Source organism: Nonomuraea sp. PA05, assembly GCF_008086045.1.
Lineage (GTDB): Bacteria > Actinomycetota > Actinomycetes > Streptosporangiales > Streptosporangiaceae > Nonomuraea > Nonomuraea monospora.
On the sequence record NZ_VSEY01000075.1, the window covers coordinates 1 to 41,853 of the forward strand.

Annotated in this window: 37 protein-coding genes; 25 read left to right on the plus strand and 12 right to left on the minus strand. The window is 71.1% G+C overall.

All coding sequences use genetic code 11. The features are described 5' to 3' along the window. The first annotated feature begins 257 nt into the window (after positions 1–257). The 6 genes from FXF51_RS57630 (at position 258) to FXF51_RS57655 (ending at position 5,052) form a co-directional block, all read left to right on the plus strand. Complete coding sequence (locus tag FXF51_RS57630) at positions 258–1,727, plus strand: glutamate-cysteine ligase family protein (protein ID WP_148443365.1); 1,470 nt, start codon at positions 258–260, stop codon at positions 1,725–1,727. 4 nt (positions 1,728–1,731) lie between these two features. Beyond that, positions 1,732–2,388, plus strand: coding sequence for a neutral zinc metallopeptidase (locus tag FXF51_RS57635; protein ID WP_262380585.1), 657 nt, complete (start codon positions 1,732–1,734; stop codon positions 2,386–2,388). A gap of 98 nt (positions 2,389–2,486) precedes the next feature. Then, positions 2,487–2,744 carry a WhiB family transcriptional regulator gene (locus FXF51_RS57640; RefSeq protein ID WP_148443366.1) on the plus strand — a complete coding sequence of 86 codons (258 nt, stop codon included), beginning with the start codon at positions 2,487–2,489 and terminating at the stop codon, positions 2,742–2,744. A 586-nt stretch (positions 2,745–3,330) separates the two neighbouring features. Beyond that, positions 3,331–4,047 carry a CPBP family intramembrane glutamic endopeptidase gene (locus tag FXF51_RS57645; RefSeq protein WP_148443367.1) on the plus strand — a complete coding sequence of 239 codons (717 nt, stop codon included), beginning with the start codon at positions 3,331–3,333 and terminating at the stop codon, positions 4,045–4,047. 370 nt (positions 4,048–4,417) lie between these two features. Beyond that, a complete protein-coding gene (locus tag FXF51_RS57650; RefSeq protein ID WP_148443368.1) occupies positions 4,418–4,642 on the plus strand; it encodes a type II toxin-antitoxin system VapB family antitoxin in 225 nt (74 codons plus the stop codon). Beyond that, positions 4,624–5,052 (plus strand): PIN domain-containing protein, encoded by a 429-nt coding sequence (locus tag FXF51_RS57655; protein WP_148443369.1) that lies wholly within the window; start codon positions 4,624–4,626, stop codon positions 5,050–5,052. The genes FXF51_RS57650 and FXF51_RS57655 overlap by 19 nt, the downstream gene beginning before the upstream one ends. 128 nt (positions 5,053–5,180) lie before the next feature. On the opposite strand, the gene FXF51_RS57660 is transcribed toward FXF51_RS57655, so the two are convergent. Continuing rightward, positions 5,181–5,900, minus strand: coding sequence for a PIG-L deacetylase family protein (locus tag FXF51_RS57660; protein ID WP_148443370.1), 720 nt, complete (start codon positions 5,898–5,900; stop codon positions 5,181–5,183). Between the two features lie 124 nt (positions 5,901–6,024). Between FXF51_RS57660 and pcrA the strand changes: the two genes are divergently transcribed. After that, positions 6,025–8,256: a DNA helicase PcrA gene (gene pcrA / locus FXF51_RS57665; protein WP_148443397.1), complete on the plus strand. Its 2,232-nt coding sequence runs from the start codon at positions 6,025–6,027 to the stop codon at positions 8,254–8,256. Positions 8,257–8,348: 92 nt separating this feature from the next. Here the strand turns inward: pcrA and FXF51_RS57670 are convergent, their stop codons facing one another. The 3 genes from FXF51_RS57670 to FXF51_RS57685 form a co-directional block, all read right to left on the minus strand. Beyond that, positions 8,349–9,359 carry a L,D-transpeptidase gene (locus tag FXF51_RS57670; RefSeq protein ID WP_187415157.1) on the minus strand — a complete coding sequence of 337 codons (1,011 nt, stop codon included), beginning with the start codon at positions 9,357–9,359 and terminating at the stop codon, positions 8,349–8,351. Positions 9,360–9,588: 229 nt separating this feature from the next. Beyond that, positions 9,589–10,221, minus strand: a complete 633-nt coding sequence (locus tag FXF51_RS57680) for a response regulator (RefSeq protein WP_148443373.1) — start codon at positions 10,219–10,221, stop codon at positions 9,589–9,591. After that, positions 10,218–11,426: an ATP-binding protein gene (locus tag FXF51_RS57685; RefSeq protein ID WP_148443374.1), complete on the minus strand. Its 1,209-nt coding sequence runs from the start codon at positions 11,424–11,426 to the stop codon at positions 10,218–10,220. Before FXF51_RS57685 ends, FXF51_RS57680 begins: the two co-directional genes overlap by 4 nt. A gap of 114 nt (positions 11,427–11,540) precedes the next feature. On the opposite strand from FXF51_RS57685, the gene FXF51_RS57690 reads away from it, so the two are divergent. From FXF51_RS57690 to FXF51_RS57725, 8 genes are all read left to right on the plus strand, one after another. Then, positions 11,541–13,169 carry a PspC domain-containing protein gene (locus tag FXF51_RS57690; protein ID WP_187415158.1) on the plus strand — a complete coding sequence of 543 codons (1,629 nt, stop codon included), beginning with the start codon at positions 11,541–11,543 and terminating at the stop codon, positions 13,167–13,169. Then, entirely contained in the window at positions 13,159–13,362 is a 204-nt protein-coding gene (locus FXF51_RS57695) for a hypothetical protein (RefSeq protein WP_148443376.1), read from the plus strand. Before FXF51_RS57690 ends, FXF51_RS57695 begins: the two co-directional genes overlap by 11 nt. 93 nt (positions 13,363–13,455) lie before the next feature. Then, positions 13,456–13,938, plus strand: a complete 483-nt coding sequence (locus tag FXF51_RS57700; protein WP_148443377.1) for a (2Fe-2S)-binding protein — start codon at positions 13,456–13,458, stop codon at positions 13,936–13,938. Then, on the plus strand, positions 13,935–16,268 hold the full coding sequence (locus FXF51_RS57705; protein WP_148443378.1) for a xanthine dehydrogenase family protein molybdopterin-binding subunit: 2,334 nt from the start codon (positions 13,935–13,937) through the stop codon (positions 16,266–16,268). Before FXF51_RS57700 ends, FXF51_RS57705 begins: the two co-directional genes overlap by 4 nt. Beyond that, a complete protein-coding gene (locus FXF51_RS57710) occupies positions 16,265–17,119 on the plus strand; it encodes an FAD binding domain-containing protein (RefSeq protein ID WP_148443379.1) in 855 nt (284 codons plus the stop codon). The genes FXF51_RS57705 and FXF51_RS57710 overlap by 4 nt, the downstream gene beginning before the upstream one ends. A 76-nt stretch (positions 17,120–17,195) precedes the next feature. Continuing rightward, positions 17,196–17,879: an SRPBCC family protein gene (locus FXF51_RS57715; RefSeq protein ID WP_148443380.1), complete on the plus strand. Its 684-nt coding sequence runs from the start codon at positions 17,196–17,198 to the stop codon at positions 17,877–17,879. A gap of 91 nt (positions 17,880–17,970) precedes the next feature. After that, positions 17,971–20,604, plus strand: a complete 2,634-nt coding sequence (locus tag FXF51_RS57720) for a CDP-glycerol glycerophosphotransferase family protein (RefSeq protein WP_148443381.1) — start codon at positions 17,971–17,973, stop codon at positions 20,602–20,604. Continuing rightward, positions 20,601–21,662 carry a glycosyltransferase gene (locus tag FXF51_RS57725; RefSeq protein WP_148443382.1) on the plus strand — a complete coding sequence of 354 codons (1,062 nt, stop codon included), beginning with the start codon at positions 20,601–20,603 and terminating at the stop codon, positions 21,660–21,662. The genes FXF51_RS57720 and FXF51_RS57725 overlap by 4 nt, the downstream gene beginning before the upstream one ends. Positions 21,663–21,684: 22 nt before the next feature. On the opposite strand, the gene FXF51_RS57730 is transcribed toward FXF51_RS57725, so the two are convergent. Genes FXF51_RS57730 through FXF51_RS57740 form a run of 3 tightly spaced genes read right to left on the minus strand, consistent with a single transcriptional unit; the run spans position 21,685 to position 25,119 of the window. Next, entirely contained in the window at positions 21,685–22,722 is a 1,038-nt protein-coding gene (locus FXF51_RS57730; RefSeq protein WP_148443383.1) for a sulfotransferase family protein, read from the minus strand. A 21-nt stretch (positions 22,723–22,743) separates the two neighbouring features. Further along, positions 22,744–23,628 (minus strand): CDP-alcohol phosphatidyltransferase family protein, encoded by an 885-nt coding sequence (locus FXF51_RS57735; protein ID WP_262380587.1) that lies wholly within the window; start codon positions 23,626–23,628, stop codon positions 22,744–22,746. A gap of 48 nt (positions 23,629–23,676) precedes the next feature. Continuing rightward, positions 23,677–25,119 (minus strand): glycosyltransferase family 2 protein, encoded by a 1,443-nt coding sequence (locus tag FXF51_RS57740; RefSeq protein ID WP_148443384.1) that lies wholly within the window; start codon positions 25,117–25,119, stop codon positions 23,677–23,679. Positions 25,120–25,276: 157 nt separating this feature from the next. On the opposite strand from FXF51_RS57740, the gene FXF51_RS57745 reads away from it, so the two are divergent. Next, on the plus strand, positions 25,277–25,768 hold the full coding sequence (locus FXF51_RS57745) for a GNAT family N-acetyltransferase (RefSeq protein ID WP_148443385.1): 492 nt from the start codon (positions 25,277–25,279) through the stop codon (positions 25,766–25,768). Then, a complete protein-coding gene (pseI, locus tag FXF51_RS57750) occupies positions 25,765–26,808 on the plus strand; it encodes a pseudaminic acid synthase (protein WP_148443386.1) in 1,044 nt (347 codons plus the stop codon). The genes FXF51_RS57745 and pseI overlap by 4 nt, the downstream gene beginning before the upstream one ends. Here pseI and FXF51_RS57755 read toward each other — a convergent pair whose 3' ends face one another. Beyond that, the gene (locus FXF51_RS57755) at positions 26,809–27,786 is read right to left on the minus strand and encodes a PseG/SpsG family protein (protein WP_222871960.1); all 978 of its coding nucleotides are present in this window, start codon (positions 27,784–27,786) and stop codon (positions 26,809–26,811) included. Next, entirely contained in the window at positions 27,783–28,511 is a 729-nt protein-coding gene (locus FXF51_RS57760; protein WP_148443387.1) for a cytidylyltransferase domain-containing protein, read from the minus strand. Before FXF51_RS57760 ends, FXF51_RS57755 begins: the two co-directional genes overlap by 4 nt. A gap of 103 nt (positions 28,512–28,614) precedes the next feature. Between FXF51_RS57760 and pseB the strand changes: the two genes are divergently transcribed. Next, positions 28,615–29,592 (plus strand): UDP-N-acetylglucosamine 4,6-dehydratase (inverting), encoded by a 978-nt coding sequence (gene pseB / locus FXF51_RS57765; protein WP_148443388.1) that lies wholly within the window; start codon positions 28,615–28,617, stop codon positions 29,590–29,592. After that, the gene (locus tag FXF51_RS57770; RefSeq protein WP_148443389.1) at positions 29,592–30,716 is read left to right on the plus strand and encodes a DegT/DnrJ/EryC1/StrS family aminotransferase; all 1,125 of its coding nucleotides are present in this window, start codon (positions 29,592–29,594) and stop codon (positions 30,714–30,716) included. Before pseB ends, FXF51_RS57770 begins: the two co-directional genes overlap by 1 nt. On the opposite strand, the gene FXF51_RS57775 is transcribed toward FXF51_RS57770, so the two are convergent. The 3 genes from FXF51_RS57775 to FXF51_RS57785 are packed head-to-tail and all read right to left on the minus strand — an operon-like array spanning position 30,717 to position 35,230. Continuing rightward, the gene (locus FXF51_RS57775; RefSeq protein WP_187415160.1) at positions 30,717–32,603 is read right to left on the minus strand and encodes a glycosyltransferase family 2 protein; all 1,887 of its coding nucleotides are present in this window, start codon (positions 32,601–32,603) and stop codon (positions 30,717–30,719) included. It lies immediately after the preceding gene. A 33-nt stretch (positions 32,604–32,636) separates the two neighbouring features. Next, on the minus strand, positions 32,637–34,397 hold the full coding sequence (locus FXF51_RS57780; RefSeq protein ID WP_187415161.1) for a hypothetical protein: 1,761 nt from the start codon (positions 34,395–34,397) through the stop codon (positions 32,637–32,639). After that, on the minus strand, positions 34,394–35,230 hold the full coding sequence (locus tag FXF51_RS57785; RefSeq protein WP_262380589.1) for a hypothetical protein: 837 nt from the start codon (positions 35,228–35,230) through the stop codon (positions 34,394–34,396). Before FXF51_RS57785 ends, FXF51_RS57780 begins: the two co-directional genes overlap by 4 nt. Positions 35,231–35,391: 161 nt before the next feature. On the opposite strand from FXF51_RS57785, the gene FXF51_RS57790 reads away from it, so the two are divergent. From FXF51_RS57790 to FXF51_RS57815, 6 genes are all read left to right on the plus strand, one after another. Then, a complete protein-coding gene (locus FXF51_RS57790) occupies positions 35,392–35,640 on the plus strand; it encodes an acyl carrier protein (protein ID WP_148443392.1) in 249 nt (82 codons plus the stop codon). After that, a complete protein-coding gene (locus FXF51_RS62310) occupies positions 35,615–36,634 on the plus strand; it encodes an SDR family NAD(P)-dependent oxidoreductase (protein WP_148443393.1) in 1,020 nt (339 codons plus the stop codon). Before FXF51_RS57790 ends, FXF51_RS62310 begins: the two co-directional genes overlap by 26 nt. After that, positions 36,634–37,941, plus strand: coding sequence for an AMP-binding protein (locus FXF51_RS57800; RefSeq protein ID WP_148443394.1), 1,308 nt, complete (start codon positions 36,634–36,636; stop codon positions 37,939–37,941). The genes FXF51_RS62310 and FXF51_RS57800 overlap by 1 nt, the downstream gene beginning before the upstream one ends. Further along, complete coding sequence (locus tag FXF51_RS57805; protein ID WP_262380590.1) at positions 37,938–38,975, plus strand: acyl-protein synthetase; 1,038 nt, start codon at positions 37,938–37,940, stop codon at positions 38,973–38,975. The genes FXF51_RS57800 and FXF51_RS57805 overlap by 4 nt, the downstream gene beginning before the upstream one ends. Further along, positions 38,975–40,429 carry an acyl-CoA reductase gene (locus tag FXF51_RS57810; RefSeq protein ID WP_148443395.1) on the plus strand — a complete coding sequence of 485 codons (1,455 nt, stop codon included), beginning with the start codon at positions 38,975–38,977 and terminating at the stop codon, positions 40,427–40,429. Before FXF51_RS57805 ends, FXF51_RS57810 begins: the two co-directional genes overlap by 1 nt. A 467-nt stretch (positions 40,430–40,896) precedes the next feature. Then, a partial coding sequence (locus FXF51_RS57815; protein ID WP_222871963.1) for a hypothetical protein occupies positions 40,897–41,853 on the plus strand: 957 nt, incomplete at its 3' end.

Consider the following 41,853-nt stretch of genomic DNA (forward strand, 5'->3'; position numbering starts at 1 on the left):
ACACCGTCCAGTGCCCGTGCCCGCAATCTGACCCGCCCCAGCCCAGCCCAGCGCAGGCCGCACCCGCACCAGCCCGCACGTCAGGGCACGCGCCCCGCACCCGCCCACCCATCACGACAAGCGCCCCGCACCCGCCCGCCCACAACGCCCGGCGCCCGCAGCTCCACCACCCTCAGGACCGCTCCCTCCCCCCAGGTCGCGATCCTGTGGCACTCCCGCTCTGGCCTACTCGCCCTCAGCATGCGACATTTCCAGCTATGGGCAGGGACGTGCCAGTGGTCGTGTTCAGCCGCGAAGACCGCCGCAATTACCGCGAAAAAGTCCACCGATGCCTCGACGTCTTCGCCCAGATGCTGCGCGAAGCCCGCTTCGAGTTCGAACACCCCCTCGCCGGCCTGGAGATCGAGCTCAACATCGTGGACCATCTCGGCGAGGCCGCCATGCGCAACGCCCAGGTCCTCGCCGCGATCGCACAACCGGACTGGGCGACGGAGCTGGGCCAGTTCAACATCGAGATCAACATCGAGCCCCAGACCCTGGCGGGCGACGGGGCGCTGCGCCTGGAGAACGACGTCAGGGCCAGGCTCAACCACGCCGAGGAACGTGCCCGCTCCGAGGGCGGTCACCTCGTCCTGATCGGCATCCTGCCCACGCTGCGCGAGCAGGACATCGGCGAGGGCACCCTGTCCGCGAACCCGCGCTACCGCCTGCTGAACGAGCAGATCTTCGCGGCCAGGGGCGAGGACCTGCACCTGGCCATCGAGGGCGTCGAGCGGCTCGACACGCACGCCGACAGCGTCGCCCCGGAGGCGGCGTGCACCAGCGTGCAGCTCCATCTGCAGGTCAGCCCCGAGACGTTCGCCGCGCACTGGAACGCGGCCCAGGCCATCGCGGGCGTCCAGGTGGCGGTGGCGGCCAACTCGCCGTACCTGTTCGGCAAGGAGCTGCACAGGGAGACCAGGATCGCGCTGTTCGAGCAGGCCACGGATACTCGGCCGGCGGAGTTGAAGGCGCAGGGCGTACGACCTCGGGTGTGGTTCGGGGAGCGGTGGATCACCAGCGTCTTCGACCTGTTCGAGGAGAACGTCAGCTACTACCCGGCCTTGCTGCCCCTCTGCGACGAGGAGGATCCGCGTGCCGAGCTGGAACGCGGACACGTCCCGCATCTGCATGAGCTGACCCTGCACAACGGCACCGTCTACCGCTGGAACCGGCCCGTGTACGCGGTGGTGAACGGCGTCCCGCACCTGCGCGTGGAGAACCGGGTGCTGCCCGCCGGGCCCACCGTGGCCGACATCGCGGCCAACGCCGCGTTCTACTACGGGCTGATGCGCATGCTGCCGTACGACGAGAGGCCGGTCTGGAGCCAGATGTCGTTCAAGGCGGCCGAGGACAATCTCGGCGCGGCGGCCCGGCACGGGCTGGACGCGCGGCTGTACTGGCCTGGCCTGGGCGAGGTGCCGGCGGCCGAGCTGATCCTGCGGCGGCTGCTGCCCGTGGCGCGGGAGGGGCTGGCCAGGTGGGGCGTGCACGGTCCCGTCGCGGACCGGCTGCTGTCCGTCATCGAGGGCCGCTGCCTGACCGGCCGCACGGGCGCGAGCTGGCAGGTCGATCGGGTACGTGCGCAGGCCGGGTCCGGTGACCGGCACGAGGCGCTGCGGGGCATGACACTGGAGTACATCGAGCGCATGCACGCCAACGAACCCGTACACACCTGGGACGTGTGAACCCGTGATCCTGCCCAAGCTCACCAGGCTGTCCGCCGGCCTGGCCGTCGTCGCCGCCCTGGCCGCCGGCTGCGGCCTCGTCCGGCCGCCGTCCATGGACAGGCGGGGGGCCGATACGTTCGAGGACGATCTCGTTGCCGCCCGTACGCTGACGGAGCAATTCTGGAGCCAGCAGTTCCAGCAGCTCGGCCGCACATACCGCCCTATCTCCGACTTCATCCCGTACTCGGGCGACGCGGGCCCCAGCTGCGGCGACCAGCCCGCCGTCCCGAACAACGCCTTCTACTGCCCGCTCGGCCACTTCATCGCCTTCGACCAGGACTGGATGGAGGGGCTGTGGAACGAGATGGGCGACGCGTCCGTCTACTTCATCATCCCGCATGAGTTCGGACACTCCGTCCAGGCCCAGCTCGGCACCGCCTTCTCGCTGAACATCGAATCGGAACTCCAGGCCGACTGTTACGCGGGCGGCACCCTGTCCGCACTGGTCGGGTCAGGCGCCCTGACAACGGAAGAAGGCGACGAGAACGAACTGTTCGCCAGCCTCGCGGCGGCGGGCGACCCCACGGACGACTGGCTCGACCCGGCGGCCCACGGGACGGCGGAACAGCGGCAGGCGTCGTACGTGCAGGGCTACGAGGGCGGGGTGGGCGCCTGCTGAGGACGTATGAACACCAAGCCCAACAAACCCCCAGTCGTATTCACAGGTCAGCCCAGAGGATGATGCCTCCGATCATGACCTCGCTCTACCTTTGACCCATGGCACCGGAGGAGATCAGCTGGCTGCGCAGGGGCGCATGCAGATCCAGCGACCCCGACCTCTTCTTTCCCCTCGCCCCCACCCCGCTGCAGGAGGCCCGCGCCAAGGCGGTCTGTGCTGGTTGCCAGGTGGTGCAGGAGTGCCGGGCCTACGCGTTACGTGCGGGGGAGGCGGAGGGCATCTGGGGTGGCCTCACTCCGGAGGAACGTCGCCGCACCCGCTTTCCGGAAGGCTGGCGCCGCCCAGCCGCCTCCTGACCCCCGGCCAACCCTCCGAGGCTTCCTACCGCCCCGGCAACGTCTGCCTGGCGTCCTGACGGGCTGGCCTGCCGGGGTGGCCTGCCGGGAACGAGGCCACGCAAGGCGGGACGCGCCAAGCCTGGCGGGGGCCTAAGCGGGCCGGGCCAAGTTAGACGGGCGCTGGGCATCTGGGCCGGGCTGGACGGACCGGGCTGAAACGGACCGGGCTGAAACGGGCTGGGCTGAAACGGGCTGGGGCGGGCCGCGCTGGGACGGGCTGGGGCGGGCCGCGCTGGGACGGGCCGCACTGGGACGGGCTGGGACGGGCCGCGCTGGGACGGGCAAGCAGCCGTGGCCCAGACAAGCTCAGCGGGCCTGGACCAAGCAATACGGCCACACGGGCGCGGGACGGGCCGTGCAAGGCTTGGCGAGCGCAGCGTGCCGTGGCGGGCCGGGCTGGGACGGGCAACCATGCCGGGCCGCGCCAGGTGCGCCCACCGTGCCAGGGCCGCACAGCACGGGCTGCAAGTGGCGTGCCGCAAGTCGCGGGGCTGGCCGAGCCCGGACGGGAGCGGGTGGGTGGGGTGGGACGTAGCCTGCAAGAGTGCTGCTGCGCTCGATTGCCGTTCTCACCGCCGCCAACATCCTCAACAACAAGATCGCCCCTCGCCTGGGCCCGTTGACCTCCGCCGTGGCCACGGCCGCGCTGGTCGCGATGGCGCGCAAGTCCGGTGTGTCGTGGAAGGAGCTCGGGTTCGAGCATGGCGGGCGTGGTGCCGTCGCCGGGGGTGCGTTAGTGGCGGCGGTGGCTGCTGTTTACACGGCCGGTGTCGCCATGCCTCGCACCAGGCCGCTGTTCCATGACGACCGCGCCCTGTCGCTGTCGCGTGCGCGGGTGCTGGAGGAGGCGCTGCTGCAGGTTCCGCTGGGCACGGTGCTGCTGGAGGAGGTGGGGTTTCGGGGGGCGCTGTACGGGATGTTGCGTCGTCGGCACGGGACGGTGACGGCCACGGCGGTTTCGTCGGCATTGTTCGGGGTCTGGCACGTCTTGCCGGCCATTGACATGGCGCGGGCTAATCCCGCCTTGGGGGCTTTGACTGCGGGTGAGTCGCCGGGGCATTTGGATACGGCGCGGGTCGTGGCGGGGAGTGTGGTGTCTACCGGGGCGGCTGGGGTGTTGTTCTGCGAGTTGCGTCGGCATCGGGGGCTGTTGACGCCCGTCATGCTGCATCTGGCCACCAACTCTCTTGGGTATGCCTTCGCGCGGATCGCGGCGAAGCTGCCGGGTCCTGACCGTGGGGATATCGATGGCAAGGCCTGATCCCGGAGCTACAGTCCCAAGCCCCTGCGGCTCAGGTCACACCCCCTGACCACGCCCCCAGCCGTGGATCCGGCTTCGCAGCACGGCCGTCCAGCGTCCCCAGTCCGAGATGACCGCTCCACCCCACCCACCCCCAATTGCGGCCACGCAAAGTGAGCACCACCCGCCTCCCGGGTGAATCATTCGACACGCGCGGGGTGAAGGATTTCGCCCCGCGGCATCGTTTTCTCCCCCGCCTCCGAATCGCCCTGTGGCCTGGAGCCTCACAGGCCTTAACGTCTCCGAGGCGCCTGTTTTCAAGGCCGCGTTCCCTTGAACGGTGCGCCTCCCCCACATCACGAAATAGCCGGAGGTACGGAGGTGGTGCTGCATGCGTACGGTAATCGACATCGACAAGGAGCTCATGGAGGCGGCCCAGCAGACGCTGGGCACGCCGACCATGAGAGAAACGGTCCACGCCGCGCTGCGGGCGGTCGTCGACAGGGACGCGGAAAGAACATGTGCGATCAGGGCGTTCGAGTTCTGGCGCACGGAGGGGAGCCCGGATCTGCTGGATCCGGAGATCACGAAGCATGCGTGGCAACGACAGGACTGATGTATCTCCTGGACAAGAGCGCCCTGGCCCGCATCCGGGTCAGCGAGGTGATCGCCAAGGCGATGCAGCCGCTGTTCGCGGCCCGGGCGGTGGCGACGTGCAGCGTCATCGACCTGGAGGTGCTCTACAGTGCCCGCGACTACGGTCACTACCAGCGCATCCTGCACGCCCAGCGTCAGTGCATCCTGCTGCCGGTGGATCAGGAGGTGCAGGCGCGGGCGATGGCGGTGCAGCGGCAGCTCGTCGAGATCTCCCAGCATCGGGGGATCGGGACGAACGAGTTGCTGATCGCCGCCTGTGCCGAGGTGCACGGGGCGACGATCCTGCACTACGGGCACTCGTTCGACATCATTTCGGAGGTGACGGGGCAGCCCTCGCTGTGGGTGGTGCCGCCCGGCTCGGTGCCATAGTGGACGGCAGCGCCGAAGCGGACGCCAAGTCCGTAGTGGACGCCAGATCCGAGCGGGCGGTCGTGCCAGAGTGGTGGACGGCCATACCAAGGCAAAGGCGGCGGACGGTTACGAAGCCTTACAAAGGCTCAGGCCGTGGGGACCACCTGGAAGCCCTCCGCGTAACGCCCCTCCCCGAACCCGGCCTGCTCCGCCCAAGCCGCGAACCGGCTCCTGACGAAGTCGGCGAACCCTTCAACATGTGAAACCTGGCTGACATGCGACTGCAAGGCCGCGAGCTTGCGGTCCATGGACTCGGTGATGTCCACCCAGTGGTTCGGCGTGGAGCCGCCGTTCAGCCACACCTCGCGTACGGTCCACGCCTCCAGCCCCTCCTCCTTGGCCAGTTCCGGGAACGCGTACGGATTGCGCGCGTCCGGGTAGACCGCGTCCAGGGTGGCACCGCCCACCGCGCGGTGGTCAGGGTGGCTGGGGGCGATGAACTGGTAGTTGCGGTCGGGGTGGTGGGTGATCACGAGGTCCGGCCTGACCTGGCGGATGACTCGGGTGATGGCCCGTCGCAGCTCCAGTGAGGGCACGACCTGGCCGTCGGAGTAGCCGAGGAAGCGCACGTCGGTCACGCCGACCGCCTTGGCGGCGGCGAGTTGCTCGGTTCTGCGCAGCTCCGCCATGCCGGAATTGTCGAGGGTGCGTTCGTTCCCGCCGGCGTCACCGTCCGTGACCAGCAGGTACGTGACCTCCACGCCTTTGTCCACGAACAACGCCACGCTTCCTGCGGCGCCGAAGTCGGCGTCGTCGGGATGGGCGGTCACGACGAGTACGCGGTTGATCTCGCTTTCCGGCAACATGGCTCCCCTTTCGGACCTTACGTGGAGGACAACCGGAACCCCGCCGACGGCATTCCGGGCGCCGATTGTCGGTGGAGCGTCTTAACCTAGGTGGGTGCCGACCCAAGTCTCTGTTGACCACCCCTTGCTCGATGGCCTCAACCCGCAGCAGCGCGAGGCCGTGATCCATCATGGCAGTCCACTGCTCATCGTGGCCGGAGCGGGGTCGGGCAAGACGCGGGTGCTCACGCACCGCATCGCGTACCTGCTGGGCGAGCGGAGCGTGCATCCGGGCGAGATCCTGGCGATCACGTTCACCAACAAGGCCGCCCGGGAGATGAAGGAGCGCATCGACAAGCTCGTCGGGCCGCGTTCCAAGGCGATGTGGGTGATGACATTCCACAGCGCCTGCATGCGGATCCTGCGCCGCGAGGCGAAGCGGCTGGGCTTCCCGTCGAGCTTCTCGATCTACGACCAGGCCGACTCGCAGCGGCTGATGGCCATGGTGTGCAGGGAGATGGAGCTCGATCCGAAGCGTTACCCGCCGCGCTCGTTCTCGGCGCAGGTCAGCAACTTCAAGAACGAGCTGATCGACTACGAGACGGCGATGGATCGGGCGGGCTCGCACCTGGAGAAGACGCTCGCGCAGGCGTACAAGGCCTACCAGCTCAAGCTGACCGAGGCCGGCGCGATGGACTTCGACGACATCATCATGAACACGGTGACGTTGTTCCAGCTCTTCCCCGACGTGGCCGAGCACTACCGGATGCGGTTCAGGCACGTGCTGGTCGACGAGTACCAGGACACCAACCACGCCCAGTACATCCTGATCAGGGAGCTGGTCGGGCATCCGGAGCTGCGCACGAACGACGGCGAGCTGGTGCGCTCGGGCGCCGACATGTCGGAGTTGTGCGTGGTGGGCGACGCCGACCAGTCCATCTATGCCTTCCGTGGCGCGACGATCCGCAACATCCTGGAGTTCGAGCGCGACTACCCCGACGCCCGCACGATCCTGCTGGAGCAGAACTACCGCTCCACGCAGAACATCCTGGCCGCCGCCAACGCGGTGATCGCCCGCAACGAGTCGCGCAAGCCGAAGAACCTCTGGTCCGACCAGGGCGACGGCCCCAAGATCGTGGGCTACGTGGCCGACAACGAGCACGACGAGGCCATGTTCGTGGCTCAGGAGGTCGATCGGCTCAGCGACGAGGAGGACGTCAAGCCGGGCGACGTCGCGGTCTTCTACCGCACCAACGCGGCCTCCCGCGTGTTCGAGGAGATCTTCATCCGCACCGGGCTGCCGTACAAGGTGGTCGGGGGCGTGCGCTTCTACGAGCGCAAGGAGGTCAAGGACCTGCTGGCCTACCTGCGGGTGCTGGCCAACCCCGCCGACGTGGTGTCGCTGCGGCGCATCCTGAACGTGCCCAAGCGCGGCATCGGCGACCGGGCCGAGGCGATGATCGAGGCGCTGTCGTCCCGTGAGGGCATCACGTTCTGGGACGCGCTGCGCAGGGCCGACGAGGCGTACGGCATGGCCACGCGCTCGCTCAACGCGGTGAAGGAGTTCGTCGCGCTGGTCGAGGAGCTGATCGCCAAGGGCGCGGGCATGCCGCCGTCGGCGCTGGCCGAGGAGGTGCTGGTGTCCACCGGCTACCGCGCCGAGCTGGAGGCCTCGGAGGACCCGCAGGACGAGTCCCGCCTGGAGAACCTCAACGAGCTCATCTCGGTGGCCTCGGAGTTCGAGGAGGCCAATCCGGAGGGCACGCTGGTGGAGTTCCTGGAGCAGGTGTCGCTGGTGGCCGACGCCGACCAGATCCCCGACGCGGACGGCGGGCAGGGGGTCGTCACGCTGATGACCCTGCACACCGCCAAGGGCCTGGAGTTCCCTGTCGTGTTCCTGACGGCCATGGAGGACGGCGTGTTCCCGCACGTCCGCTCGCTGGGTGAGCCGAAGGAGCTGGAGGAGGAGCGGCGGCTGGCGTACGTGGGCATCACCAGGGCGCAGGAGCGGCTCTACATCACGCGGGCGGCCGTGCGCAGCTCGTGGGGCGCGCCGTCGTTCAATCCCGCCTCGCGCTTCGTGAACGAGGTGCCCGACCAGCTCCTGGAGTGGCGCACCGACCCCGAGAAGTCGGCGTGGAGCGCGGCCACGCGGCGCGAGCCGGCCCGCGCCGCCGCGCCCGCCAAGAGTTCGTCAGGGGGCGGGCGCAAGGTGCCGTCCCTGACGCCCGGCGACCGGGTCTCGCACGACGCGTTCGGGCTGGGCACGGTGGTGTCGGTGGACGGGGTCGCGGAGAAGACCAAGGTGAAGATCGACTTCGGGAGTGGCGGGGAGAAGACGCTGCTGCTGGCGTACGCGCCGCTGGAGAAGCTCTGAGGGTCCGGCGCATCCGGAGAGGCGCTGCGAGCTCTGAGACATGGCAGAGGGCCGTTCCCGTGCGGGAACGGCCCTCGGTCTTCGGGGGCGGCTCAGCCCTTCAGGGCGCTGCCCTTCTTCCACTGGGTCCAGTTGAGCTGCCAGTAGCTCCAGCCGTTGTTCCACTGCAGCTTGCGCTTGGTGCCGGTGATCTTCACGACGTCGCCGCGCTGGGCGATCGTGTAGAACCACTTGGCGCCGGCCGGGGTGGCGCGCACGCAGCCGTGGCTCTGGTTGGAGTTGCCGAGGTACTGGTAGTAGCCGGCGCTCTGGTGAACGTACTCACCGCTGTCGGAGATGCGCACCGCCCACGGGATCTCCTCCTTGTAGTAGCGCGGGTCCTTGGGGTCCGTCACGCCCATCCAGGAGGAGGTCATGGTCTCCACGGCCTTCTTGCCCATGGTCAGGTGCGTGCCGCTGGTGGTGAGGTAGACGTCCACTCCGTTCCTGATCAGGCCGCCCTTGCCGGCGCTGATCGGGATCTTCTTGGCCAGCTTGCCGTTGCGGTACACCTTCATGGTGTGCTTGCGGGTGTCGACCACGGAGATGTTCTTGGCGCCGACGGCGAACCTGCGGGAGACGTTCTTCTCGCCGGTGTTGCCGGGCAGCTCCGACAGCCGCGCGGTGAAGAGCACCTTCTGGTACGGCTTCCAGTACGTCTTCGTCCGGTAGATGACCTTGCGGGCGGACACCCAGCGCCACGCGCCCTCGTGCGCCTCTTCGGACTCGACGTCCAGCACCGACTCGACGGCCGCCTTGTCCTTCACGTCACGGTCGAACGTGACGATGATCGGGAACCCGACGCCCACCTTCTCGGTCTTCTCCCCCATGGGAGTGATGTCCGCGATGCCGACCTTGATCTTCTTTCCCGAGGGAGTGGAGGAGGTCGGCGTGGGGGCCGGGGTGGGGGCCGCCGCCGCTGCGGCGGGTACGGTCGTGACCTGGGCCGTGGCCTGTGCTGTGACTGGGGCCGTGGCCTGAGGGACGGGGGCGCTCTCCGCCGCGCACGCCGTCGCGGCGACCAGTGCGACCAGTGCCGGAAGCATCCGGGTGACGCGCTTCAAAGGGGTTACTCCTGGACTTGTGCTTCGACTACCTCCTTGTGAGACAACTGGGAGTGCTGATTCGTGTGCGAAAGGACGATAACTATCCTGTAACGGTCCAAAACCACATAACCGGGCAACGTGGGCTCGCGTAACGGCGGGCCACCACTGAAGCGGCCGTTATCTGGAGGGCCGTCAGCCGGAGTACGGCGGGTGGCAGGCCACGGCAGCGCGTGAAAGATGGACGTCCTCAGACAAGACGGCGCGCGGTGGCCCAGCGGGAGAGCTCGTGGCGGTTGGAGAGCTGCAGCTTGCGCAGCACCGACGACACATGGGTCTCCACCGTCTTGACCGAGATGAACAGTTCCTTGGCGATCTCCTTGTACGCGTACCCCCGCGCGATCAGCCGCAGCACCTCCCGCTCCCGCTGCGTCAGCGAGTCGAGCTCGGGGTCGATGGACGGCGCCTCCGACGAGGCGAACGCGTCGAGCACGAAGCCCGCCAGCCGCGGCGAGAACACCGCATCGCCGTCGGCCACCCGGTTGATGGCGTCGGTCAGCTCCTTGCCGCTGATGTTCTTGGTGACGTAGCCGCGGGCCCCGCCCCTGATCACGCCGATGACGTCCTCGGCCGCGTCCGACACCGACAGCGCCAGGAAGCGCACCTGCGAGCCGGAGCCCAGCACCCGGCGCAGCACCTCCTGACCGCCGCCGCCGGGCATGTGCACGTCGAGCAGGACCACGTCGGGCTGGTGCGCGGCGATGGCCTGGACGGCCGTCTCCACGTCCTCGGCCTCGCCGACGACCTCGATCGAGTCGCCCAGCTCGGCGCGCACTCCCGATCGGAACAACCGGTGGTCATCGACGATCAGTACGCGCGTCATGCCTTCTCCACCTTCATCGTCAACATCACTTCCGTGCCCTCGCCGGGCTCGGTACGCACCCGGGCCGTACCTCCGTGACGTTCCATCCTCCCGATGATGGACTCCCTGATCCCCATCCTGTCGAGCGGCACCGCCTCGAGGTCGAACCCCTTGCCACGATCCTTCACGAAAATCGTGACCTCTTCACCCTCAACTTCCGCGTAGACGGAAATGGAGGAACTCTCAGAGTATTTGGCCGCGTTGACCATCGCCTGCCGGGACGCCTTCAGCATCGCGGCCAGCTTGCCGGACGGGTCGAGAGCGATGTCGCCGACGCAGACGACCTCGATGGGCACGCCGTGCGCGTCCTCCTCCTCCGCGGCGATCCTGCGCACGGCCGCCGCCACCGTGGCGTCGGCGTCCTGCTTGGGCTGGTAGAGCCAGTTGCGCAGCTCGCGCTCCTGGGAGCGGGCCAGGCGGGAGACCTCGCGGGGGTCGTGGGCGACGCGCTGGATGAGGGTGAGCGTGTGCAGGACCGAGTCATGCACCATGGCGGCCACCTCGGCCCGCTCCTCCTGCCTGATGCGCTCGCGCCGCTCCAGTTGCAGCTCTTTCCACAGGCCCGCCAGCCACGGCGCGGCGATGACGAGCAGGCCGCCGACGACCACGACGGTGAACAGCAGGCTGTCCCTGACCTGGGGCAGCTCGCCCTCCGCGGCCAGGAACCCGGTCGCGCCGACGACGACCAGGGCGATGCCGATCAGCGTGCGCACCCGGTTCTTGCTCATGCTGCGCGAGGCGCCGCTCACCCAGCTGCTGCGGCGTTCCGGATCGGCCTGCTGCCACAGGATGAGCGCGCCGATCCCGCCCACCGCGAACGGCAGCAGCCCGATGCCGCCCTGGTTGGCCCCCGTCAGCCAGCCGAACGAGAACAGCGCCGCCCCGATCGCGCTGAACGCGGCGAGCTGGCTCCAGTCGCGCTGCGGCGCCTGCCCCTCGTGCGGCGCGCGCGGCGTCACCATCCACAACACCGCGTACGCCACCGCGCCCGCCCCCTGGACGACGGTGAGCAGCACGAACATCAGCCTGACCACCACCGGGTCAAGCTTGAGCTGCGCCGCCAGCCCCTGGGCGACACCGCCGAGCAGGCGCCCGTCCATGGGGCGCATCATCCGGCGATAGGGCTTGTCGCCGCTCTGCTCGGCGAGTGTCTTCTGGTCAGCCATAACATGGCCATAGTCACACGTCGGGGACGCTACGGGCATCAGGGAACAACCCCCGGGTCGGGTCAGGGGTGTCCCGGATGCGAGGACCGCACGCGTAGGTCCACGATGGTAGGCATGACAGAAGCTCCGCCCAGGCAGCCGGCCTCACCACCCCGGGAGCTGCGACGCAGCAGCGAGGGGCGCTTCCTCATGGGAGTGTGCGCGGGCCTCGGGCGGCACACCGGCATCGACCCCGTGGTGTTCCGCGTGGGCTTCGCGGTGCTTCTGCTCGGCTCAGGAATCGGGCTTTTCCTCTACATCTCGGCGTTCCTGCTCATGAAGGAGCCGAACGGGCGGCCGGGGATCATCGAGCAGTGGACGCGGCGTGACTTCGACGCCGAGGCCGTGATGGCGTTGCTGACGGCGGTGCTGGGCTTCGGGCTGGCGATCAACCTGGCGACGGTGTGGCTGGACACGGGCACGCTGGTGGTGGGGGTGTTCCTGGCCGTGTCGCTGCTGGCCGCGCACGCCAGCGGGGTGGACCTGCGGGCGCTGGCGCGGTCGATGCCCGAGCGGCTGAGCCGCCGGCCGGGGGCGGAGCGGCCCGCCGCCTCGTACGAGAGCGCCGCGCCGCCCGCCCCCGTACGCGCGCCCACGCCGCCTCAGGCACCGGCCCCGCCCGTTCCGCCCCAGGCACCTGCCGCGCCCACACCGCCCCCGGCGGAGGACCTGCCCGAGAAGGACGCGGCGGCGGCCCGGCAGGAGGTGGCGGAAGGCGTGCCCGAGGCGGCACCCACGGCAACGCCCGAAGCAGCACGCCTGGCAACGAACGAAGCGGCGGCCCGGCAGGCGGAAGGCGTGCCCGAGGCAGCACGCGCGGCGGCGCCCGAGGAGGTGTCGGAGGCGGCCGCTCAAGCACGCGAGACGGCCCGCCCGATGGACGACTCCCCCGCCTCCCCGTACGCGATCACCGCGGAACACCCAACGGCGGCGGCAGCACCCCCCTACCGCCCCACAACCGCCTACGGCAGCCACGGCGAACCGTTCGCCCCCAACGGCCCCTACCGGCCGCTCGACCCGGCCAAGCGCCCGGGCGGCTACTCCCCGTACGACCCGAGCCTGTACGCCCGTCCCGTCCAGAAGCGGCGGCGCCCGAGGTCGTTCATCGGCCTCATCACCATCCTGCTCGCCTTGATCACCGGAGGGATCGTCGTGGCCGTGCAATCCAGGTCGGCGGCGGGAGTGAGCCCGACCATCGTCGGCGGCGCCATGCTCATCACGATCGGCGCGGGCCTGCTGGTGGCCGCCTGGTGGGGCCGCGGCGCGGGCCTGGTGGCGGCGGGCACGACGGTGACGCTGATCGTGGGCATGGGGCTGATGCTCGGCGGCATGCCGAGGAACATCGGCTCGGCTGAGTGGACGCCGACCACGATCGCGGAGGCGAGCCGGCTCTTCGACGTCGGGGTGGGTGACGGCCAGCTGGACCTGTCGGAGCTACAGCTCCCACCGGGGTCGAACGTGACGGTCAACGCCGCGGTGTCGGCCGGCGAGCTGGTGGTGATCGTGCCGCCGACGGCGCGGGTGGAGGTGCACGCCAGCAACAAGGTGGGCGACATCGTGATCGACCAGTCGCTGAGGGGCGGCGTGGACGTCCGGACGAACAAGGTGCTGGAGCCCGAGGTGAAGCCGAAGGGCAAGGCGCCCACCATCGTGCTCAACCTGAGGGGCGGTCTCGGCGACATGGAGGTGCGGCGTGCCGCGTGAGGTCGAGCGGCGGCGTCGCCTGCACCGGACGGACTGGATGGCCCTGCTGAGCGGCGTGCTCTTCGTCGTTCTGGGCATTTTGGTGGTGACACGCGCGATCACGGATTGGCTGGTCCTCGTCGGGGTGCTGGTGCTGGGATTGGCCTGCGCAGGGCTGGTGGCGATCATCGCGAGGGTGGTCCGCGGCAAGTAAGCGGACAGTCCGTGGTACGGAACGCTTGACCGGGAAAAACACCGGCGTAGGTTCGGAGTGTCCGCCTTTCCCCCTGCTCCTGAGGGAGGACGTATGCCCCGAATCACCGTCACTGTCGACGGTATCCAGTACGAGGAGGACGTCGAGCCGCGACTCCTGCTCGTCCATCTACTACGAGAACGCCTGGGCAAGACCGGCACCCCGATCGGTTGCGACACCAGCAACTGCGGCGCCTGCACGGTCATGATCGACGGCAAGAGCGCCAAGAGCTGCTCGGTGCTCGCCGTCCAGGCAGACGGCTGCGACGTCGTCACGATCGAGGGTCTGGGCGCCAACGGCTCGCTGCATCCGATGCAGCAGGCCTTCCACGAAGAGCACGCGCTGCAGTGCGGCTACTGCACGCCCGGCATGGTCATGGCAGCGATAGACCTGCTCAGGGACGATCCGGATCCGTCGGAGGAGACGATCAGACAGGGGCTGGAGGGCAACCTCTGCCGCTGCACCGGATACTGCAACATCGTGCGCGCCGTACGCAGGGGCGCGCAGGAGATGGGTCAGGCGGTGAGCACGCCATGACCACGCAGGAAGTGGGCAGTCCGCGTAAGCGGAAAGAGGACGCCAGGCTGCTGACGGGGCGCACGCAGTGGACGGACAACCTTTCGCGGCCCGGCACGCTGCACGTGATGTTCCTGCGCAGCCCGATGGCGCACGCCAGGATCACCAGGATCGACGTGTCGGGGGCACGCGGCCTGCCGGGGGTGGTGGCGGCCTTCAGCGGCCAGGACTTCGAGGCCGAGCAGGGCAGCCTGCCGTGCGCGTGGCCGCGCAGCGGCGACACGGTCGTCCCCGATCATCCGCCGATGGCGGTCTCGGAGGTGCGTTACGTCGGCGAGGCGGTGGCCTGCGTGGTGGCCACCGACCGTTACCGCGCCGCGGACGCCATGGAGGCGATCGAGGTCGACTACGAGCAGTTGCCCGCGGTGCTCGACATGAACGAGGCGCTCGGCGACTCGGCCGCCAAGGTGCACGAGTCGGGCAACAGGGCGTTCACGTTCCGGTCGACCTCGGGTGACCTGGAGGCGGCGTTCAGGGACGCGCCGGTGGTCATCGACCGCACGTTCGTGCAGCAGCGGCTGATCCCGAGCGCGATGGAGCCGCGGGCGGTGTTGTGCGACACCGACGGCGACATGATCACGATGTGGACGTCCACCCAGATCCCGCACATCCTGCGCACCATGCTGGCGCTGGTGACCGGGGTCGCGGAGCACAAGCTGCGCGTGGTCGCGCCCGACGTGGGCGGCGGCTTCGGCTCGAAGCTGCAGGTGACCGCAGAGGAGGTGTTGTGCCTGCTGCTGGCGCGCAGGCTGGGCAGGCCGGTGAAGTGGGCGGAGTCGCGTACGGAGGGCAACCTGACGGTGCACCACGGCCGCGACCAGATCCAGCACCTCAGGCTGGCGGCCGACAGCGACGGCCGGATCCGGGGGCTCCAGGTGGAGCTGCTGGCCGACATGGGCGCCTACCTGGTGCTGCTGACGCCGGCGGTGCCGCTGCTCGGCGCGCAGATGTTCAACGCCATCTACAAGATGGACGCCTACGAGTTCGCCTGCACGGGCGTGTTCACCACGAAGATGCCGACGGACGCCTACCGGGGCGCCGGGCGGCCCGAGGCCACGTTCGGCATCGAGCGGATGATGGACGAGCTGGCGGCAGAGCTGCGGATGGACCCGCTGGAGGTGCGGCGGCGCAACTGGATCAGGCACGACGAGTTCCCCTTCACCACGATCTCCGGCCTGACCTACGACTCGGGCAACTACGAGGCGGCGACGGACCGGGCGATGGCCCTGTTCGGCTACGACAAGCTGCGCGCGGAGCAGAACGACCGGCGTGACAGGGGCGACCCCGTCCAGCTCGGGATCGGCGTCAGCACGTACACGGAGATGTGCGGGCTGGGCCCGTCGCGGTGGTTCGGCAGCAACAACGCCGGAGCGGGCGGCTGGGAGCACGGCTCGGTGCGGGTGCTGCCCACGGGCAAGGTCGAGGTCGTCACCGGCAGCTCGCCGCACGGGCAGGGTCACGTGACGGCGTGGAGCCAGATCGTGGCGGACGCGCTCGGCGTGCCGTTCGAGGACGTCACGGTGTTGCACGGCGACACGGCGATCTCGCCGAAGGGCCTGGACACCTACGGCTCGCGCTCGCTGACCATCGGCGGCATCGCGGTGCTGAAGGCGTGCGACAAGGTCAGGGACAAGGCCCGCAAGCTGGCCGCGCACCTGCTGGAATGCTCGCCGGACGACCTGGAGTTCGAGGCGGGCGCGTTCAAGGTGCGGGGCACCGAGTCGCAGACGACCATCCAGGAGCTGGCGCTGGCCGCGTTCGCGGCGCACAACCTGCCCGACGGGGTGGAGGCGCGGCTCGACTCCGACGTCACGTTCGACCCGGAGAACTTCTCCTTCCCGCACGGCACGCACCTGTGCGCCGTGGAGGTGGACACCGAGACGGGCATGGTGAAGATCCGCTCGTACGTGGCGGTGGACGACGTCGGCAAGGTCGTCAACCCGCTGATCGTGGACGGCCAGTTGCACGGCGGCATCGCCCAGGGTGTCGCGCAGGCGCTGTTCGAGGAGGCCGTGTACGACGCCGACGGCAACCTGCTGACCGCCACGATGGCCGACTATCTGCTCCCGTCGGCCGCTGACCTGCCGGACTTCGCGCTCGACAGGACCGAGTCCCCGGCGACCAGCAATCCGCTGGGAGTCAAGGGCGTGGGCGAGGCGGGCACGATCGCCTCGACCCCGGCCGTGGTGAACGCGGTCGTGGACGCGTTGCGCCCGCGCGGCGTCAACGACGTCCAGATGCCCTGCACGCCGGAGCGTGTCTGGAGAGCCCTGGAAGGAGCTGGGCAATGATCCCCGCGCAGTTCGACTACGTGCGGCCCGCGTCGCTGGCCGAGGCGTGCCAGGAGCTCGGCTCGGACGAGGACGCCAAGATCCTGGCGGGCGGGCAGTCGCTGCTGCCGTTCCTGCGGCTGCGGCTGGCGTACCCGTCGAAGCTGGTGGACGTCGGCCGGCTGGCCGATCTGAAGGGCGTGCACGACCGCGGCGACCACGTCTACATCGGCGCGATGGCCACGCACGACGAGGTCATGCGCTCCCCGGTGGTGACGGCGGGCTGCCCGCTGGTGGCGCTGGCGGCGGCGCAGGTGGCCGATCCGGCGATCAGGCACCGGGGCACGTTCGGCGGCTCGCTGGCGCACGCGGATCCGGCGGGCGACCTGCCGGCCGTGGTGCTGGCGCTGGACGGCGTGTTCGTGGCCGCCTCGGCGGGCGGCGAGCGGGAGATCCCGGCGGCGGAGTTCTTCGTCGACTACCTGGAGTCGTCGCTGCGGCAGGGCGAGATCCTGGCCGGGGTGCGCATCCCGAAGCTGGGCCAGGGCTGGGGCTTCCACTACGAGAAGTTCCACCGGACGGCGCAGGCGTGGGCGATCGTCGGCGTGGCGGCGGCGGTCAGGCGCTCGAACGGCTCGATCGCCGAGGCCAGGATCGGGCTGACGAACATGGGCCCGACGCCGCTGCGGGCCAGTGCCGCCGAGTCCGCGCTGCAGGGCGCGGAGCTGGGTGACCAGGTGCGTCAGGCGTGCGCGGAGGCGCCGGCGGACACCTCGCCGCCGGCGGACCTGCACGCCCAGCCGGACTATCGCCGGCATCTGGCCAAGGTGCTGACCGATCGCGCGGTACGGGCGGCGGCCGGAGCACTCTGATCTGTGTCGGGGGTGCCTCTTCCGGGGCGCCCCCGACCCGTCGTAGGGTCACTGGCATCGGAGAAGGAGCGGATCGATGGCGATGCGGTTCGAGCACGAGTTCACTGTTCCCGTACCGATCGAGCAGGCCTGGGCCGTGTTGCTCGATGTCGAGCGGGTCGCGCCGTGCCTGCCCGGGGCGACGCTGGACATCTTCGAGGGCGACGAGTTCACCGGCAGGATGAAGGTCAAGGTCGGCCCGATCACGGTCACCTATCGCGGCACCGCCAAGTTCGAGGACGTGGACAAGGACTCCTTCTCGCTCACCATCCAGGCGTCGGGCAAGGAGGCCCGGGGCTCCGGCACGGCCTCCGCCACGGTCAAGGCGCACATGGAGGCGCGCGACGAGGCCACGCTGGTGACCGTGGAGACGTCGTTCAACGTGACCGGCAGGCCCGCGCAGTTCGGGCGGGGCGTGATGGCCGAGGTCGGCGGCAGGCTCATCGAGAAGTTCGCGGCGAACCTGGCTGAGCTGCTCTCGGAGCCCACGGTGGAGCCGGTGGCTCCTGTCCAGAGCGGGCAGGATGAGCAGCCAGGCCCCGCGCCGGAGCAGGACGTCCGGCCCGCCGGCACGCTGCGGACGTCGCGCTCGCCCGACGAGGAGGCGCTCGACCTGCTGGAGATCGCCGGGCAGCCGCTGCTGAAGCGGCTGGCACCCATCGCGGGCGGCATCGCGGCACTCCTTGTCCTTATTTGGGTTATACGTCGCCTTATGCGCTGATTTTCGGCAAATACTCCCTCAAGTCCTGACGCTTCGCCGCCGCTCGGGGAAGTGTCTCCTCCGCTGGGGAACTAGGGGGAGGACTTGGGGGATGCCGGACGTCACCGTGGTCGTCATCACCTACAACGACGCGGAACGCCTGCCCAGAGCGGTGCGCTCCGTGCTCCGGCAGTCGCTGCGCGACCTGGAGGTGATCATCTCCGACGACGCCAGCACGGACGGCACGCCGGAGGTGGCCCGGCGGCTCGCGCGGGCCGACCCGCGCGTGCGGTACCTGCGTTCGCCCGTCAACAGCGGCGGCTGCGGGGCGCCGCGCAACGACGGGATCGACGCGGCGAGCGCGCCGTACGTGATGTTCCTCGACAGCGACGACGAGCTGCCCAGGCACGCGTGCAAGAGCCTGCTCACCGAGATCGAGCGGACCGGCGCAGACTTCGTGTCAGGGCAGATCTCGCGCCTGTTCGAGCCGAGCGGGCGGCTGCGGCCGTACTACCCGTCGCTGTTCGAGCGGCGGCGGGTGGTCGAGGGCATCCGGCAGGAGCCCGAGCTGTTCCTCGACAGCTTCAGCACCAACAAGCTCTACAGCGTGGCCTTCCTGCGCGACCGCGCACTGCGCTTCCCCGAGGACATCCACTACGAGGACCACGTCTTCGCCGCCGAGCTGTACGCGGTCGCGCACAGGTTCGCGATCGTGCCGTGGACGGTCTACCACTGGCACCGGGCCCCCACGAACGACTCGATCTCGCTGAGCATCGACGACCTGGCGAACGTGCGGCAACGGGTGATCGCGGCCCGCCTGAGCGACGACCTCCTGCGCGAGCACGGCGCCGCCGACCTGGTGCCGCACAGGCAGTACCGCTTCCTCCGCCAGGACCTGCGGGTCTACCTCAACCCGCTGCCGCTGCGGGACGCGGTGTGGGTCAAGGAGTTCGCCGCGATCGTGCGGCCGTACCTGGAGGAGATCCCCGACGAGGTGTTCCGGCGCGTCGATCCGCTGGACCGGGTCTGCTGCCAGCTCATCCTGGACGACAGGACCGAGGACCTGCGGATGGCGGCGGGCGCGCTGACCGGCCCGCGAGCCGTGCCCAGGGCGGCCGTGCAGCTCGACGGGCGCACGTACTGGGGCACGTCCGTCTCCCCTCGCCTGGACATCACCGCGCTGCGGCTGGCCGAGCTGCCCTTCAGCGCCTCCAGGCTGCGGCACGAGGTCGCCGCGCTGTCCTCGGACGGCGAGCGGGTGCGGATGACCGTGCGCACCTACGACCCGTTCGGCGCGCTGCCCGTGAACTGGACGGCGTTCCTGCGGCTCGGCAGGGAGCGGATCCCGATCTCGCCGGAGCCGTCGGGCGAGGGCGGGTACGTCACCACGGTCACGTTCACCCCCAAGGGCAGGTGCGACCCGCGCATCGGGTTCACCAGGGCCTCCGACGGGCACACGACGACCGACCGGATCATCGCCGATCCGCACACCGAGCCGATCGAGCTGCCCGGGTGCACGGTCAAGGTCGAGGGGTACGCCGCGTACCTGACCGTGCGGCCCGATCCGGCTCCCCGGTCGGTGTGGCGGCGGGTCAGGCGGCGGCTGTTCAAACGGCTCAGCACGCCCGCGAACAAGCTGCGCGCGTACAAGGTGCTGATCAGGGTGCTCCCCCCGCGCGGGAACCTGGCGCTGTTCGAGTCGGACGTCGGCAAGGGGTACAACGGCAGCCCCCGCGCCATCTACGAGGAGATCAGGCGGCGCGGACTGCCCATCGAAGCCGTCTGGTCGGTGGCCAGGGGCCGCGGCAACTTCCCCGCCGACGCGCGCCTGGTGCGCCGGGGCAGCTGGCGCTACGTCTGGACCATGGCCAGGGCCGGCATCTGGGTCGACAGCCACGGCTTCCCGCTCGACTATCCCAAGCCGCGCGGCACCCGCTACCTGCAGACGTGGCACGGGCAGGGCATCAAGTCGATCGGCTTCGACGCGCCCGACCTGCGCGGCGACTTCGACGGGCCGCGCGCGCGGTGGCGGGCCGCCGTGGCGCGGTGGGACGCGCTGGTGTCGCCGAGCGCGGAGTTCTCGCGGGTGTTCCTGCCGTCGAACGGGTACGCGGGCAAGGTGTACCGGTGCGGGACGCCCCGGTGCGACGCGCTCGTCCTGGCCCGGCAGACGGACGACGTGCGGCGGCGCCTGGAGGTGCCGCCGGGCCGGCAGGTCCTGCTGTACGCGCCCACCTACCGGGACAGGGCCAAGCACAGCGGCAAGTCCGTGCGGGTGGACCTGGAGCTGCTGGCCGAGGAGCTGGCCGACGACTGGGTGGTGGTGCTGCGCACGCATCCGGTGGAGCGTTACCGGCCGCCCGAGCACCTGCGGCACTTCGTCAGGGACGCCGGCTCGTACCCCGAGATCAACGACCTGATGCTGGCCTCGGACGCGCTGCTGACGGACTACTCCTCCGTGATGTGCGACTACGCGCTGACGGGCAAGCCGATGCTGTTCTTCATCGACGACTGGGACGACTACCGGCTCTCCGAGCGCGGTGTCTACCACGACCTGCCCGCCATCGCGCCGGGCCCGTGCCTGACGACGACCGGGGAGCTGGTGGAGACGCTGCGCGCGCTGCCCGCCGTGCACGAGGCCTACGCCGAGCGGTACGCGGCCTTCCGCGACCTGTGGTGCGCCGACGAGCAGGGGGACGCGGCGGCCAGGATCGTGATCGACTTCTTCGAGGGGGCCGCGCGATGACCGTCGTGTTCACCTGCCTGGACGCCGACACGCTCGGCGGCGTCCAGCAGGTCACCCACACCCTCGCCCAGGGGCTGGCGCGACGCGGCCACGAGGTGCACGTGATCGGCTTGCAGCGGGCCGCCGCGCCGTTCCGGTACGTGCAGCGCCCGCTCTACCACCACCACGTGCTCAGCAACCGCCCGGCGGGGGCGGGCGGCCTGGCGCGGCGGCGGGCCGACCGGCGGCTCAGGTCGCTGCTGGACGGGATCGGGCCCGGCTACGCGGTGATGACCTCGCCGTCCGTGGTGGCCAGGGCGGCGCGGCTGCTGCCCGGCTCGCTGCGGCCGATCGGGCAGTACCACGGCTCCTACGACCACGCTCGCGACTGCTGGCACCTGGCGTCGATCAGGCGCCACTACCCGGAGCTCGACCAGGCGGTCTTCCTGAGCGAGGAGGACGCCAGGCTGTTCTCCGAGCACGCGCTGCTGCCCAACGCCAGCGCGCTGCCGAACCCGCTGGCGGGCTGGCCGGAGGCGATGTCGGTGCTGGAGTCGCCGCGGGTGCTGGGGGTGGGGCGGCTCGAAGGGGTCAAGCGCTTCGACCGGCTCATCACCGCGTTCGCCAGGTCGGGCGCGCCCGCGCCGTGGGAGCTGCACCTCGTCGGGGACGGCGGGGAGCTCGACCGGCTGCGCGCGCACGCGGCGCGGGAGGGGGTGGCCGATCGAGTGGTGTTCCGCGGCCGGGTGCCCGCCGCCGCGATGCCCGCGGAGTATCTCGCCGCCTCCGTGGTGGGGCTGACCAGCGACTACGAGGGGTTGCCCGTGGTGTTGCTGGAGTCGGCGGCGCACGGGGTGCCCGCGGTGGCCTTCGACGTGTCGGGGGGTGTGCGGTCGGCCGGGCCTGTGCTGGTGCCGCCGGGGGACGTGGACGCGTTCGCGGCGGAGCTGGGGCGGCTGGTGGACGACGAGGAGGAGCGGCGCAGGCTGGGCGCGGACGCCCGCGCCCGCGCCGAGGCCTTCCGACTGGAGCACGTGCTGGACCGCTGGGAGCTGCTGTTCGCGCATCTCGAACGCTGACTCCCAGCGTCGCGCGGCCCGGTCAGACGGGCTCCGTAAGCTCCTTGCGCTGCTGCGGGACACCGGCCAGCGACCGCTGGCGGGTGGTGAGCAGCGCGGCGACCGGGCTGGGCTCGCGCAGCCGGTTGAACCGGTCCCGCACGCCCTTGCGCATCCGCGACGCCTTGCGCTTCTGCATCGTCTTCTGGCAGGCCACGACGTGCTCCTTGGCCGGCTTGGGCACGCCGGTCAACTCGTAGCCCATGGACTCCAGCCGGTCACCCAGCATGTGCTCGCACAGCGCGATCTCCCAGTCGTCGAGCCGGGTCGCCCAGCTCCCGACGCGGCTGCGGGTGACCTCGCGGTGCGTGTTGCTGTGCCAGACCTTGTGCTGCGGCACGGCCACGCTGGCCGCCTCGCGCGGCGAGATCATGGACGGAGAGAAGTCCTCGTCCAGGAAGTGGCAGAGCTTCTTCAGCTCGGTCATCGGGTCGTCGGTGAGGTCCTCGTAGCGCAGCTCGTAGTAGGTGTCGGAGGGCAGCGTGCGCTTCAGCCTGCCGCCCGCGTCGATGGCCTCGGCCCAGGTGGAGACGGCGTGGAAGGAGTCGAGGGTGTACCAGGGCATCTCCTTCAGTGAGGCCACGCAGTCGCGGCCGTCCCTGATGAGGTGAATGAACTGGGCGTCGGGGAAGAGCCGCAGCAGCAGGTCGACCTGCTTGACGTAGCTGGGCCGCTTGTCGCCCCAGCGGGCCTTGTCGAAGCGGTCGGCGTACATGCGGAAGGCGGTGCCGATCACCGAGCCGAGCGAGCCGGGGCCCTCGACGGCCTGCCGGACGAACTCGTTCTTGTCGATCTTGAGCTCGCGGAACTTGGTGCTGCGGTCGGTGGCGATCCACTCCGCCAGGGCGCGGCGCCGCTGGGCGACCCGGAGGTCGCCCCACGTGCGGCGGCGGTAATAAGCGGGAACGAGGAAGCGCGTCTCCGGAGGCACCGCCATGCGGGGGTGCGAGTGGAGCATGAGCTGGAGCATCGTGGTGCCGGACCGCGGACATCCGATGACGAAGACTGGTCGGTCGGACATGTCGTACTAACCCCCGAAAATCTAGACGAGAACGTGCTCTCGGCTCTCCTGAGGCGAGCCCGCGCCGTGCCTGCGCGTGAAGAGCCACATCCGGTAGACAAGGAAGACCTCGTTGGCGAGCAGCAGGAGCCCCGACAACACGGCGAGCGGGATCAGCGCCCATGCCCCCGCAAGGGGCGCGATCACGAACACCGCCGCGTGGAACTCGATGCCGCTCACCAAGTGCGAACGGACGCGGTGGCGAGCCAGGTACCTGTTGAGCCGCCTGAAGAACCGGAAGAAGCCGCGCGCCCGGGGTGACCGGCCCACCCGCTCGGACTCCTGCGCGGGAAGGGGATCCGCTCCCATGAAGGTGTCCGGCTCCGTGAGGGCGTCCGGCTCTGTGAGTGCGTCCGGCTCCGTGAGGGTGTCCGGGCCCTGCCGCTCCTCCCTGACGGCCTCGCGAACCCGCTTCATCTGCGGCGCGTTGACGTACCTGAACAGGTCCAGGACCGCGACCGCCGCGCCGAGCACCACGTAGCTCACGTCGCCCGTCAGCGCGTACTGCCCGTAGGCGAGGCCTCCCGCACACAGGACCACCCTGATCCGGTCGCCCACGTAGTCGAGCCAGAGACCGAACGGCGTCCCCGTGCCCTTGAGACGGGCGATTTTGCCGTCCACGCAGTCGATCATGAAGCTCAGATAGAAGAAGCCTGCGCCCGCCATGAGCTGGTTCATTGCGAAACAGGCGGCCGACACCGTGCCGAGGACCAGCGAGAACACCGTGAGTCCGTTGGGTGTCATCCGGGTGCGATTGGCGACGGGAAGTGCGACCCGGCAGGCGACCGGGTCCACGAAATACACGGTCCACCAGGAGTCTCTCCGCTTGCGTGTCTCGTAGACGTCATCCAGCGAATAGGTCCTCATGCCTCCCAGCATGACCACGCGACGCGCCGGAACGATTACTGTCTGGAACTACTGGGGGATGTCCATGCCGCTTCTTGACCAACCCGGCACGGAGAACCGCCACACCGGTCCTGTCTCGCCGTCGCGGCACCACGTCTTCAGGACGAGCCCGCGCATTTCGGCCCGCACCTGGAGCCGCCATGGGCCGCCGCCCTCCAGACGCCGCGGGTCGACGGTCGCCACGACGCCGTAACGCCCGCGCCGCCGCACCTCCAGCGGGACCCGGCGATGGCCGTCACCGAGCCACAGACCGACCTTGGGGATCTTGCGATCGACACGGTGAACGCCCACGTACGCGTGCAGACGGTACTCGGCGCCGGTCCACTCGCAGGACTCCACCCTGGCGATCAGCTTCAGCTCCTCGCGGGCGTCGAACACCTCGTCGGGGATGCGCAGGCGGCGGTCGCGGAAGAAGGGGTAGTCGCCGTACCAGTTCGTGGCGCGCAGGCCGCGCGGGCGCACGCGGGTGACGTCCTCGCGCCCGCGCCGGAACTCCCGCACCGTACGCAGCTCCGCGACCAGGCCGCGCCTGAGCAGGTGCAGCTCCAGCCGGCGCAGCGACGGCGCCGAGCCAAGCACGTGCGGCCCCAGCTCGGCCAGCCAGGCGCGCCCCAGCTCCAGCAGCGCCCCCGCGTCGCCCTCGCAGTGCTCCAGCGCCTGGAACAGGAAGACGGTGTCCTTCTCCAGCACCAGCGCGTCGAAGCCGTCGAGCAACTCCGGCGCGCGGTCGTCGAGGAAGGCGCGCACCGCGCGGATGGCCGCCAGCCGCTCGCTCAGGTTGGGCAGCTCGGAACGGCGCTGCGTGATCGAGGTCTCCCCCTCCTCGCGCTTACGCCAGTGGTAGACGACCTCGCCCACCATGTCCACGCTGGTCGCCAGCACGTGGGCCTGCATGGCGACCGGCACGTCCTCGTAGATGCCCGAGGGGAAGGCCAGGCCCGCGCGTTCCCAGAAGTCGCGGCGGTAGACCTTGTTCCACACGGTGCGGTCCCTGACCAGCACCTGCTTGTCGGTGATGTGCGTGCACAACTGCGGGCGTCTGAACACCTTCTCGTGCAGCACGGACTCCTCCAGCTCGCCGTCCACCAGCCGCCGCACCGCGCCGCACGCCAGGTCGGAGCCGGTCTCGGCGAGCCTTCCGACGAGCGTCTCGTACGCCTCGGGCGGCACCACGTCGTCGCCGTCCGCGAAGGCCAGATACGTCCCCCGCGCGCGCCTGATCCCCTGGTTGCGCGCCGGCCCCGGCCCCAGGTTGCGCTGGCCGATCAGCACGAAACGCTCGTCGCCGGCCGCGAAATCCTCCGCGACGCGCCGGCTGCCGTCCACGGAGCCGTCGTCCACCAGCACGACCTCGATGTCCTCCAGAGTCTGCGCGGCCAGCGACTTCAGGCACTCGGCGAGGTACGGCTCCACGTTGTAGATCGGAACGATGATGCTGAGCAGGGGGATCATGCCGGATTCGCTCCTTGGCTAGGTACCGGGTCGAGGGCAGCATGCCTTGGCGGGCGGCCGGATTCCGTGCCCGATGACTGTCCCTGATGAGCTCTTTACCGGACGCGTAATCCGCTACGTTGTGCAAGAGATCAAGCACAAAGCGTAAGGGGGCAGCGTGCTGAGGGACGTCCAAGGCGATGATCTGGCGGACATGCGGCGCTGGCGCAACCACCCGCGCGTGCGCGCCGCCAGCTTCACCACGCACGAGATCTCGGAGGACGAGCATCTGCGCTGGTGGGCGGCCGTCCGTGCCGACCCCAGCAGGCGCGTGCTGATCTACGACCACCACGGCGTCGCCACGGGAGTGGTGACCTACTCCGACCTGACCCCGCAGAGCGCGACCTGGGGTTACTACCTCGACCTCTACACGCTGGAACGGGAGGGCAGCCTGCTGCGCGCCTGGATCGGGCTGGAGCGGGCGGCCGTCGGGCACGCCTTCGGCCCGCTCGGGCTGAGCATGCTGCGCGGCGAGGTCCTCGACGGCAACGAGCCGGTCATGCGGTTGCACAGGCGGTTCGGGTTCGTCGAGGTGAGCAGGCGCCCGCAGGTCGTGGACGGGGTGACGCGCGACGCCGTGACCTTCGAGATCAGGAAGGAAGGCCGATGATCTCCATCGGAGGACGGGCGATCGGGCCGGGGCATCCGCCGTTCGTCGTGGCCGAGCTGTCCGGAAACCACAACGGGAGCCTGGAGCGGGCGCTGGCGATCGTGGACGCGGTGGCCGAGACGGGGGCGCACGCGCTCAAGCTGCAGACGTACACGCCCGACACGCTGACCATCGACTGCGACGCGCTGCCGTTCCGGGTGGGCGACGAGCACGAGCTGTGGGGCGGGGAGAGCCTCTACCAGCTCTTCGAACGGGCCCACACGCCGTGGGCGTGGCACGAGCCGATCTTCGAGCGGGCCAGGGAGCGGGGGCTGATCCCGTTCTCCGCGCCGTTCGACGCGACGGCGGTGGAGCTGCTGGAGAAGCTGGACGCGCCGGCGTACAAGATCGCCTCTTCGGAGATCGTGGACCTGCCGCTGATCCGGCTGGCCGCCGGCACGGGCAAGCCACTGATCATCTCCACCGGGATGGCCTCCATCGCCGAGATCGGGGCCGCGGTGTCGGCGGCCCGCGAGGCGGGGTGCGCGCAACTCGCCGTGCTGTCGTGCACGGCCAGCTATCCCGCCTCGCCCGCCGAGAGCAACCTGCGCGCACTGCCGCTGCTGGCGGCGATCACGGGCGAGGTGGTGGGGCTGTCCGACCACACGCCGGGCATCGGCGCGGCGCTGGCGGCGGTGGCACTGGGGGCCTGCGTGATCGAGAAGCACGTCACGCTCTCGCGGGCCGGCGGCGGCGTGGACTCGGCCTTCTCCCTGGAGCCCGCCGAGCTGGCGACGCTGGTCGTGGAGAGCGCGCGGGCCTGGGAGTCGCTGGGCGAGCCGGTGATCGGGCCGCGGCCCTCCGAGCGGGAGGGGCTGCGCTTCCGCCGCTCCCTGTACGTGGTGCGCGACGTCAGCGCGGGCGAGCCGGTGACTCCCGAGAACGTGCGCTCGATCCGGCCTGCGGGAGGGCTGCCCCCTGACGCGGCGGCGGTGGTCATGGGGCGGCGCTTCGCCCGCGACGTGCCCTTCGGCACGCCGCTGACCTGGGACCTGATCTAGCTAGCAGATGTCCAGCAGGGCGTCGGCGACGCGTTCCCGGCCCCTGCCGTCCACCAGGCCGCTCCCCCGCCGCCCGTGCTCCTCGCGGGCGGCGGGGTCGGCGAGCAGGCGGGCCAGCACGCCGGTGCCCGCCTCGTCCGCCGCGCATCCCAGCCCCGCCGCGGCCCCCAGGGTCACCAGCTCCTCGTACCCGATGCGCTGGTTGTCCGCCACCCAGGTCAGCGCCGTGGGGACGCCGAGGTAGAGCAGCTCCCAGATCGCCGACCCGGCCGCCGTCACCACCAGGTCGGCCCCGGCCATCAGCTCCGGCAGCCGATCCGTCGGCGGAATGACGGTGATGGGCCCGCCCGCCTCGAACGGCGCCGGGCTGACGACCGTGCCGCGAAAGGGTCGCCCTGTGGCGGTGAGCGCCCGCGCCCACGCCGGGGCGACGCCGCCGCTGTCGGTGCCGCCGAAGAAGCACAGCACCTCGGGAACCTCGCCGCCGGCGGGCGCCCGGGTGTGCCGCCGCACGCTGTCGCGCAGCAGCGCGTACCTGGCTCCGGCCAGCCTTGTGGCGGGCAGCGGGAAGGGCCGCCGCTCGGCGCCGAGGTTCTGGTCGAGGTAGAGGTCAGCCTCCTGCCCCAGCGGGTCGCCGTCGACCAGGGCCAGCACCGCGAACCGGGCGTCCCGCAGCACCGCGCCGGTCTCGGCGGGCAGGTCGTAGGAGTCGAGCACCACCGCGTCCAGGCGCAGCTCGCAGGCCAGCGCGGCCAGCCTGGCGGGCTCGGGCGGCGCGGGCACCAGCGGGAAGCCGCGCTCGCGAAGCTGCGCGCGCGCCCACTCCGAGCCGCACACCTCGCCGAGGAAGACCACCCCGACGTCGCGCGCGGCCAGTTCCTCGGCCAGCGCCACGCAGCGCACCAGATGGCCCGCCCCGCTCTTCACCCCGGCATCGCAGCGGAAGCCCACCCGCGCGGGGTGCGCCGTCCCGATCACGCGTCCTGCAAGGCCTTCTGCCGGACGTGCGCGTTGAGCCCGCACACCTCGGGCCGCTCGCGCAGCCAGCCCACCAGGGTCCGCACCGGTACGCACCGATCGCCCAGCTCGGCCACCACGGCCGAGATCAGCCGCCAGTCGTCCTCGGTGTCGAGCGTGACCCGCAGGTCGTCGGCGGCCGGCCGGTAGGCCAGCCCGAGCAGCCGCGCGTCGCCCGGCTGCTCGTAGAGGTAGGACGTGACGTGGGTGCGGTGGTAGCCGGCGGCCTCGGCGTCGGCGCGCTCGAACGCGGCCCGCCCGGCCAGCTCCACGTCGATGCCGCGCGGCAGCGTGCGGGCCAGGCTCGTGCTCAGGTAGTCGAGCCCGGGCACGGCACGGAAGACCAGCGCCGCCTCCCTGATCACCTCAGGGTCCAGCAGCGGGCAGTCGGCGGTGAACCGCATGACGGCATCCCATCGCCGCCCCGCCAGCACCTGCGCGAACCGGGTCAGCACGTCGTCGACCGGCCCCCGGTGGCAGGCGACGCCCAGCCGGTGGCATTCGGCGACGACCGCGTCGTCGGCCGGTTCGGTGGTGGTGGCCACGACGAGGTCGTCCAGCGCTCCCGCTTCGCGCGCGGCGCGGACCACCCAGCCCAGTACAGACCGGTCACCCAGCTCTCGTAGCACCTTTCCGGGTAGACGTGTTGAGCCCATTCGGGCCTGAACAATCCCGACAATACGCACCGAAGCCCCATTCCCCCGTGTGACCGCGCGTGATTAGCCGATCGCGCTATGCTACCGCCTGCCACGACGACTACAGCGCCTTAGCGCGATTTCAGGGGGCCACGTGAGCATTCTCAGTGGATCGTCGATTCTGATCACCGGAGGAACGGGGTCCTTCGGCAAGGCTTTCATCCGCCACGCGCTCGACGCACTCGCCGTCCGGCGCCTGGTCATCTTCTCCCGCGACGAGCTCAAGCAGTACGAGACCAGGCAGCTCTTCGGCGACGACGAGCGGCTGCGCTGGTTCATCGGCGACATCCGCGACCGCGACCGGCTCACCCGCGCCATGCACGGCATCGACTACGTCGTCCACGCGGCGGCGCTCAAGCAGGTCGACACCGCCGAGTACAACCCGTTCGAGTACGTCCGCACCAACGTGGCCGGCTCGCAGAACGTCGTGGAGGCCGCGATCGACTGCGGCGTGCGCAAGGTGGTCGCGCTCTCCACCGACAAGGCGTCCAGCCCGATCAACCTCTACGGGGCCACGAAGCTGGTCGCCGACAAGCTCTTCGTCTCCGCCAACCACTACGCCGCCGCCCACGAGACCCGCTTCTCCGTGGTCCGCTACGGCAACGTCGTCGGCAGCAGGGGCTCGGTCATCCCGCTGTTCCAGCGCCTCGCGCGGCAGGGCAGCAGCCTGCCCATCACCGACAAGCGCATGACCAGGTTCTGGATCACGCTGGAGCAGGCGGTCCGGTTCGTCGTCGACTCCTTCGACCTCATGCAGGGCGGCGAGCTGTACGTGCCGCGCATCCCCAGCATGCGCATCACCGACCTGGCCGAGGCGCTGGCCCCCAGCAGCTCGATCTACGAGATCGGGGTGCGGCCCGGCGAGAAGCTGCACGAGGAGATGATCGGCCCCGACGACGGCCGCAGGACACTGCGCCTGGAAGACCGCTTCGTCGTCCAGCCCACGATCGCGACCTGGGGTTACAAGCCGCCGCGCACGGGTGAGCTGCTGCCCGAGGGCTTCTCCTACCGCTCCGACACCAACGAGCAGTGGCTGTCGGTCGACGACCTGCGTGACATGGTGGCCGGCTGATGCTGCCCTACGGCCGCCAGTCGATCGCGGAGTCCGACGTCGAGGCGGTCGCCGAGGTGCTGCGCGGCGACTGGCTGACGACCGGGCCCGCGGTCGGCCTGTTCGAGGCGGAGCTGGCCCGCTGGACGGGCGGCGTGCCCTGCGTGTCGGTCACGTCGGGCACCGCGGCGCTGCACGTCGCCTACGTGGCGGCCGGGGTCGGAGCGGGCGACGAGGTGATCACCTCGCCGCTGACGTTCGTGGCCACGGCCGCCGCGGCCGCGCTCCTGGGCGCCCAGGTGCGCTTCGCCGACGTGCAGCCCGACACCGGCAACCTCGACCCCGACGCCGCCGCCGCGCTGATCACCCCCCGGACTCGGGCGGTCACGGCGGTCGACTACGCCGGCCATCCCGCCGACTACGACGAGCTGCGCGAGGTCGCCGGCCGGGCCGGGGCGGTGCTGGTGGCCGACGCCGCGCACTCCATCGGGTCGGCCTACAAGGACCGGCCGGTGGGCTCGCTGGCCGACCTGACCACGTTCTCCTTCTTCCCCACCAAGACCGTGACGACGGCCGAGGGCGGCGCCGTGGCGGCGGCCGACCCCGCCCGGCTGCGGCGGGCCGCCCGGTTCAGGAACCACGGCCTGGTCAGGGAGCCCGCCGAGCAGCGCCTGCCCGGCGAGGGCGGCTGGCACCAGGAGGTGCACGAGTTCGGGCTCAACTACCGGCTGCCCGACGTGCTGTGCGCGCTCGGCGTCAGCCAGCTCCGCCGCCTGGAGCGCTTCCGCGAACGGCGGGCCGAGCTGGTCGAGCGCTACCACGTCATGCTGCGCGACGTGCCCGGCCTGACGCTGCCCGCCCAGCGCGCGTACGTGCGGCCGAGCTGGCACCTCTACCCCGTCAGGGTCGGCGACGGGCGGCGGCGCGAGGTCTACGACCGCATGCGGGCCGCCGGGATCGGCGTGCAGGTCAACTACGTGCCCGCGTACTGGCACCCGGTGTTCGAGGACCTCGGCTACCGGCGCGGCCTGTGCCCCCAGGCGGAGGCGTACTACGCGCAGGAGCTGTCGCTGCCGCTGTTCCCCGGCCTCACGGACGGGCAGCAGGAGCACGTGGTGGAGACGCTGGCGGGCATCCTCACGTAGTCACCGTTCTGCCAGGAGCAGGCAGCCGTCCTCGCCGCGGTCGATGAGGAAGCGCCGCTCGTCCACCGTCGCCACCGCCCGCTGCCTGGTCCTGACGAGCGGCCGGATGGCGGTGCCCTGGTCGATCACCACCTCCCACCACGACTCGTGCCCCACGCGCTCGTCGATGTCGGCCAGCGGCACCCGCGCGTGGAAGTCCTGCCCGGCCAGCGCCACCGGGAAGTACATCTCCTCGCCGTCGCTCCTGCGCTGCAGCCGCAGCACCGGCTCGCCGTCGCCGACGTCGCTCATCTCCCCGGAGAACAGCAGCTCGCCGCCGTCCACGCGATAGTCGCCGATCACGGCGTCGGCGGTGCGCAGCCGTACGCCCCAGGCGCCCTTCGCGTTGCGCGCGGGCACCAGCCACACCCCGCTCCTGCGCCGCGGCACCGGCATCAGCGGCGGCAGCCAGCGCGGCCCCGCCACCCGGCCGTCGAGCCGCAAGCCGTGCCCTCTAAGCTGCACCTTCAGGTCCCAGTGCCCGTGCCGGGCGAGCTGCGCCCGCGACAGCGAGCCCGGGTCGAACGCGAAGCGGAACGGGAACGCGTGCTCCGGCAGCCGCCCTCCGTCCTCCTGCTCGACGCTCTCCCAGACGGGCAGGCTCTCCTCGTCAGAAAGCGGCACGACGTCGCCGGTGACCCGCTCCTGCATGTACGTCCGCACGCGCACCCTGCGCAGCTCGGCCACGTCGAACCGGCCCACGGCCACCCGGCCCGAGCCGTGCAGCACGCCGTCCTTCCAGTCGAGGCCGACCAGCCTGGTCTGCAGCGCCAGCTCACCGGACACCTCCGACAGGTGGCCGGGCATCGACGGGTGGCGGCCGTACCAGCGCTTACGCAGCAGCCCTGCCGAGCCGATCCTGGGCCGCAGCCGCCCGTCGCCCGCCTGGGCGTGCACGCCCGCCAGCTCGTCGAGGCGGCGCTCGTGCAGCAGGTGGACCAGGAGCCGCTGCTCGAACGGCAGGCTCTGCCAGGCCTCGCGGGACACGCCGTCGAGGTAGCGGACGGCCAGGTCCACCAGGCCCGGGTCGGCCGAGCCGCCCAGCGCGGCCAGCGCCTCCACGGCGACGGCCATGTCGATGTCCAGCGTGTCGCGGTCGAAGTCGGGCTTGAGCTTCGGCGCGCCGCCGGCCAGCAGGTCGGCGGTCTGCAGCACGGACAGCAGGCGGTCGCGCAGGTTGCCGGGCTCCAGGCGGCGCTGGGTGATCGAGGCGTCCGGCTCGTCGCGGTGTCGCCAGTGGTAGACCACCTTGGCCAGCACGTCCACGGCGCGGGCGCCGATGTGCGCGGCCATGGCCACGGGCTGGTCCTCGTACATGCGCTCGGGGAAGCTCAGGCCCAGGCGGTCCCAGAAGGAGCGGCGGTAGACCTTGTTCCACAACATGCGGTCGCGGATCAGCAGCGGGTGGCGGGTGATGTGGGTGCGCTTGGCGGGCCTGGCGAACGCCTCGCGGTGCGCCCACGAAGGGACGAGCAGGTTGCGGTAGAGGCGCATGACGTTGCCGCAGGCCAGGTCCGATCCGGTGTCCTCCAGGGAGGAGACCAGGCGGTTGAACGCGTCACGCGGGACGACGTCGTCGCCGTCCACGAAGGCCAGGTAGACGCCACCCGCATGGCGCACGCCGACGTTGCGGGCGTGACCCACCCCGCGGTTCTCCTGCCTGATGAGGGTGATCCGCGGGTCCTGCGCCAGCATCGACTCGACGACGGCCGGGCCGTCGTCGGCGCTGCCGTCGTCCACGCAGATCACCTCCAGCTCTTCCAGCGTCTGCGCCGCGATGGAGTCAAGGCAGGGCCCGATGTACTTCTCGACGTTGTGGAACGGGACGATCACCGAAAGAACCGGCACATGCACTCCTCATCGTTTCCTCAGCTCGTTACCTCAGCCGGACAGCAGGCGGATGACACGGCGGGCGACCTTGCGGGGGCGGGCCAGACGGCGGGAGAGTCGATAGCCGAGCGTCCTGCGGTAGGCGGTGGCCTTGCGCTGGGTCCTGCGCAGCTTGGCCTTGGCCCGCACCAGCTCGCGCTCGCGGTAGGAGAGCTTGGTCTCCAGGCGGGAGATCCTGGCCAGCGCGGCGGTGAGCTGGTCGGCCAGACGGTCGCGGGCGGCCAGCAGGTCGCGGTACGTCGGCGCGTGCTCGGTCAGCTCGGCGGGCTGGCCCAGCTCGGCGTCCAGCTTGCGGGCCCGGTCGAGGTCGCCGGGGTCGCACGGCCGGCCTGCCATGCCGCACAGGGTAAGCGTGAGCTGGTCGGCCTCCAGCGGCCACGGCCACGGATGGTGGTGTCCCGCCGCCAGCAGCCTGACCGCGAACCGCCACAGGATCCTGCACAGCACGACCTGCGGCCCCGGCGGGACGGCCAGGCCCACCGGTGGGTTCACCGCGGCGAACCGCTCGCCGTCGTAGACCAGGCTGTCGGTCGCCGCCGACACGTCGCCGCCCGCGTCCAGCCAGCCGGCCAGGCCGGAGAGCAGCTCGCGCACGGTCGCGACGTCCTCGCGGGCGCACGCCTCGACGAGGATCTCCTCGACCACCCTGCCCGCCGGGATCGGCCGCTCCTGGCCGCCGGGCAGGCGCCTGGTGCCGCCGGCGGTGAGCTCGTACAGGGCCGGGCCCTCCTCTATGAGGCCCAGCGGCAGCTCCACCGCCCGCGGCCGGTCGTCCGGGTGGGGTGGCTCGGTCGCCACGCCCGGGTGAGGCGGCTCGGTCGCCACGCCCGGGTGAGGCGGCTCGGTCGCCACGCCCGGGTGGGGCGGCTCGGTCGCCACGCCCGGGTGGGGCGGCTCGGTCGCCACGCCCGGGTGGGGCGGCTTGGTCGCCACGGCCAGCCACAGCGGGGCCAGCTCCTCCCCCAGCCCGTGCCTGAACACCAGCCTGGTCAGCCGCAGCGGGTCGGCGACCAGCATCCGGTCGCCGACCCTGGCGCTCAGCGGGAACGTGAGCGCCTCCGGCAGGTCGAACGCCAGCGCCTCCCTCGACAGCAGCGACCGCGGCGCGCGCCGGTCCGGGTAGGCCGCGTAGCAGCGCCGCAGGCTCAGCCGCGCCGACTCCAGCTCCAGGTCGAGCGCCTCGGGGCCGCTGGGGTAGCTCGGGTCGAAGCCGTGCGGCGCCCACTGGTCGTCGGCGCACTCCCTGTCGGCCGGCCTGGCCTCGATGAAGCGGTCCACGCCCAGGTCGTTGCGTACGCCGAGGACCAGCGTGCCGCCTGGCGCGACGAGGTCGGCCAGCGCGCCCAGCGACTCGCTCCAGGCCGCCGCCGGGGCCTCGGCCGAGTGGGTGCGCAGCAGCCCGTCCATCGCCAGCACCAGGTCGTACGGCTCGTCCGCGTCCAGCAGCTCCAGCCGCCCGCAGTACACCTCCAGCTCCGGATGCCGGGCTCCCAGCGCGCACGCGTCAGGGTAGGAGCGCAGCAGCACGGCGGCCGAGTGCGCCCGCGCGACCACGTCGTCCACCAGCGCCCTCGGGTGCGGCCCGACCAGCAGCACCCGCCCTTCCTCCGGAATCGTCCGCCTGATCAGCTCCAGCGCCGCGCCACGCCACTCGGTGACGCCGTCCATGGCGGACATGTCCGACCACAGCAGCATCTCCCCGCCGATCAGCCGCACGTTGCCGGGCGCCTCGTCGCTCATGGGGCCCTTCATGCGGTGCGCACCTGCTTCCATCCGAACATTCGCCGTAGCTCCTCCGGTGTCGCCTGATACTCGAATCCCAGCTCGCGCCGCGCCACCTCCGACGCCAGCCCGGGATCGACGTGCGTGCCGTGCAGCTCAGGCCAGAGCCGCTTACGGCGGGCGGTGCCGCCGTACTCGGGACGTTCGTCCTCGAACTGCATCGGATCGCCGTAGACGGCGACGTCGCAGCCGACCGAGGCGCCGTAGAACAGTGCGCTGCCGAGCCGGTTGGAGGCCACCCTTCGGTGCCGCCGCAACTCGACGAGCTGCTTGCGCAGGAAGTCGCGGCCCTTTCCCTCCCAGCGGGACCCGCGCTCGCCATGGCAGATGACCCGGAAACCTCTCGATTCATAGGAACGCCGAATGTCCGGATTTGCGTATTCAAGCCAATAAAGGCAGACCGTGACCGTCCCCGTCTCGACATTTCGGATTTCGTCGGCAAGTCGGGCATGGTCGCCGCTGACGGAATGCTTTTCCCAGCCATGAAAGGGATACCAGATCGTACCCTCGCGAACAGGCCGCACGCCCAGCTCGGGCTCAAGGGAGAGGAGGTAGACCCACGGCGCGCCGATCAGGTAGTGACCCCGGCGGCCCATCGACCAGCCCCTGCGCCGCAGCACGTCCGACCAGACGAAACGCGGGTAACCGGGGCTGCACCAGTGGTCGTTCGGGGGAAATCCGTGGAGATAGTTCCATCCGTGCTGAAGAAAACCCTGGATGCGCTTCGGCGCCTCGTCGGGGAGGCCACAGTACTTGCCGAGTATGCGGGAGTGCCCGTACCAGTGATTGGATTCGTCCATCATTCCCCCCGTACGGTTGCCGTGGTCCCATCCGACATTCCCAGCCCTCCTCGGGGGTCACTCATCGTTATACGGTTCCATTACTCAGGCCGGGGGCTTGGTTTTTCCTGGCGGGCGATTGCCGCTACACTTCGTCGTGGCTTGAGGACAGAGAGTGAGTGATCATGAGTCATCTCGATCGCCTGCGGGCCGTCTTCCGCATGGCGCTCAACCTTCCGGCCGACGCCGACGTCGACGGCCTCGAATACCGCGCCATCCCACAGTGGGACTCCCTCGCGCACATGGCGCTCATCGCGGCGATGGAGGACGAGTTCTCCATCATGATCGACACCGATGAGATGATCGACATGAGCTCGTTCGCCAAGGCGAGCGGGCTGCTGGAGAAGCATGGCATCGGCGCGGCCGCCCTCTGACGCGCCCGCCGGGGGCGTCCCAGGCCTGGCACGCGTCGTGCTGGTGACGGGCTCGACCAGGGGCATCGGGCGGGCCGTGGGCGCGACGCTGGCGGCGTGCGGGTACACGGTCGTGGTGCACGGGCGGGACGAGGAGCGGGCGGCGAAGGCGGCGGCCGAACTCGCCGCCGAAACGCCCACGTCCACCGGCCTCCGCGCCGACGCCGGAACCCGCACAACAGCCGATACGCACGCCGGTACGCACGCCGGTCCAGGCGCTGGCGCGCACGCCAGTGCCAGCGCCGACACCGGAGCTGGAGCCAGCGCCGGAGCCGGTGCCGGTGCCGGTGCCGGTGCCGGTAACAGTGCCAGTGCCGGTCACAGCGCCGCTGCTGCTGCCGGAGCCGGGCACGGGCCCGGAGCCGTGGCCGGTGTGGTGATCGACTCGGTGGGCGGCGACGTCGGGGATCCGGCGCAGGTGTCCGCCATGATGCGGCAGATCTTCCAACGGCACGGGCGCCTCGACGCGCTCGTCGTCAACGCGGGCGTGCACGAGGCGGCCCTGCTCGGCATGACCGGCCAGGCCGCCATCGACCGCCTCTTCCAGGTCAACGCCATCGGCGCCACCCACACCCTGCAAGCCGCGCTCAAGCTGCTGCGCCGGGGCACGTCCCCGGCCGTGGTGCTGATGGCCTCGATCATGGGGCGCGCCGGCGGGCCGGGCCAGGCGGTGTACTCCGCGACGAAGGCGGCGGTCATCGGGCTGACGCTGGCCGCGGCGAGGGAGCTGGGGCCGTCCGGGGTCAGGGTCAACGCCGTGGCGCCCGGCTACATCCGTACCGACATGCTCGGCCCGCTCGACGGCGACGCCCGCGCGGGCGTGGTCGCCGCGACCCCACTACGTCGGCTGGGCGAGCCCGGCGACGTGGCGGGAGTCGTGGCGTTCCTGCTGTCGCCGCAGGCCGGGTTCGTGACCGGGCAGGTGCTCGGGGTGGACGGCGGGCTGGTGCCGTGATGTTCCCGCACCCGCAGGCCCAGCTCATCCCGTCGGGCGCCGAGGAGGGCATCGGCGGCGACAAGCTGGCCCACTACGTCAAGCGCGCCGCGGAGAACCTCGACGGGCTGCGGCCCGGGCCGCTGTTCTGCGCCATGCGCAACACCCTGGCCTCCGTGTTCTGCTACCTCGGCGCGTGGCACGCCGGGCGGCCGATCGCGCTGCTCGACCCCGACCTGCCGGCCTCCACGCTGGCCGACCTGTCGGAGCGGTTCAGGCCGGCCGCGCTGCTCGGGTTCACCAACCCGCTGGAGGACCCGCCGCCGTCCCGCGCCGACGTGCCCGACCCGCATCCCGATCTGGGCCTGCTGCTGGCCACCTCGGGTTCGACGGGCAACCCCAAGCTGGTGCGTCTGTCGCGGCAGGCCGTGCTGTCCAACGCCCAGGCGATCGCCACCGCCCTGTCCATCGGGCCCGGCGAGATCGCGATCACCAGCCTGCCGCTGCACTACAGCTACGGCCTGTCGGTGCTGAACAGCCATCTCATCTCGGGCGGCACGGTGGTGCTGACGGAGGCGGGGCTGCTGGAGCGTTCGTTCTGGGCGGATCTGTACACCTACGACTGCACGTCGCTGGCCGCCGTCCCGTACCAGTACTCGATGATGCGCCGCATCCGCTTCGACCGCTCGAAGTACCCCAAGCTCACCACGCTCACCCAGGCGGGCGGGCGGCTCGCGCCTGAGCTGGCCGAGGAGTTCGCCGCGCAGGTGGAGCGGTTCTACGTGATGTACGGGCAGACGGAGGCGACGGCCCGGATGGCCGTGCTGCCGCCCGATCGGCTGGCCGACAAGCCGGGCACGGTCGGCGTCGCCCTGCCCGGCGGCTCCCTGGAGATCGACGAAGGCGAGGTCGTCTACCGCGGGCCGAACGTCATGATGGGCTACGCGGAGAACGCCGAGGACCTCGCCAGAGGCGACGACCTGGGCGGGGTGTTGCGCACGGGCGATCTCGGGGCTCTCGACCCCGAAGGCTTCCTCCAGGTCACCGGGCGGCTCAAGCGCATGGCCAAGGTCTTCGGCACCCGCGTCAACCTGGACGACGTCGAACGCATGCTGCGCGGCCTCGGCCCCGTGGCGGTCACCAGCGGCGACGACCGCGTCACGGTCTGGACCGAGGCGCTCGACCCCACCGCCCAGGTGCGCATGGCCCGGCGGCTGGGGGCCGAGCTGCGGCTGCACTGGAGCGGGTTCGACATGCGGCACATCGACCACCTGCCGCTGCTGGCGACGGGCAAGGTCGACTACCGCACGCTGGAGTCGCTCACGTGAGTGCCGCGGCGGGCGTGTTCACGCTGAGCGAGCCGGAGCGGGAGGCCGCCCTGGTGCCCGAGCTGGCTGCGCTGACGGCGCGGCACCGCGAGGCGTGCCCGCCGTACCGCAGGATCCTCGACGCCGTCGGCGCCGCACCGCCGTACGAGCGGCTCGCCGACCTGCCGTGGCTGCCCGTGCGGCTGTTCAAGACGCACGAGCTGCGCAGCGTGCCGCGGGAGCAGGTGTTCCGGGTGCTGGCCTCCAGCGGCACCACCGGGCAGCAGCCGAGCCGCGTCTACCTCGACCGCGAGGCCGCGGCGGCCCAGCCCCGCATGCTCGCCGCCACGCTCAGGGCCGTGCTGGGCGAGCGGCGGCTGCCGATGCTCGTCGTCGACACCCGCTCGGTCGTCCGCGACCCGACGCTGAGCGCCCGCGGCGCCGGGGTGCTCGGCATGATGAACTTCGGCAGGGACCACACGTTCGTCCTCGACGAACAGGGCCTGGTCGATGCGGAGGCGGTCAAGGGCTTCCTGGCGCGCCACGGCGGTGAGCGGTTCCTCGTCTTCGGGTTCACGTTCATGATCTGGCTGCACCTGCGCGGCCTCGGCGCCGACCTGTCGCAGGCGGTGCTCATCCACTCCGGCGGCTGGAAGCGGCTCACCGAGCAGGCGGTGGACAACGCCGAGTTCCGGCGTCGGCTGGCCGACGAGTGCGGGCTGAGCACCGTCCACAACTTCTACGGCATGGTCGAGCAGATCGGCACCGTCTTCCTGGAAGGGCCGGACGGCGACGGGCTCTACTGCCCCGACTTCGCCGACGTCGTCATCCGCGACCCCGAGACCTGGCAGGAGGCGCCGACCGGTGTGCCGGGGCTGATCGAGGTGGTCAGCACGCTGCCCACGTCCTATCCCGGTCACGTGCTGCTGACCGAGGACCTGGGGGTGGTGCTCGGGGTGGATGACGGGAGCTGGCCGGGCAAGCGGTTCGAGGTCCTCGGCAGGCTGCCGCGGGCGGAGGCGCGTGGTTGCAGCGACACCATGGGGCAGGGCTGATGCCGGACGACCACACCACCATCGCGCCCACTGCCTCCGCCGTCGTTGACGTGCGGTTCCCCGCCGGGGGCGCGGTGCCGGTAGAGGTGCTGATCGGCCAGGTGAGCGGTGAGCACCAGGGCGGTCGCGAGCTGCAGACGGGTGACCGGCTCGGCGGCCGTGAACAGCAGGCGGATGGCGAGCCCGGCGAGCGCGACCACCGGGCGGGCGGCGCGCTCCTCGGGCGTGAGCGCCAGGCGAGCGGCGAGCTCAGCGGGCGCGAGCACGGCGAGCTCAGCGGGCGTGAGCTGCGGGTGAGCGACGGGCTCGGCGGGCGTGAGTTGCAGGTGGGTGACGAGCGGGTCAGGGAGTTCCTGGCGGCCTTCGGGCGGCGGCTGCTGCGGCCCGCGCTGGCGCGCCGCCATCCCGAGCTGGGCTCACTAGGCTTCTTCCTGCGCCCCAGCGAGCTGGCCCGCACCGTGGAGGGGCTGGCCGGCGAGCACGTACGCGTCCCGCGCGGCCTCATCTTCCACGTCCCGCCCGCGAACGTGGACACCGTCTTCGTCTACTCCTGGGCCCTGTCCGCCCTGATGGGCAACCGCAACATCGTCCGCCTGTCACACCGCTCCGGCACCGTCGCCGAGACCATCCTGGAGACGCTGCACGAGGCGCTCGCCGACGCCGACCCCGCGATCGCCGCCACCCAGCGCGTCATCTCCTACGACCGATCGGAGGTCATCACAGCCGCGCTGTCGGCGGCCTGCGACCTGCGCGTGGTGTGGGGCGGCGACGGCGCCGTACGCGACATCCGGCGACACCCGCTCGCCCCGCACGCCCGCGACCTGACCTTCCCCGACCGTTCCTCGTTCGCGGTCGTACGGGCGGCGGCGTGGCTGTGCGCGCCCCGGGCCGCCCGGGTCACGGTCGCCGAAGGGTTCGTCAACGACACCTACTGGTTCGACCAGGCCGCCTGCTCCTCGCCCCGGACCGTGTTCTGGGTGGGGTCCGAAGGCGACTGTGACGCGGCGCGGGCCGACTTCACCGCGCACGTCGCGCGGGCGGTGACCGTGCGCGGGTGGGGGGTGGACGCGGCGATGGCCGTCGAGAAGCGGGTCTCCACGTACGGGCTGGCCGCCGACGGGCTCGCGGAGAGCGTCGAGTTCCACGGGAACGCGCTGGCCGTCGTCCACCTCTCGGCCGCCGCCGCGGCGCCCCGGCGGTGGCTGGGGGCCGGGACGTTCGCGCATGCGCGGCTGGGGGCGCTGGGCGAGCTGGTGTCCTTGGTGGAGCGGCGGGATCAGACGATGACGCACTTCGGGTTCGGGCAAGGGGAGCTGGAGGAACTGGCCAGGGGGCTGGCGGGGCGGGGTGTCGATCGGATGGTGCCGGTCGGTAGCGCGTTGAGCTTTCACCGGGTGTGGGACGGGGTGGATCTGCCGGCCGAGTTCACGCGCCTGGTGACCGTCATACGGTGACCCGGGCGGCGGCCGCCCATCGCGCGGTTGTCCGGTGGCGGGGGGTTGCTGCGCCGGGGCTTGGGCGGGGGGCCTGGGGGCCGGCGGTGGTCGTGGGTGTCGGGGTCGTGGCCGCCTTTTTGTGGTGCGGGGTATCCGGTCGGGATCTGTGTGTGTTCGCCGCGTATCTCGTGGGGGCGGTGGCGTTGCCTGGGACGCTGCTGTGGCGCGCGCTGGCGGGACGCGGACTGGCGGAAAGTCCGTCGGCGGGTCGCAGGCTGACGGGACGCGGGCTCACGGGACGCAGGCTCACGGGACGCGGGGCTGCCCGGAGTGAGGCTGCCGGGCGTGAGCTCGCCGACCGTGGGCTTGCCGACCGTGGGCTTGCCGACCGTGGGCTTGCCGACCGTGAGCTTGCCGACCGTGAGCTCGCCGACCGTGAGCTCGCCGACCGTGAGCTCGCCGGGCGAGGGCTCGCCGAGGGTGAGGTGGGCGGGCGTGGGTGGTCGCTGAGTGTGGAGGTGGCGGCCGGGCTGGCGGTCGGGTACGCGGTCGAGGTGCTCGCCTACATCCCGGCGCGGGCCGTGGGGGTGCCGCTGCTCGTGCTCGTGCCGCCTGTCGCGATCGTGGGTGCGTTCGTCTGCGTGCCGGGGCTGAGGCGGCACTGGCGCAGGCCCGTGGGCGGGGAGCGCATGCCGCCGTGGTGTGCGTGGGGGCTGGGCGGGGTTGTGGCGTTCCTGGTGGTGTGGAGCACCCTGTTCCAGTACCGGGTACCGGTCGAGGCCGGGTACGTGGACATGCCGTATCACCTGGCCCTGGTGGGTGAGGTCAAGCACCACTTCCCGCCGACCATGCCGGCGGTGCTGGGTGAGCCGCTGGTCTACCACTGGTTCGTGTACGCCGAGATGGCCGCGACGAGTTGGGTGACCGGGATCGAGCCCGTGACGCTGGTGTACCGGCTGTCCATGTTGCCGATGGCGGTGGCCATGGTGGTGCTGGTGGCGGCGCTCGGGAGGCGGCTGGGTGGGGGGTGGGGGGCCGGGGTTGCGGCGGTCGGGGGGACGTACTTCCTGTTCAGCCCGGCGCTGGTCGAGGGGGCGGTGTTCAGTTCGCGATCGATGTTCACAATCTCGACGAGTCCGACGCAGACGTTCGGGGCGTTGTTGTTCGTGGCTGTGGTGTTGCTGTTGGTCGGTGCGGGTGGGCCGGGGTGGGGCCCGTTGGGTGCTCGGGGTCGGAGGCGGCGAGCCCCGCGAGTCAGCGAGGGCTCGGCGCGGCGGGCCGCTTGGGAGGGTGGGGGCTGGGCGTGGTGGGGGGTGCTGGGTGTGTTGCTGGTGGTGCTCGCCGGCGCCAAGGCCACCTACCTGCCCCTGCTGCTGGTCGGTCTGGCGGTGGTGATCGCCGTGCGCTGGGTGGCGGAGCGGCGGGGGGCGGGGGGGTGGGGC

Bases quoted from the DNA above. Each gene is read 5' to 3' on its own strand.
- FXF51_RS57630 (WP_148443365.1), top strand. From the start codon at position 258: ATGGGCAGGGACGTGCCAGTGGTCGTGTTCAGCCGCGAAGACCGCCGC.
- FXF51_RS57640 (WP_148443366.1), top strand. From the start codon at position 2,487: ATGGCACCGGAGGAGATCAGCTGGCTGCGCAGGGGCGCATGCAGATCC.
- FXF51_RS57650 (WP_148443368.1), top strand. From the start codon at position 4,418: ATGCGTACGGTAATCGACATCGACAAGGAGCTCATGGAGGCGGCCCAG.
- FXF51_RS57660 (WP_148443370.1), bottom strand. From the start codon at position 5,900: ATGTTGCCGGAAAGCGAGATCAACCGCGTACTCGTCGTGACCGCCCAT.
- FXF51_RS57680 (WP_148443373.1), bottom strand. From the start codon at position 10,221: ATGACGCGCGTACTGATCGTCGATGACCACCGGTTGTTCCGATCGGGA.
- FXF51_RS57685 (WP_148443374.1), bottom strand. From the start codon at position 11,426: ATGGCTGACCAGAAGACACTCGCCGAGCAGAGCGGCGACAAGCCCTAT.
- FXF51_RS57690 (WP_187415158.1), top strand. From the start codon at position 11,541: ATGACAGAAGCTCCGCCCAGGCAGCCGGCCTCACCACCCCGGGAGCTG.
- FXF51_RS57700 (WP_148443377.1), top strand. From the start codon at position 13,456: ATGCCCCGAATCACCGTCACTGTCGACGGTATCCAGTACGAGGAGGAC.
- FXF51_RS57705 (WP_148443378.1), top strand. From the start codon at position 13,935: ATGACCACGCAGGAAGTGGGCAGTCCGCGTAAGCGGAAAGAGGACGCC.
- FXF51_RS57710 (WP_148443379.1), top strand. From the start codon at position 16,265: ATGATCCCCGCGCAGTTCGACTACGTGCGGCCCGCGTCGCTGGCCGAG.
- FXF51_RS57715 (WP_148443380.1), top strand. From the start codon at position 17,196: ATGGCGATGCGGTTCGAGCACGAGTTCACTGTTCCCGTACCGATCGAG.
- FXF51_RS57720 (WP_148443381.1), top strand. From the start codon at position 17,971: ATGCCGGACGTCACCGTGGTCGTCATCACCTACAACGACGCGGAACGC.
- FXF51_RS57725 (WP_148443382.1), top strand. From the start codon at position 20,601: ATGACCGTCGTGTTCACCTGCCTGGACGCCGACACGCTCGGCGGCGTC.
- FXF51_RS57730 (WP_148443383.1), bottom strand. From the start codon at position 22,722: ATGTCCGACCGACCAGTCTTCGTCATCGGATGTCCGCGGTCCGGCACC.
- FXF51_RS57735 (WP_262380587.1), bottom strand. From the start codon at position 23,628: ATGAGGACCTATTCGCTGGATGACGTCTACGAGACACGCAAGCGGAGA.
- FXF51_RS57740 (WP_148443384.1), bottom strand. From the start codon at position 25,119: ATGATCCCCCTGCTCAGCATCATCGTTCCGATCTACAACGTGGAGCCG.
- pseI (WP_148443386.1), top strand. From the start codon at position 25,765: ATGATCTCCATCGGAGGACGGGCGATCGGGCCGGGGCATCCGCCGTTC.
- FXF51_RS57770 (WP_148443389.1), top strand. From the start codon at position 29,592: ATGCTGCCCTACGGCCGCCAGTCGATCGCGGAGTCCGACGTCGAGGCG.
- FXF51_RS57780 (WP_187415161.1), bottom strand. From the start codon at position 34,397: ATGAAGGGCCCCATGAGCGACGAGGCGCCCGGCAACGTGCGGCTGATC.
- FXF51_RS57785 (WP_262380589.1), bottom strand. From the start codon at position 35,230: ATGATGGACGAATCCAATCACTGGTACGGGCACTCCCGCATACTCGGC.
- FXF51_RS57790 (WP_148443392.1), top strand. From the start codon at position 35,392: ATGAGTCATCTCGATCGCCTGCGGGCCGTCTTCCGCATGGCGCTCAAC.
- FXF51_RS62310 (WP_148443393.1), top strand. From the start codon at position 35,615: ATGGCATCGGCGCGGCCGCCCTCTGACGCGCCCGCCGGGGGCGTCCCA.
- FXF51_RS57800 (WP_148443394.1), top strand. From the start codon at position 36,634: ATGTTCCCGCACCCGCAGGCCCAGCTCATCCCGTCGGGCGCCGAGGAG.
- FXF51_RS57810 (WP_148443395.1), top strand. From the start codon at position 38,975: ATGCCGGACGACCACACCACCATCGCGCCCACTGCCTCCGCCGTCGTT.